Source organism: Maricaulis sp., assembly GCF_039978735.1.
Classification (GTDB): Bacteria; Pseudomonadota; Alphaproteobacteria; order Caulobacterales; family Maricaulaceae; genus Maricaulis.
Window position 1 is genome coordinate 54,105 of sequence record NZ_JBDWAS010000007.1, and the last position, 54,755, is coordinate 108,859.

A 54,755-nucleotide genomic window follows, 5' to 3' on the forward strand; every position below is an offset into this window, starting at 1 on the left:
CCGTCCGACCCGGACGAGGGCGGTTTCCTGCGCTCGATCTCGCCCTATCACAATGTCGATGCGAACGGCGATTACCCGGAAATCTACCTCTACACCTCCACCAAGGATGATCGTGTGCACCCGGGCCATGCCCGCAAGTTCGCGCACCTGCTGGAGGAGCTGGGCCATGACTATCTCTACTACGAGAACACGGCCGGCGGTCACTCGGCCGCGGCCAATCTGGAAGAGACGGCCCGCCGCGACGCGCTGCTCTACACCTTCCTGATGCAGAAGCTGATGGATGATGTGGACCCGCTTGACGCACAGGACGAGGCTCCGGCGGAGGAGTAGTCCCTGCCGGCCTGACGGCCACAGAAAAGCCCCCGGAGCCAGGCTCCGGGGGCTTTTTGCTGCTTGCTGATCTGTCCGATCAGTCAAAGGCGGCGTCGACCGGCCAGTCCTCGTCGGCGGAGCGCCAGAGGATGGAGGCGATCTTCCATTCGCCCTCGATCTTGAACAGGGTGATGAAGTTCACGCCTGTCACGAAGACCTCGCCGGTCACGCCGCTCACGCCCTCATAGGCCGAGCGCACATAGGCCAGCTCGCCATAGATCGTGGTTTCGGTGCGCGTGGGGCGCTCGGTGAAACCATTCTCCACCAGCCAGGGACCGGAGCGTTCGATATAGTCGTCCAGCGTGATGACGCGGCCTCGGCCCTGCCCGCCCTCGCCCGGCGAGACCGCGCCCATGGCGGCGCCCGGCAGGTAGAGCTCGCGCATGGCATCGAAGTCGCGGGCCTCTCCGACAGGACCGGAAATCACGTCATACACCGCCTGAACGGTGGCCTCGACGTCGGCCCGGTCGTCGGCCTGGGCTGGCGCGATGACAATGGCGGCAGTGCTGGCGGCCAGGGCCGCACGGATCAGATGTTGCATGGAACCTCCCCGGATTGACGGGGCAGAGTTTCACCGCTCCTGCCGCAAGAGCAAGTTACTCATCGGACAGGCGGGTGCAGGTGAAGCCCCGGCGCTCCGTCTCGGCGGTGGCCATATCCGTGTCCGCATCGATGACGCGGCGGTAGAGAATGAGGCCACGAGGGGTGGGGGCCACAATCGTGCGAGCGCCAGCCGGCGCATCCCGCTCAAGGGCGTCGCCGGTCAGCACGATGCTGACGGGCGAGGCCTCGCCATCGCGGTCGCTGAAGACGGCGAAATTATTGGTCCGGGCATCGTAGAAGCTTACGGAGGTATAATTGCCGTCGGCGGGCCAAGGCGCCTCGATAATGACAGGCCGGTCCGACACGTCATAGACGCACACAGAATAGAGAATATCCGGACTGGCGCGCACAATGGTCTGGTTGTCTTCGCGCAGGCGCGGCGCATGACGGACATCGCCCGCTTCGCGGCCCAGCGCACCGATCCGGTCCATCGCCTTGCCCATGATCACGCCGGGAATGGCGTTCAGCGCCAGCCAGAAACCGGCAATCGCGGCGATGACAAAGAGGCCGAGGGGAAAAAGCCAGCGCATCAGCTTGCCTCCCCGCAGTCCAGACGCTCGATCTCCGGCAGGTCCAGCGTTTCAGGGGCTTCGAGAACGACCGGGTCGGGATGATAGAGGCGCAGCGTGATCGAAAAGGCGCCGGACTGGCGCGTCGACAGCCAGGGCGTGCCGTCAGTGCGCCGGGGGCCGGCGATGAAGGTCCAGTCCGCATCGCCCAGATCGGTCCGGGTCAGGGCGTGGGCCTCGTCGCCATTGACCGGCAGGAAGTTGTCCTCGCCGTACAGGGTGAAACTCCACCAGCGTGTCGGCAGGGCGCCGCCGCTCACGCGGTACTCGCAGGTCTCGCGCAGGGTCCGGCCGTCACTGTCTTCGAATGCCATGAAGTAGACCGCCTCGGACCGGTTGAGGGCGAGCAGGCCACGGCGCGCGACGATGGCGCGCGTCACCGGTCCGGCATCGCTGGCACCGATCAGCGGATTGGTTGCCCAGGGGCCGACGCGCGTTCCCCCGATCTCGAGCGGACCGAAGACCAGAAACACCGCAAGCGCGGCGCCGGCGGCAAGGCCTGCAAGGACAGGAATGAGCGAACGCCAGATCATGGGCTCACTCTAGGGCGGCATACCGGGCTTTGGAAGCGGTTCGCGTCAGGCGGCCTTGTCGGCTTGGGTGGCGAGTTGCTGCAACAGGCCGTGGATCGCCTTCAGCTTGGGGCGGCCGTCTTCGGTCTGGGCTTCGCTCAGCCCGGCGGCCGACTTGATCTGGCGCAGCGCGCGGGCCTGCGCATCGGTGGAGCACCGGCCAAGCGGCAGGGCGCCGCCGGTTGCCAGGCGCAGCAGGGCCGATGCCTTGTCGAGGGCCGGACGATCACCGGCTTCGACCATGTTCAGGATCTTGCTCTGGTCGATGATCTTGACGCCGAGTTCGTCGAACTTCGCCGACAATTCCTGCTTGGCGTCCTTGGGGTAGGTTCCCTTGAGCACCTTTTTCTGGTGCGCGGCCAGGCGCGCCAGCCGTTCCAGCGGCTGAGCGCCGCCGCGGATATAATAGCCGTCCGCCTCGGACGATCCGATGGTTGCGCGGACATAGCCGGCCAGCTTGCTCTTGTTGGCCTCGCCGACGAGGTTTTCCTCGAGCATGAGCAGGCGGCTGACCTCTTCGTCGATATCGGCCGAGTGCTTGAGCAGTTCGTCGATCACCTCCGGCTGCAGGAGGCGGGCCGAGCGAGCCGCGAACGTTTTGATCAGGCCGTCGGCCGGCAGCAGCGAGTCCGAGGAAATCACCAGGCGGCTCGCCAGATCGCGCGCCAGGCGGACCTCTTCGCGCACGCTCGTCGGGCGCAGGCGGGCCGGGCGTTCCAGCTCCTTGAGCAGGCATTGCGCGATCACCGCGCGGCAACTGTCGAACTCGCGTGAATGGGTCCATTTCGCCAGACGGCGGGCACAGTTCGGCGCCATGCGCAGCGCATCCGCCTTGCCGTCACCGTCGAACAGGCAGGTCAGCCGCTCGATGGTCTCGCCGAGATCCTTGCACTTGCCCAGCAGGGCTTCACGCCCGGCATCGAAGCTGATGACTTCCGAGACATAGCTGTCCACTTCGCCCAGGGCGAAGGCGCGCGCGTCCTCGGCATCGGGCAGGGTGTCGGCCATGTCGAGCAGGGCTTCCAGCTTGTCGCCATACTTGCGCTCGTGGCGCAGACGGTCGGCCATCGCGGCCCGCAGCGTGTAGGCGCGCTTGTCGCCGGCAAAAATACCGTTCGCGATATCGGCGAATTTCGCCTTCTTGGGGTATTCCGGCAGCTTGGCGTCGCGGGCATCCTTGTAGATGCGGCCCAGCGCCTTCTGCACCAGCTCGTTGAGCTGTTTGACCAGGGTCTGGACATTGGCGTCCTGATCGCGTGCGCTGGCGACGGCCACTTTCTGCACCGCATGCTGCAGCTCGGTGCCCGAGGCTTCCAGGCTTTCCACGAGATCGGCGCGGTGCAGCAGCTCCATGGGCAGGGCCTGCATGCGTTCCAGCCAGCCGGTCAGCACCCGCTTGATGGTGTGCCGGGCGTGCGGCTTGGACAGGTCGTCCGGCGTCAGGCACGGCAATTGTGCTTCATTGGTCTTTTCTTCGACAGCGCCATAGGTCTCCGCCCCGGCCTCGAAAACCGTCACCGAGCGGAATTTGCGGGCGTCGTGGCAGAAGGTTTCCTTGCTGACCCGTGCCGAGCCATCCTTGTTCTTGGCCAGCAGCGTATGGGCGAGCTTGAGGGCGGCGTCGCGGCTGTCATGAGCCTCGGCCAGGGCCCAGCCTGCCTTCCGGTTCTTCTTGAAAAAAACCTCGTAGTGGATATCGCCCGGCATGTACCCAGCCCCTTTGAACGGCGGAATACTGTCGCAAGAGACTTAAAACCCGGTGAACCATGGGGATAATCGGCGCTCGATGCTTGGCGCGATGTGCAGTGCGTGTCTATTGTCGCCACAAATTCAGGTTTCCATGACGGCCTGGACATAACCGAGCCCGGAGACAGCATGGCTACGATTGCACTGGTCGACGACGACGAAAACATCATCACGTCGGTTTCCATCTTCCTCGAAGGCGAGGGCTATCACGTGCGCACGTACAATGATGGTGCGTCGGCGCTGACAGCCCTGGCGGAAGATCCGCCGGATCTGGGCATTTTCGATATCAAGATGCCGCGCATGGACGGTCTGGAACTTCTGCGCCGCCTGCGCCAGTCCTCGAACATTCCCGTCATCTTCCTGACCTCCAAGGATGACGAGTTCGACGAGGCCCTGGGGCTCAATCTCGGCGCCGACGACTATATCACCAAACCCTTCTCCCAGCGTCTTCTGGGCGAGCGGGTGAAGGCGGTGCTGCGCCGTGCCCGCGGACAGGATGCGCCGGTCGGCAGCGGTCCGCTGGAGCCGGGCGACAGCAAGCCGCTGGAACGCGGCAGCCTGGTGCTCGACCCCAATCGCCACGCCTGTTCCTGGGGCGGCGAGCCGGTGCGTTTGACGGTCACCGAATTCCTGATCCTGCAGGCCCTGGCGACGCGCCCGGGCTATGTGAAGAGCCGCGACAATCTGATGGATGCGGCCTATGACGATCAGGTCTATGTCGATGACCGGACGATCGACAGCCACATCAAGCGCATCCGCAAGAAGTTCCGCGAAGTCGACAAGTCCTTCGACGCCATCGAGACCCTCTACGGGGTGGGTTACCGCTATAAGGAAGACTGACACGGCATCCTGGCGAAGCGGGTTGCGCCGGGCCGGCACGGTCCTGCGCAATCTGACGCCGCGGCCCAGCTCGCGGCTGGCCCAGCTGATCCTTGTTGCCAATTTCGTGGCGCTGGGGGTGCTGGTCGCCGGCATGCTGGCGCTGACCGAGACCCGCCGCGGCCTGGTCAATGCCAAGCTGGATTCGCTGCGGGCCCAGGGTGAGCTGATCGCCAATGTCCTCGCCGAGGGTGCGTCCGACGGGGCGCCCGCGCCCGTGCTGCGCAATGACGATGCGCGGGCCATCCTGCGCCAGCTCTACGTGCCCGAAGAATCGCGCGTGCTCGTCTTCGACAAGGGCGGGCAGATCGTTGCCGACAGCCATTTGCTGGCCGATGTGTTCGAGGAAACGGTGCTGCCGCCGCCGGGCCAGCCGCGCCCGGATCTGGCGAATACGGCCCGCAGCCTGCCCAGCCGCATTCTCGATACGGTGTCCAACCTGCTTCGCTCGCCCGAGGAGCGCGCAGCGCTCGATCGGGATCTGGGCGACGAGGTGCTGCAGGTGATCAATGGCGAGATCGTCGCCGGCGTGCGGCGCGAAGCCGATGGCCGCCGTGTCGTCTCGGTGTCCATCCCGATCCAGCCTGTTCGTGCGGTTGTGGGCGTTGTCACCATCGAGAGCTATGATCTGGACCGTCTGATCGAGGCGGAACGGCGCGCGCTCCTGCCCTTCATACTGATCGCCGCCCTGGTGACGACCATGTCGTCGCTCGCGCTGACGGTCTTCATCGCCCGGCCCGTGCGGCGCCTGGCCCGCGCCGCGCGCGAGGCCCGGCGGGCCGGCGGCCGCCGCGTGAAAATGCCTGACCTGCGCTCGCGCAATGACGAGATCGGCGAGCTTGGCGTTGCGCTCTCCGAGATGACCGAGGCGCTCTATGACCGGCTCGACGCGATCGAGAGTTTCGCCGCCGATGTGTCGCATGAGTTGAAGAACCCGCTGACCTCGATCCGCTCGGCTGCGGAAGTCCTGCCCAATGCGCGCGATGCGGAACGCCGCGACAAGCTGCTGGCTGTCATCCTCGCCGATGTCCGGCGGCTGGACCGGCTGATCTCCGATATTTCGCGGGCCTCGCGCGTCGATGCGGAACTGGCGCGCGAGGATGTCGGCCGGTTCGATCTGGCCGGCCTGCTGTCCGAGCTGGCTGACACCTATAACGCGATGGATGGCCGGCGGGCCGAGATCGCGGTCGAGCGCAAGGTGCGCAACGGGATGGTGCTGGGCCGTGACGGACCGCTGGGCCAGGTTTTCCGCAATCTGCTCGACAATGCGATGACCTTCAGTCCCGAAGGCGGCAAGGTGTGGGTGCGGTTGGTGCGGGGGCATCGCAATGGCCGGCCCAGCCTTCTTGTGCAGGTCGATGATGAGGGGCCGGGCATTCCCGAGGCCAATCTGGAGACCGTCTTCCAGCGCTTCTATACCGAGCGCCCGCGTGGTGCGGCTTTCGGCACGCACTCCGGCCTGGGTCTGGCGATCGCGCGCCAGATTGTCGAGGCGCATGGCGGCCGGATCACGGCCTCGAACCGCAAGGCCGAGGGGGGCGGGGTCGCCGGTGCACGCTTCACTGTGGAGCTTCCCGCAGCCACGGCTGACTGACAAATTGATCCGACCGTTGCAAAAAGACGCTTTCCCGCCGTTCAAAGGCACGGTTAGATATCCGTCATGATCGGAGTCGTCGTAGTCTCTCACGGCCGTCTGGCTGATGAATTCGTGGCCGCCACAGAGCACGTGGTGGGCCCCATGGATGCGCTTCTGGCTGTCTGCATCGGACCGGATGACGACATGGAAAAGCGCCGTGCCGACATTCGTGAGGCGATTGCCGACGCGGATCGCGGCGAAGGCGTGCTTGTACTGACCGACATGTTCGGCGGTACGCCATCCAATCTCGCCATCTCGCTGCTGGATCCGGGCAAGGTCGAGGTCATTGCCGGGGTCAATCTGCCGATGCTGATCAAGCTCGCCGAGGCCCGCTCCCGCGCCGATCTGGACAGTCTGGCCCGCATGGGCGAGGACGCCGGCAAGCGCTATATCGCGATTGCCTCGAATGTGCTGGAAGGGGCCGGCAAGTGACCCAGATTGCCCGGCGGGCCGTGATCCGCAATGCCCGCGGCCTGCATGCGCGGGCGGCTGCCAAATTTGTCGAGTTGGCGCAGGGCTTCGACGCCGAGATTCATGTCTCGCGCGATGGCGAGCGGGTGAATGCTGACTCCATCATGGAATTGCTGATGCTGGCGGCGGGCAAGGGTTCCGAGATCGGTATCGAGACGTCCGGTCCCGATGCGGAGAGGGCGGCCGATTCCCTGACCGAGCTGGTCGAGGCCGGTTTCCACGAGGAAGACTGATCCCGCCTCAGCCAGGCTATGCGCATGAAAAAGGCCCGCACGATGTGCGGGCCTTTTCGTGTCTCGTCAGGTCACCGTCAGGACGTGGTCGTGTCCGCGTCGCTGCGCTCGACATCCAGGTCCGGAGTGCCGGGGGCCGTGTCGCCCGCCTGGCGGGCCGGCAGCATCGGGTCATTCCCGTCATCGGCGAACAGCGGATCGTCGACCGGCGACGTCGCGGCCGGTGTTGCACTGCCTGCCGCTTCGACGGCTGCAGCCACGCGCGACTCGACTTCATCGAGCGCCGGTGAGGTCGACGGGGTTGCGGGCGGGGCCACGGGTTCTGCGGGAGCAGCCCCGGTTGCTTCGGCCGTCACTGCAGATTCGGCTGCGGTTTCGGCCTGAACAGCCGGCTGGTCCGAAGCCGGCATGGGCGGCGGTGACGCGAGCGGCATGGTTCGCTCGTCTTCGACCGATGCGGTGTCTTCCGCCTCACCGGTATCCGTGGCCGGTGCGTCATCGTCCGAGCCCTGCTCGGCCGCGCTCAGCGCGGCAGCGGCCGCAACAGCATCAAGGCTGGGAAGATCGTCATCCTCTTCCGGGGCTGCCTCGGCTTCGGCCGGGGCATTGGTTTCCGGCTCAACTGCGTCAGAGGGCTGTTCGGCGGGCTCGGCAGCGCCAGCCTGCAGTTCGGTCTCTTCGGCTTCGGGCGTAGCGCCGCTGGTGGCAGCGTCATCGTCAGATGCGACAGACGGCTCCGCCTCCGCCTCGACAGGCGGCTCGGCGTCCTCTTCGGCAGGCGGTTCGACTGCAGACGTTTCGACCGCAGCGATCTCGGCCGGCAGCGCGGCTTCGACCGGGGCCGCGGTCGTGTCGCCGCTTTCCGGCTCGGTCGCGGCCGTCACGGGCGCATCGTCCGCTTCGTCCGGAACGGGCGCAGTCCCGGCGTCCGGCTCTACGTCATTGCCGGCGTTTTCTGACGAATCATCGGCTTCCGCATCGGCCGCGGCCTCACTGCCGGCCTCTTCATCGGCATGCACGGCTTCGGCTTCGCCGGCAGCGTCGGGGCGGGCGCTCGTCTCGGCGGTCGGGCTGGGATCGCCGTCAGCTGCGGCGGGCGGCAGCTCTAATTCAGGGCCGGCCTCCGCTTCGCCATTCGCGGCATCATCGGCGGGCTCAGCGGCCTCTGCATCATCCGCGACCGTTTCCGTATCATCCTCCGGTTCGGCCTCGGTATCGGCGAGTGCCGTGGCCGCAACCGCAGCCGTGGCAGCTGCAGCGGCGGCACCGCCGGCATCGTTGCCGCGCACGCTTTCCTGCGGCGGATTGCGCAGGACATGTCCGGCCAGGCGTTCGACGCGCGCATTGAAACGCCCGGCATCGCGGACCCGGTTGAAGAAGCCGGCTGCAAGGAAGAGAAGGACAGCGCCGCCGATCAGGGCGAGCGTCGCCCCGACACCGCCGAAGATGACACCCGCCATGACGGCGAATGCGGCAAAGGCGGGCACGTAGAGCAGGCGCCAGGACCGCGCGAGATAGGCGATGAGGGCGAGTGCACCACCGCCCAGTGCGATACCCCATTCGGTGAGCTGGTCCATCGGCACGAAGCCGAGGCTTGCGATCGCGTCTAGCAGGCCGGCGGGCAATGCGGCTTCCAGACGCCAGCCGGCCAGGCCGGGCGCGAAGGCCAGTACTTCGTCCATGATGCTGAAGGCGGGAATGCCGGCCATCATGCCGCCATTCATTTCCGTCAGGAAAGCGTGCAGCAGCGGCCAGACGGCAGCGAGCGCCGTCAGCGCGAGCAGCAGGACCGAGAGCCACCAGTTGAAGCCGCGCGTCACGCCGGAGCGGGCCAGCAGCGTCGTCGCGTCGGGTGTCGTGCGAACCCAGGTCTCGCGGGTGTGGTTGATCAGGGCGGCCGGGCGGGAACGGCGGTTCGGGCCGGCCTGCACGCGCAGGATGGTGGCACTGTCACCCGGCGTCAGGGCGTTCGACGCCTCGGCCAGCCGGACATCGTGATCCATGCCGTCATCGTCGCGCAATTGTCCGGACGCGCCGTCCGCCTGTCTGATTTCTCCGGAAATCGTGAAGAAGTCGATCCGGCGGGCGCCATAGGCCTGCCCGGCATGCGCGGTCGGTAACAAAGACATGGTTCAACGCACCTCTGACATCAGGTCATACACCGAGTACGCGTGCCGGAATGGATCAAATCGGCGCGTCCCTCACCCAATTGAAGGCGAACCCTACAAGTTTGGGGCCGGAAATTGAACGCCTTAATCCTCTCTTAACAAAATGTTCGTCTTGCCGGGGCCGTGAGGAACCGGCTTGAGTGACCCGGATAAAGCGATAGCTTGCCGGTCATGCGCGCAATCATGATCCCTCTCCTGCTTGTTCTTTCGTCCTGTTCGGCCGTGCCGCAGGCGATCCCGCTGCCCGGAACGGGCGCGACGCGAGGCCCCTTCATCCCGCGCGACGAATTCCCGGTTCCGCCCAATGTCGAGCGCCTGATCGGTCCGGAAGATTGTCGCGGCTCCACGCTCGCAGCCGCCTCGGCCGACATCCCCGATTATCCGGTGCGAGCCTGGTCGCTGGGGCGGCAGGGCTGGGTCGTGGTGCGGTTCGATGTCGAGGCCAATGGCGATGTCGACAATGTCCGTATCGCGCGGGCCGTACCTGACGGCCCGTTCAACCGGGAAAGCCGGCAGACGGTCAGGGCCTGGCAATTCCGGCCGCTCGACAATGGCGTGGACCGGCTGGACAATTGCGTGGTCATGTTCGAATTCCGCGCCGGTGAAGTCGCGCTGCGCTAGACGCGTGCCGTAGCGGCTGTAGCGTTAATTATTTTTGCGGCCTCAGGCATCGCCCCGGACTCGCGCGCCCGGTATCATGCTGATTCGCGCGGACCCGACACGGGTGGGCAAAGGGCCGCGCCCAGGACAGCTCGATGACGGGACAGACATTTCAGATCGTGACGCTTATTGTCACCGTCGGCGCGATGGCTTTCGCCGTCGCCGTCGGGCTGTGGGCCTACCGTCTCACGGCCGGCGCCCGCACCGCCCAGCTGGTCTGGCGCCGCAAGCTGGCCGAGCTGGAAGACCGCCTTGCCCGCGCCGACAGCGTGTTCGGCGCCCATCCGGGCCTGGTCCTCGTCTGGGACGACGCCACATTCGACGAAAGCGATACGGGCTGGGGCCAGCCGCGCATCTTCGGCTCCTCCGTTGCCCTCGCTTCCTTGCTGCGCTTTGCTGAAGCGACCGATGGCCCCGATCCCGCCGGCATCCTGATGGAAGGCCTGGCGGATTATGAGGCGCGCTCGGCGGGCGGTGACGAAACCACGCTGCGCCGGCGCTTCAACGAGCTTGCGCAGAAGGGCCAGCCCTTCTCGCTGACCATCCTGGGGCCGTCCGGCCGCTTCCTGGAGGCTGATGGCCGCGCTGCCGGAACCCAGCTGGTCGTCTGGCTGTCCGACGCGACGATCCGGGGGCTGGAGGAATCCAATGCCCGCGGCCGCATGGAAGAGGCGCGTCGGCTGGTCTCGAAGGATCCGATGGCCTTCCTGGACATGCTGGGCCGCGCCCCGGTTCCGGCCTGGCGGATGAATGTGTCCGGCCGCCTGGAATGGGTGAACCAGGCCTATGTCGCCGCCGTCGAGGGCAAGGATATCGATGCGGTGCTGCAAAAGCAGACAGCGCTGGATGCGGGTATGTCCGATCAGGCTGTGCAGGCTGCCGAGCAGGGCGAACCCGTGTCGGAAACCCGCACGGTTGTCGTTGAAGGGCGCCGCCGCTCGATGCAGTTTCTCGTCTTCCCGGTGTCTGGCGGCGCAGCCGGCTTCGCGATCGACTCGACCGAAGCCGAGGAAGCCAAGTCCGATCTGGCGCGTTTCCGCCGGGCCCATGACGAAACCCTGAACCACATGGCCGAGGCCGTGGTGGTGTTCGACCGCTCCAAGCGCCTCAACTTCTACAACACGGCCTTTTCGCGCCTGTTCAAGCTGGACGATGCCTGGCTGAACGAGCGCCCGGGTCATGGCCAATTCCTCGACCGGATGCGCGAAAAGCGCCTGCTGCCCGAACAGGCGGACTATTCCGGCTGGAAGACCGACGAGCTGGCCCGCTACGACCTGCCGCCCACCGACGAGACGCCGGACGAGCTGTGGCCTTTGCCCGATGGCCGCACCCTGCGTGTCGCCCGCCAGCGCCACCCGCTGGGCGGTCTGATGCTGATCTTCGAGGACAAGACCGACGAACTCGCCCTGCGCGCCCGCTACAACACGCTGATCAACGTCCAGCGCGCCACGCTGGACAAGCTGCATGAAGCGGTCGCCGTGTTCGGTGCGAATGGCCGCCTGCAGCTGCACAACAATGCCTTCGAGGATATCTGGGGGTTTGAAGCCGAGGAGCTGGACGGCCAGCCGGAGTTCGATCAGGTCGCCGAGACCTGCGCAGCCCTGTTCGCCGACGACCGGGTGTGGAACGACATCAAGGCGCGCGTCACCGATCCCAGCCCGCAGGCTCGCAAGCAGGTGACCGGCGAGATGCGCCGGTCCGACGATCGCGTGCTGACCTATCTCACCCGTCCTCTGCCCGATGGCGCGACGCTGATCTGCTGGGATGACGTCACCGACAGCCGCCGCATCGAGGAAGCCCTGCGCGAGCGTGCCGAGGCACTGGAAACTTCCGAGCGCATCAAGACCGAATTCGTCGAGCATGTGAGCTACCAGCTGCGCACGCCGCTCACGACCATCAACGGCTATGCCGACATGCTCGCCCAGGGGTTCGCCGGTGCGCTGAGCGATCGTCAGAAGGAGCCGATGGCGGCGATCCAGACGGCCGCCGAGCATCTGGCCAAGCTGGTCGACGATATTCTCGATGTCGCAGCGATCGATGCCGGTCAGCTCGAGCTGGATCTGGGTGATGTCGACGTGGCCGACGTGGCGCGCGAGGCCGCCGAGCTCATCCAGGCGCGCGCCGACCACCACTCGATCAAGCTGGGTATCGATGTCGAGGGCGCGTCCGGTCTGATCCGCGCCGACCGGAACCGTATCAAGCAGGTCGCGATGAACCTCTTGTCCAACGCGATCCGGCACGTCCAGACCGGTGGCGAAGTGACCATCGGTGCGCGCCGCTCGGAAGATCAGCTGACGCTCTGGGTAGCCGATGACGGTGAAGGCATCGCGCCGGAAAAGCAGGCGACCGTGTTCGAGCGCTTCTCGCGCGGCGAGCGCGGCGGGGCGGGTCTTGGCCTGTCGCTGGTGAAGGAAATCGCCCAACTGCACGGCGGCTGGGTGGAGCTTCAGTCCGAGCCCGGCAAGGGCACCAAAGTGTCCTGCCACTTCCCGTCCGAGCCGCATGGCAATGCCGTACCGCCGGAACTCGACCTGGCCCGCCGTCCGGCGTCGGGCCGCGTGTGAGGCGGGGGCGATGTGGCCATTCCGGCGCACGCCCCGCCTGATCGAGCTGGACGATATCCCTGAATGCGATTTCGGTGCGCCCTATCCGATGCTGGCGGCGCTCGAGGGTGGGGTGAGTCTCGTCTACCTGATGCCGGACACGGATCCGGACTGGGACGGGGAAGAGGCCCGTCTCATCGGTTTCGACACGGCCGATCTGCCGGTTGCCGCCATTCGCTTCGTCCGCCCGCACACCCACAAGGCCGGGCCGCCGGATGAGGAAACGCTTGCAGGACACCCGCTGGCGTCCCGGGGGCTTTACCCCTGCGGAGCGTTTGAAGTGCGCCGGTCGGACTGGATCGATGCGCTTCGACAGGCGGACAGCATTCGTCCGTCGCATAGTGACGAGCGCTTCCGCAAGCTGCGGCACTTCATCTTCACCTTCCGCGAATCCACGGTAGAGGTTGCGGCCGACGGATACGAGGTCGCGCTTCTGGGACCGCTGTCGATCCGCGAGGCGCTGCAACTGGAAGCAGGACGTCTGGCGCGTTAGCCCTGGTGCTCCGGCATCCGGACGATCAGGCCGTCCAGCGCGTCGCTCACCGTGATCTGGCATGACAGGCGCGAGGTCTCCTGGACGTCTTCGGCGAAGTCCAGCATCGACTCTTCCATCGGTTCACGCGAGCCGGTCTTGTCGGCCCAGGCCGGGTCGACATAGACGTGGCATGTCGCGCAGGCGCAGGCACCGCCGCAATCGGCGTCGATACCGGGGACAAGGTTGCGCACTGCGCCTTCCATGACCGACAGGCCGTTGGGGACGTCGATCTGATGCTCGGTACCGTTGTGCTCGATATAGGTGATCTTCGGCATGCGTAACTCCGTGAACCGCCATGGACATGAACAGCGTTCACAGCAGAGTCAAGATACAGCCTCACCGCTTGCCGCTGCGCGCGGGCTTCGCTAATCGCATGGCATGGGGTCTTCACACACGCATCACCTCGATGGACTGGAAGCCACACGCCGCCTCGGCGCCCGCCTGGCAGCGGCACTTGCGCCTGGCGATGTCGTGCTTCTGACCGGCGATCTGGGGGCGGGCAAGACCACACTTGCTCGCGCCGTGATCGCGCAATTGTGTGGCATCGAGGATGCGCCCAGTCCAACCTACACGCTTGTCCAGGTCTATGACACGGATACGGGCGAGGAGGTCTGGCACGCCGATCTCTACCGCATTGAGGATCCGTCCGAGCTCGACGAGCTGGGACTGGACGACGCGTTCGACACGGCGATCTGTCTCGTGGAATGGCCGGACCGCCTGGGCGACAGGCTGCCGCCGGACCGGCTGGAAATCCTGTTGAGCGGTGAAAACACCGACTTGGAGTCAGGCCGCAAAGCCCGGATAACGGGATATGGCCGGTGGGAGGAAAGAATTGACGACATCTGATCGCGATCGCGCCCTCGACGCGTTTCTCGACCGTGCCGGCTGGGCCGCGGCCGAGCGCCATCCCCTGGCCGGAGATGCCTCGACGCGCCGCTATGTCCGCCTGGTAGATGGCGCACAGACAGCCATGCTGATGGATGCGCCGTCCGGTGCCGAGGCGCCGGCCTGCCCGCCCGATGCCAGCCCCGAAGAACGCAAGGCGCTGGGCTATAATGCCGAGGCGCGTCTGGCCGGGCCGAATCTGACGGCTTTTGCCGGCCTGTCGGATGCGCTGTGCGAGCGCGGCTTTTCTGCGCCATCCGTCCTGGCGAGCGATCTGGAGCACGGTTTCCTGCTGCTGGAAGATCTGGGTGACGCACTGTTTGCACGGCTGCTGCCGGACCAGATGCATGAGGGCTCGCTCTATGCCGCCGCCGTCGACACGCTGGCGGCGATCTACCGGTCCAGCTTTCCCGATGCCGTCGAGGCTGGCGGTCAGAGCTGGCCGCTGCAGGCCTATGATGCGACGGCGTTGATGGCCGAGGCCGATCTCTTCGTCGAGTGGTTCCTGGGCCGGCATGCGGGCGTGACCCTGTCCGAGGCGGCGCTGGACGAATGGCGCGCGATCTGGACCCGCGCTTTCGGGCGTCTGGAAAACTGCCCGCCCGGCCTCGTGCTGCGCGATTATCACGCAGAAAACCTGATCTATCTGCCCGAGCGCAAGGGCGAGGCCTCGGTCGGCCTGCTTGACTTCCAGGACGCGCTGATCGGCCATCCGGCCTATGATCTGGTCTCGCTGCTGGAAGACGCCCGCCGCAATGTCGACCGCAAGCTCGCCGTGCCGCTGAAAGCCCGCTTTGTCGAGCGCGCAGGTCTGCGCGATGCGGCCGGATTCGACGCGGCCTATGCCGTCCTCGGGGCCCAGCGCAATGCCAAGATACTCGGCATTTTCGTGCGGCTCGCCGTGCGCGACGGCAAGGCGCGCTATCTCGACATGCTGCCGCGTGTCGCCCGCCACTTCGCCGGCGATATCCAGCACCCTGCGCTGATGGAGCTGAATCTGTGGATCAAGGCGCATGCCGGCGCCGTGCTGCTGGAAGCGCACAAATGACCCGGATCACCCGCGGCATGGCCCTGGCCGCCGGGCTGGGCAAGCGGATGCGGCCGATCACGAATGACCGGCCCAAGGCGCTGGTCGAGGTCGGCGGCAAGGCGCTGGTGGACTGGGCGCTGGACCGGTTCGCCACGGCGGGTGTCGAGGCGTGCGTTGTCAATATCCACCACTTCCCGCAGCTGATGCGCGCCCATCTCGAACGCCGCACCGGCGCGCCCGCCATCACGGTCTCGGACGAAACCGGCGAGGTTCTGGAGACCGGCGGCGGTGTGGTGAAGGCCCTGCCTGCCTTGGGCGATGAACCCTTCTTCGTCTCCAATATCGATGCGGTCTGGGTTGATGAAGGCGCGCGCGAACTCGACCGCATGCAGGCGGCCTGGGACCCGGAGCGGATGGATGTGCTCCTCCTGCTCGCGTCGATGGAGCGCACGCTCGGCTTTGACGGTGCAGGCGATGTCTTCCTCGAAGCGGACGGGCAGGTGCGCTTCCGGGGCGCGGCGGCATCTGCGCCCTACGCCTTTGCCGGGGTGCATATCGTCCATCCGCGCATTCTTGCCGGCCGCAAGGCCGAGCGCTTCTCCATGATGGACATCTGGAAGGCACTTGAACCGGACGGGCGCGTCCACGGCATCGCCATGGAGAGTTTCTGGATGCATGTCGGCGATCCGGGCGCCCTGCAAGAGGCCGGGGCGCGGCTGAAAGGGTGAGCGCGCGGATCTTCGATACGCCGGCCCCGCGCCTCTTCACCCTGCCGCCGCAGGACGATTTCCTTCGCACCGTTGCCCGCACCCTGCGCGCCGAGTTCGATGCGGCGGGCAATCCGGATGCCCTCACCCGCATCCTGATCCTCACGCCGACACGCCGGGCAGCCAAGGCGCTGGGCGACATCTTCGCCGAGGAAGCCGGTACCGGTGTCGCGCTCCTGCCGCTGATCCGGCCGATCGGCGATGTCGATGTCGACGATCCGCCCTTCGAGCCCGGCGAGCTGGCGGGTATCGCGCCGCCGCCCGTCTCGCCCGCCCGCCGCCGGTTCGAACTGGCGCGGCTGATCCTCGCCAAGGAAGCGGCCTTGGGCCGGCCGATCGGCATCGGCGGCGCGCTGGCGCTGGCCGAACCGCTGGCGGCGTTGATGGATGATTTGGCGACCGAGGAAGTCGACGATCTCTCCGCCATCGACGAGGCCATGCGCGATCATCTGCCGGCTGACCGGCGCGAGGCGGTCGAGTTCATCGATATCGTCCAGCGTGTCTGGCCGGCGCGCCTGGCCGAACTGGGCCTCACCGATGCCGCGGCGCGTCGCTCACTCGTCCTGCGCAAGCTGATCGAGCGCTGGCAGACCAGTCCGCCCGATCATCCCGTTCTCGCCATCGGTTCGACCGGATCGATCCCGGCAGCCCGTGACCTGATGCAGGTAATCGCCGGCCTGCCGCAGGGTGCGGTCGTGCTGCCCGGTTTCGACTGGGATGCCGACGATAAAGCGTGGGCTGCTGTCGATGACGTGCATCCGCAATGGGCGATGAAGGAATTCGTGGCCCGGTGCGGGGTGGCGCGGTCCGATGTCCGCGCCTGGCCGGGCGCCGCCGAGGCGCGTCCCGCCGAGATGCGCCGCCGCCTGATTGCCGAGGCTTTGCGGCCGGCCGGGACGACGGATGAATGGATGTCGCGGATCGAGCATCTGCGCGGCCGTTTCGGCGACGACTTTTTCGAACGCGCATTGTCGGGCCTTGCACTGATCGAGGCACCGGATCCGATCAGCGAGGCGCGGGCCTGCGCGCTGATGCTGCGCGAGACGCTGGAGACGCCCGACCGCACGGCCATCCTGGTCACACCCGACCGTGCGCTGGCGCGGCGGGTCTCGGCCGAGATGACCCGGTTCGGCGTCAAGCTGGACGATTCCGGCGGCGCTTCGCTGGCCGAGACACCGGCCGGGGCCTTCCTGACCCGCCTGCTCGACGTGGCCGAAGACCCCGGCAGCGTTGTCGCCCTGTCGGCGCTGTGGAGTTCCCCCCTGTTCAGCGCCGGTCATCCGCGCGGAACGGTCCACACCGTCCTGGCCAAGTTCGAGGCCGAGGCGCTGCGCGGCGCGCGGCCCGGACATGATTTTGCCGCCGTGCGCCAGCGGCTGGATGGCAAATATGTCGAGCTGTTCGAAGACGACAAGGCGCTGGTCCGGACACTGCTCGATGGTCTGGAACAAGCCTTCGCGCCGCTGATCGATGGTGAGACGCGCAGCGCGGCGGCCTGGGCGGAAGCGCATGCCCGTGCGGCTGAAGCCCTGTCGGCGACACCGCAGGGCGAAGGGGCGCTGTGGGGCGGGGAAGGCGGTGAGGCGGCAGCCGGACTGGTCCGTTCGCTGCTGGAAGAGAGTGACAGCCTGCCGGAAATGTCGCTGGCTGACTATGCCGCCGCCGTGCGCGAACTGATCGGCGCGCGGCGTGTGCCGCCCAGGCTGGGCGTGCATCCGCGCCTGCAGGTTCTCGGTCCGCTGGAAGCGCGCCTGATTTCGGCCGACCGGGTGATCCTCGCCGGGCTCAATGAAGGCGTCTGGCCGGCGGGGCTGGGCGCGGACCCCTGGCTCTCGCGCGGCATGCGGATCGCGGCGGAGCTTGGTGCACCGGAGCGGCGCTATGGTCTGGCAGCACACGACTTCGCCCAGCTCGCGGCCGCACCCGACGTGATCCTGACCCGGGCCGGCAAGGCCGATGGTGCGCCGACCGTCGCCTCGCGCTGGGTCTGGCGTCTGAAGACACTCGCCAGCGGCGCGCTGGGCGAAGCCGGGGCTGAAGCCGCGCTGGCGCCGAAGACCGACTATCTCGCGCTCGCGCGCGTGCTCGACGAAACGGGCATTGCGCCAGTACCGGCGCCCAGGCCTGCCCCGTCTCCACCCGTTGCCGAACGGCCGCGCAAGCTGTCGATCACGGAAATCCGCACCTGGGTGCGCGATCCCTATTCTATCTTCGCGCGCCATGTTCTCGGCCTGCGCCGGCTCGATCCGGCCGACATGCCGCCGGGCGCGCGTGAGCGTGGTACGGCCCTGCACGCCGCGCTGCAGGATGTGGTGCCGCATTGGAGCAAGGCAGTGCCCGCCGATGCCGAGGACCAGCTTGTCGCGGCCGCGCAGCCCTACCTGCTTGAATGGGGATTCCAGCCGGGCGAGATGGCGGTGGAACTGGCCCGCTTCCGCCGGGCTGCGGCCTGGCTGGTCGCCTGGGAAAGGCGCCGTCGCGATCTCGGCATCACGGTCGACCAGGTGGAGATCCGGGGCGAGCGGAGGCTGGACGGGCCGGCCGGCGATTTCGTGCTCTACGGACGGGCTGACCGGTTCGACCGTCATCCCGATGGCCGGATCGATGTGATCGACTACAAGACCGGCTCCAGCGCCTCGCCCAAGGAAGTCGCAGCAGGGTTCGATCCGCAATTGCCGCTGACCGCCGCGATTGCGGCAGTGGAAAACGGCTTTCCCGACCTGGCTGCCGCACCGGTGGCGGGGCTCTACTATCTGGCCCTGCCCGGTAATGCGAAGGGCGGCGAGGAGCGGCGTGTGGACAGTGGCCGCAACCAGCCGGACGCCATGGAGATGGCGGAGAAGGCGCTGGAGGACCTCACCGGCTGGATCGCCCGTTTCGATGACGAAACGATGCCGTACGAAAGCCAGACGCGCGCCAAGTATACCAATGATTACGGCGATTTCGACCATCTCGCCCGCCGTGGGGAATGGGCGAGTGCGCCGGACGGGTCGGAGGGCGATACATGAACGCGCCCGGTTTCGACGACACGATCCGCGCTGCCGCCTCCGACGCCCAGAAGCGGGCCGCCCATCACGGCGTCAGCGTCTTCGTGGAGGCCAATGCCGGTTCGGGCAAGACCCGCGTCCTGGTCGACCGCGTGGTGAACATCCTGCTCCAGGGCGTCGCGCCGGAGGAAATCCTCTGCGTCACCTACACCAAGGCCGCCGCCGCCGAGATGAAGGATCGTCTCTTCACCCGTCTGGGGCGCTGGTCGGTCGCGGGGGCGGAGGAGCTCGAGCGCGACCTGAAGGAACAGCTGGGTCATGAAGATCTGCCGGTCGGGCAGATCGAGGATGCGCGCCGCCTGTTTGCCCGTGCCCTGGAAACGCCCGGCGGCCTGAAGATCCAGACCATCCACGCCTTCTGCGAAAACCTGCTGCGGCGCTTCCCGCTGGAAGCCGGTGCTCCGCCCGGCTTCGACACGCTCGACGAGGCCGAGGCGGCCCGCCGGATCGACGCGGCGCGCCAGCGTGTGCTGTGTGCCCTGCCGCCGGAAACGGTGGATCTGGTCCTGCGCACCGGCGGGCCGGACGCGTTTGCCTCCATCATGGGCTGGGCCCGCGGCCGCCGGCATGATTTCCGCGATGCGCTCGACCGGGCCGGCGGTCCGGACGGGCTGGTCGACAGACTCTATGCCACGCTCGGCCTGCAAGCCGGTGCAACGGCGGATGCGCTGAAGGCCCAAGCCTGGGCGCAGGCACCGCACGATCATCTGGAAGAAACGGTCATTGTCCAGCGCAATCATGGCAGCAAGACCGATGCCGGGCGCGCCGACCTGATTGAACAAGCCCTGAAGTCCGCCCGCGCCGAAGACGCGTTCGATCTCTATGTCCAGGTTTTCTTCACCGACAAGGGGCGCGGCACAGCGGCCAAATCGCTGATCACGGCAGGCTGCGACAAGGTTGCGCCGAGTGTGAAGCCGATGCTGGAGCGCGAGTGTGCCCGGCTGGAAAAGATCCGCGACCAGGTCCGTGCGGCCGCTGTGGCGGAAGCCAGCGCGGCGGCGATCCATATCGCGGCGCGTTTTGTCGAGGCCTATGAGGACGAGCTGCAACGCCGCCGGGCGCTTGATTTCGACGACCTTGTCCGGCTGGCCGGAGACCTCCTGCGGCCGGAAAACGCGTTTTCCGGCTGGGTCGGTTACAAGCTCGACGGCACGCTGGCGCATGCACTGATCGACGAGGCCCAGGACACTGCGCCGCGGCAGTGGGACATGATCCGCGGTCTGACGGCGGAATTCTTCGCCGGTGCAGGTGCGCGCGAAAGCGGGCGGACGCTCTTCATCGTCGGCGATGAGAAACAGTCGATCTATTCCTTCCAGGGTGCCGAACCGGCCCGCTTCATGGAAGAAGGCGACCGCCTGGCCGCGGCCGCCAGCGCCGCCGAGCTGGGTTTCGAACGCCCCGGCCTGGATGTGTCCTTCCGTTCGGCGCCGGAGATCCTCGCCGCTGTGGATCAGGCCTTCGCGCCGGAAGCGGCTGCCTTCATGGCGCCGGAGACGAAATTCCAGGCGTCCGACCGCCCCTTCGCCCGCTATCAGAGCCACCGCGCTGCGCGCATGAACACGCCCGGCTGTGTCGAGTTCTGGCCCGCCGTGCCCAAGCCGGAAAGCGTCGAGGAAGCCTCGATCTTCGATCCGGTCGATGCGAGCGCGCGCGGCTCGGCGCGGGATATCCTGGCCGAGACGGTCGCCGAGGAGATCCGCGCCATGCTGGCGCGCGGTGACGGGGTCTGGGAAGAGACGCGCGGCGCGTTCAGCCAGCGCCCCGTCCGGCCCGGCGATATCGCCATCCTCGTCTGGCGCCGCACGGGCGGCTTCTTCGAGGAAGTGATCCGCCAGCTCAAGCTGAAGGGCGTGCCCGTGGCGGGTGCCGACCGCATGGTGCTCAAGGAGCAGACGGCGGTGAAGGACATGCTGGCGCTGGCGCGCTTCGCGATCACGCCGGGGGACGATCTGGCGCTGGCCGAACTGCTCAAATCACCCTTCTTCGATCCCGCAGACGGCGGTCTGCCGGCGATCGATGATGATGTGCTGCTCGATCTGGCCCGCCGCCGCACCTCAACGCGTCGCGGCACGCTGTGGAGCGCGCTCTTCACCAGCGACGATCCGCGCCTGTTCGAGGCGCGCGACGCCCTCAAGGCCGTGCGCGACGCAGCCGACAGCGACCGGCTCTACGATCTCTTCGCCAGCTTTCTCAATGCGCGCACGCCGACCGGCGAGACACGCTGGGCGCGGGTCTATGCACGCCTGGGCGAGGAGGCACGCGATCCGCTGGAGGAGTTCCTGGCGCGGGCGCTGGATCATGAGCGCGAGGGCGGCGGGGCGCTGTCCTCCTTCCTTGCGGCGATCGGGACCGAAGATACCCAGCTCAAGCGCGAGATGAGCCATGACCGGGACGAGGTCCAGGTGATGACGGTGCACGCCTCCAAGGGGCTGGAGCGGCCGGTCATCATCCTGCCGGACACGACGCGCTCACCGCTCACCGGCAAGGGCGATGCGATCCTTTCCCATCCGGAAGCCGGTCTCATCTGGTCGCAGCGCAAGGCGGAGGACCCGCCGGTCGTGGCCGAACTGCGTGAAGCCGCCGCCAACCGGCTGAAGGCCGAGCATGGCCGCCTGCTCTATGTCGCCCTTACCCGCGCGCGCGACCGGCTGATCGTGTGCGGCTGGCGTCAGGGCGCCGGCGCGCTGGGCCAGATCTCTGATGACAGCTGGTATGCGCGCCTGGCCGAACATTGGGGCGGCGAGGGCTGGGACGAGATCGAGACGCCGCTGTCTGCCCGTATCGAGGATATCGGCAGCGGTCTGCGTTTCGGGCCTGCGCCGGTGGCGCTGGGTGCGGCCGAACGGACCCGCCGTGCGGTCATCGACATCCCGGACTGGGCGCGCATTCCGGCCCGCAGCGAACAGTCCGGTGTGCGTGGCGTGGCGCCGTCGAGCTTCCTCGGTGGCGAGGAGGCGGATTTCGAACCGCCGGTTCTCTCGCCGCTTGCGGATCCGGGCGCGCACCGCTTCCGTCGCGGCGATGTGATCCACAAACTCCTGCAGACCCTGCCAGACCTCGCCCGTGAGCGCCGGCGCGAGGCGGCGGAGCGCTTCGTAGCGGCCCAGCCCGATTTCTCCGACGCCGACCGGCAGGTGATGATCGAAGAGACGCTGGGTATTCTCGACCATCCGGACTTTGCCCCCCTGTTCGGTCCAGGCAGCCGGGCCGAGGTGTCGCTCGTCGGCCGGGCGCCGGATCTTCCCGGAAATGTGATCGTGCGCGGTCAGGTCGACCGGCTGGTGGTGACGGACAGCGAAGTGCTGATCGTCGACTACAAGACCAATCGCCCGCCGCCGGAAGACGTTGCTGCAGTGGCGAAAGTGTATATCGGCCAGCTGGCGACCTACCGCGCCCTGCTCCGCGCGGTTCATCCCGGAAAAACGGTACGTTGCGCCCTGCTCTGGACGGATGCAGCACGGCTCATGGAAGTGGCAGACGAGGTGATGGACGCCGTGCTGGACGGGGCGACGGCTTGACGGCGGCGGCGGGTCTCCTTACCTCACGCGCCATCCATCGTGTCCGGATCTTCGGGCACATGTTCGTTAAAGGCCCGAAAAAAGGAGTTTCCCATGGCGACCAAGGCGGTCAGCGATGAATCCTTCGAAAGCGACGTTCTCAATGCACTCGGTCCGGTCCTCGTGGACTTCTGGGCCGAATGGTGCGGGCCCTGCAAGCAGATCGCCCCGGCGCTCGAGGAAATTTCCGACGAGATGGCCGGCGAGCTGACCATCGCCAAGGTGAATATCGACGACCACCCGATGACGCCCGGCAAGTATGGCGTGCGCGGCATCCCGACCATGATGATCTTCAAGGACGGCCAGGTCGTCTCCACCAAGATCGGTGCCATGGCCAAGGGCAAGATCTCTGAGTGGGTGAAGGAAAGCCTCTAGGCTTCCCGACGCTTTTCGAATGCTGAAACGGGCGCTCCGATGGGGCGCCCGTTTTCGTTCTGGCTGGCCGGGACGCCGGTCATTCCCGCGCAAGCGCAGCCAGGGCGGTGTCCAGGGCCGCGTCTGCGGGTACGGCGATATGGGGAGACACACCGGCACCTTCGATCCGGCCATTGGCAAAAGAGTAATAGTCGGCGATCGGCAGGGCGAGGTGCAGATCGCCCGGCAGCTCGTACATCGTTTGTGACAGCATCTGTCCGGCGGTGGTTTCGCCGACAAGCTGCGCGCGGCCTGAGGCCTTGAACGCATCGGCGGCCATTTCGGCAGCGCTGGCGGTGCGTGCGCTGGTCAGGACATAGACCGGGCCGTCGAACTGTGCCTCGTCCGGCACAAAGCGGATACGGGTAATCTCCGCGATCTGGACATGCTCCCAAAAGGAACGCACCGACCAGCCCTCCCAGGGGGAGACGCCGTCGACATCGTCCAGCCTGGGCGCCCGTTCCATCCGGGCATTCCACGGCTGAGACACGAACGCTCCGGCGTCCAGCGGCTCGGTCAGGACATGTTCGACCAGCGGCTTCACCGCAAAGGCTCCGCCGCCGTTCTCGCGCAGGTCGATGATCAGGCCGCGCGCGCTGTGCGCGGCAATTGTGTCATAGGCCGCATCGATCTCCTCGATCGTGTCCTGGCCCATCATCGTGTTGACCGTCAGCACCGCGATGTCGTCCCGCCAGCTGAGGACTGCACCCCCGCCGCCCACGCGCATCGTATCAATATAGGTAATCATCTGCTCCAGCGGCATGGAGGCTTCGCTGAGCTGGACATGGGAGAACGGGCCATCGTGCCAGATATCGTGGAAACCGGAGACGAACGCTTCCCGGCTTTCCGCGGTTTGCGCCAGATGCTCAACCTGTTCCGACACGCGGGCATAGGCCGGCGACGACAAGGCCTCCGGGTCATAGACATGATCGCGCAAGAGCCGGTCGATATCGTCGGCCAGCGCCGGCAGGTCGAGCGGCGCATCGGTTTCCTGTGCGAGGACAGGCAGAGAGAGAAGAAGGCTTGCGGCGAGGCCGCTGATCAAAGGTCGCATGGAAACTCCGGGCAGTGTGGATCTGTCCGGTAGATGCTGCGACCGGGCGCGCCGGATGCAGGTCTCACAGCTTCGTGATCTCAGCCCGGCGTCCTGTGCGGTGGCGCGTCGCCGAGGGCGAGGGCTTCGCCGGCGAGGTAGAGCGATCCGCCGATCAGGATGCGCGGCGCAGGATGTTCCTTGGCGGCATTCTTCATGGCCGGGATCAGGCCGCTGGCGATCTCCGCCTTTACACCGCCGGCCTGGCAGGCGGCGACGACCTCGTGTGCGGATTGCGAGCCGCCGCGGCCGGACTTGAACTCCACCGCGATGAGGCGGCGCGCCAGGCCGGAAAACTGGCTGCACCAGGCGGTGACGTCCTTGTTGGGCGAGAAACCGGCAATGATGACCAGCGGGCGCTCGTCGCGCTCGTCCATGTCGGCGAGGGCGTGGGAGAGGGCCTTGGCGGCGGCTTCGTTGTGGCCGCCATCGAGCCAGAGCTCGGCGCCGGCCTTGCGCGCGATCTCGCCGAGCGGACCGCGGGTGATGCTCTGCAGGCGGGCCGGCCAGGTCGCATTGGCAATACCGGCGGCCGCGGCGCTCTCGGGCCATTGCAGCACGGCGGCTGCGGCCGCGGCGGCCCCGGCATTGAGGATCTGGTGCGGGCCCAGCAGGCCGGGAGCAGGCAGGTCCCAGACGCGGCTTTCATCTTCGTAGATCAGCCGCCCGTGCTGGATATAGGCATTATAGTCGCGGCCCCAGACAAAGGCCGGAGCGCCCACCTTGGCGGCCTCGTCCAGAATGGCGGCTTCGGCATCGTCGACCTGGTTGCCGACCACGACCGGAACGCCGAACTTGCAGATGCCGGCCTTCTCCCGCGCGATCTGGCGCAGATCGGATCCCAGGAATTCCTGGTGGTCGAGACTGACCGGCGTGATCACGCTCAGCGCGGGCCGGGCGATGACATTGGTGGCGTCGAAACGGCCGCCCAGGCCGACTTCCAGGATCAGCCGGTCGGCCGGATGTTCGGAAAAGAGCAGCAGGGCCGCCGCCGTGGTGATTTCGAAAAAGGTGATCGGCTCGCCGAAATTCGCCGCCTCGCAGCGGGCAAAGGCCTCGATCAGCGTCTTGTCGTCGACCGGGGTCGAGTCGAGCAGGATGCGTTCGTTGAAATTCACCAGGTGCGGCGAGGTGTAGATATGCACCCGCTCGCCCTTGGTGCGAGCCATCTCGGCCAGATAGGCACAGGTCGAGCCCTTGCCATTGGTTCCGGCGACATGGACGGTCGGCGGCAGATGGTCCTGGGGATTGCCCAGCGCCGTCAGAAGGCGCTGCAGGCGTCCAAGGGAAAGATCGATTTTCTGCGGGTGCAGGCTCGCAAGGCGCACCAGCGCGTCATCAAGGTCCTGACGGCGCGTGCTAATGGCTGCCCCCGTCGCTGGCCACATGGTCGGCCGGCGGCGGTGTCAGGGAAGCCGGCGTGGAGGTTCCGGGGCGTTTCATCATGACCCTCAGCATGCGCGCCAGTGTACCCGGAATGTCGCGGCGATGCACGACTTTGTCGACCATGCCCTTTTCCAGCAGGTATTCGGCGCGCTGGAAGCCTTCGGGCAGTTTTTCACGGATCGTCTGCTCGATAACACGCGGGCCGGCAAAGCCGATCAGGGCGCCCGGCTCGGCAATATGGACATCGCCCAGCATGGCGTAGGAGGCGGTGACGCCGCCCGTGGTCGGATCGGTCAGCACCACGATATAGGGCAGGCCGGCATCCTTGAGCATTTCCACGGCAATCGTCGTGCGCGGCATCTGCATCAGGGAGAGCGTGCCCTCCTGCATGCGCGCACCGCCGGCGGCCGTGTAGACGATCAGCGGCGCCTTGCGGGCAATGGCTTCTTCGGCTGCCTTGATGAAGCTCTCGCCGGCCGCCATGCCGAGCGAACCGCCCATGAAGGCAAAATTCTGTACCAGAACGACGCTTTCCAGACCGCCGATACGGCCGACCGCAATCGCCATCGCGTCGTCGCGCCCGGTCTTCTTGCGGGCAGCGGTCAGGCGCGACGTGTAGGGCTTGTCGTCCTTGAACTTCAGCGGGTCGCGGGGAACTTCCGGCGTGTCCAGCTCGGTGTACTCGCCGTCGAAGGTGAACTGGAAGCGCCAGGCCGGGCCGATGCGCATGTGATGCCCGGCGGGCGTCACGAACAGGCCGGCTTCCAGATCCTTGTGGAACACCATCTCGCCAGACTTGGGACATTTGATCCACAGATTGTCCGGCGTGTCCCGCTTGGAAAAGATTTTCGACATGCCCGGCGGGGTAATCTTGGACAGCCAGTTCATTCCCGTATCCCGATCGTTCATCGGCTTGTCTTCCTCAGCGGCGTGCAGCGTGCACAGCGGACGACAGGCGCTTTACCAACTCTTGCGCTCCGGCAACACCGCCTGAATGCATTGCATCGACGATGGCCGAACCCACCACAACCGCATCGGCCGTGCGGGCTATGGCGGCAGCCTGGTCCGGTTCCTTCACACCGAAGCCGACTGCCACGGGCAGGCCGCTGGCGCGCTGGACGCGGGCAACAGCCTCGCCGACTTCGGTCACCGCGCCGGAACCGGCGCCGGTCACCCCTGTCGTGGAAACGTAATAAACGAAGCCCGACGTGTTGGCGACAACGGTCGCCAGACGCTTGTCGTCGGTGGTCGGGGTCGCCAGGCGGATCAGGGCGATGGAGTATTTGCCCAGCGCCGCGCGCAGCTCGTCGTCTTCCTCCGGCGGCACGTCGACGCAGATCAGCCCGTCCACGCCGGCCTTTGCCGCGGCCTTGGCAAACGCCTCCCAGCCCATGTGATGGATCGGGTTGGCATAGCCCATCAGGACGATCGGCGTGTCCTTGTCGGTCTTCCGGAATTCCGCCGCCTGGGCGAGCGTGCCCTTCAGCGTCATGCCGGCTTCCAGGGCCCGCAATGCGGAGGCCTGGATTGCCGGGCCGTCGGCCATCGGATCGGTAAAGGGCATGCCCAGCTCGATCACATCGGCGCCGGCTGCAGGCAAAGCGTTCAGGAGCGCCTGGCTGTCGCCATCGCCGGCCATCATGTAGGCGACGAAGCCGGCCCGGTTATAGGCAGACAGTTCGGCGAAGCGGGTGTTGAGGCGGTTGGTCATCTAGAGCTCCACCCCCAGCATGCGGGCGACCTGGGGCACGTCCTTGTCGCCGCGGCCACACATATTCATCAGGATGACGCCATCCTTGCCCAGCTCCTTGGCGAGATCGCGCACGCGGGCCAGCGCGTGGGCGGGCTCCAGGGCCGGGATGATGCCTTCCAGCTTGGTGCACAGCTGGAACATTTCCATGGCCTCGGCATCCGTGGCCGAGACGTATTCGGCGCGCTTCATGTCGTGCAGGAAGGCGTGTTCCGGACCGATGCCGGGATAGTCGAGCCCGGCCGAGATCGAGTGGGCGTCGATGATCTGGCCGTCATCATCCTGCAGGAGATAGGTCTTGTTGCCGTGCAGGATGCCCGGCTTGCCGCCCTTCAGCGAGGCGGCATGCTTGCCGGTCTCAACGCCTTCACCGGCCGCTTCGACGCCGATCAGGCGGACTTCCTCGTCCTCGATGAAGGGATGGAAGAGGCCCATCGCATTCGATCCGCCGCCGATGCAGGCAACGCAGGCGTCCGGCAGACGGCCCAGGCGTTCCTTCATCTGGGCGCGCGCCTCGCGGCCGATGATCGACTGGAAATCGCGCACCATGGCCGGATAGGGGTGCGGGCCGGCGACCGTGCCGATGACGTAGAATGTATCCTTCACATTCGTCACCCAGTCGCGCAGCGCCTCGTTCATGGCGTCTTTCAGCGTGCCCGTGCCCGAGGTGACCGGCACGACTTGTGCGCCCAGCAGCTTCATGCGGAAGACGTTCGGCGCTTGGCGCTCCACATCCGTGGCGCCCATGAAGACGGTACAGGGAATGCCGAAGCGCGCAGCCACCGTGGCGGTCGCCACGCCGTGCTGGCCGGCGCCGGTCTCGGCGATGATGCGCGTCTTGCCCATGCGGCGGGCCAGCAGGACCTGGCCGAGGCAGTTGTTGATCTTGTGGCTGCCCGTATGGTTCAGCTCGTCGCGCTTGAACCAGACCTGGGCGCCGCCGAATTCCTCCGTCAGACGTTCGGCGAAATAGATCGGGCTGGGCTTGCCGACATAATCCTTCAGGAAAACGTCCATCTCGGCGCGGAAGTCCGGATCCGCCTTGGCGGTCTCATAGGCCTTTTCAAGCTCCAGGATCAGCGGCATCAATGTCTCGGCGACGAAACGACCGCCATAATCGCCAAACCGGCCCCGCGCATCCGGCCAGGCCGAGAGCGCATTGGGACGTGTATCGGCGGACACGGGTTCGCTCATGGCTCGGCTCCTTGGTTGGTGCGCACGGGCGCGGTCAGACCGCCAGGGCGGCGGCAAAGGCTTGCATCTTCGCGGCGTCCTTGACGCCCGGTGCGCTCTCTATGCCGGAAGACACATCGACCGCGCCGGCCCCTGCAGCCGCGACAGCGGCGCAGACATTGGTTGCATCCAGCCCGCCGGACAAGAGCCAGGGCACGGAAATCTGCAGCGATTTCAGCAGAGCATAATCATAGCCCGTGCCGTGGCCGCCCGGACGGTCGGCGCCCTTCGGCGGTTTGGCGTCGAACAGGATCATGTCGGCGATGCGGTCAAAGGCCTTCACCGCCTCCAGATCGGCGGCCTCGGCGACGGGCAAGGCCTTGATAACGCCGCGCTTTGCATAGGCGCGGGCCTGCACGACGCGCTGCGGCGTCTCGGCGCCGTGCAGCTGGATCCAGTCCGGATGCATGGCGTCGCGGATGCGGGCGAGGAGATCGTCGTCCGGATTGACGGTCACGGCGACCGTCTCGCTGGTCCTTGCCAGATGCGCCAGTTCACCGGCCAGCGACGGGCTGACATGGCGCGGGCTCTTCTCGAAAAAGACATAGCCGGTCCAGCGCGCGCCGGCCTGCTCGGCCGCCGCCACATCCCGCCCCGTCTTCAATCCGCAGAACTTGATATCCGTCATGCCAGACCGGTTAGCGCGTCAAAGGGCCGTTGGGAAGCGCGACACAGCGTTGCGCTACACGGTCTCTCCCGCGTCGGGGAAAGCCGGCGCGGGCTGGTTGAGGCAGAAGGCCATCGGCTGGAAGAGCATCCATTCGACAAAGGACCGGATTTTCGGTTCCCGCGCACGGCTGCGATCATAGACGAGGTAGTGGGCCACCTTGTGGTCCAGCTCGGACTCGAAGGGTCGCACCAGTATCCCGGCGGCGATCTGTTCGGCAAAATAGAGCGGCGATACGGCCACAGCGGCATCCCCGGCTGCAATGGCCGCGGCGATCTCCATCGACTGTGTCTCCAGTTCCAGTGCGGCGCGCTCGGGCAGGCCGGACGGGTCGGCACCGGCATTGTCGAACCAGTCGCGCCACCAGGACATCGGTCCGAACAGGCGCAGTTTCAGGAGGTCTGCGGGTGTGTCGATCGGTCCGAACCGTTCGACGGCGCGCGCCGAAACCAGCGGGGTGATCGTGTCGGCGAACAGGAAGCGCGCCTCCAGCCCGTCCCAGCGTCCATGGCCCAGCCGGATGCCGATATCGGCGTCGCCGCCGGTGATGTCGACCGCTTCGGAACGGCTGTCGATCCGGACGGCGAATTCGGGGTGGGCAATCTGGAAATTGCCGATCCGGGGGACGAGCCAGTTCGAGCAGAAGGTCGGCAGGGCGGTGATGGTCAGCACGCTGTCACGATCCTCCCGCACCTCGCGGAAAGTGCGCTCGAGCATGCGGAAGGCTTCCGAGGTCCCCTGAGCGAGCTGGCGGCCGCGTGCCGTCAGCTCGACATGCCGGGCCTTGCGCTCGAACAGGGCGAAGCCGAGCCGGTCTTCCAGCAGCTTGATCTGGTAGCTGACCGCAGCCTGGGTCATGCCGAGAGCTTCGCCGGTCCGGGTGAAGTTTCCCAGCCGGGCGGCAGCCTCGAACACGCGGATGGCGTGAATGGGCGGGAGAGGGCGAACATCAGTCATAAGTTTTCCTTATCAAAGACCATCGAGATCGCGTTGGTCAAGGCGGTTTGGGGCGCCTAAATCATGGTCATGCTTATGACGGAGATGGTCATGACCCTCGCTGAACTGATGATTGAACACACCCCGCCCCGGATCGTTGGCAGCACGCACGAACGCCGCAGCATGAGCTGGAGCGGCTGGCTGGTGCCCCGCTTTGAATGGCTGTCCGGCCATGCGGACTGGAACCGAAAGATCTGACGGTTTGCCGGTGGCCCGATGCCGATGGGCTGCCGGCCGGGCGGCGGGTTCCGGACTTTCGTGGTGCCGATGACGAAGGGCCGGTGTTCTGCCCGGATGCCGGAGACCGGACCCGCCGCCAAATCCTCCCGACCTGAAAAGCTTCGTTCCCTCCGAAGAGTTTCCCTCCCCCGAAGAGTTCCCTCCAACGACAAAGGGCCCGGCATTGCCGGGCCCTTTGTTAATTCAATCGGATTGTCGTTTATTCCGCGAGTTCCGGATGGGTGTCCCGGGACGCATCCACCCGCTCGCGCAGCTCCTTGCCGGTCTTGAAGAAGGGTACGTGCTTCTCCTTCACGGCAACGCTTTCACCGGTCCGCGGATTGCGGCCGACGCGGGCCGGCCTGCGGCGAACCGAAAACGCACCGAAACCACGCAGCTCGACGCGGTCGCCTTCGGCGAGCGCGTCCGTGATCCCGTCAAGGATCGTGTTGACCACGCGCTCGACATCGCGGTGGTAAAGATGGGGGTTGGCTTCGGCTAGTTTGTCGATCAATTCCGATTTGATCATTGAGCACCTCCGCACCAGAAAATCCGATCCTTGCGCCTGCGGACCCGGCCGTCAATGCGCAGGCATAAAAAAACGGCCGGAGCGTGAGGCTCCGGCCGTTTTCTGTCCGGGTCAGGACGACTAGTTGTCGCCCTTCTCGCCCTCTTTCTCGCGCAGCGCGGCGCCGAGAATGTCGCCGAGCGAAGCGCCGGCGTCGGAGGAACCGTACTGTTCGACGGCTTCACGCTCTTCGGAGATCTCCAGTGCCTTGATGGACAGGGAGATGCGGCGCGAGGCCTTGTCGATGTTGGTGATGCGGGCATCGACCTTGTCACCGACCGCGAAGCGTTCCGGACGCTGTTCCGCACGATCGCGGGACAGGTCGGACTTGCGGATGAAGGACTTCATCGAGGCGTCGTCGCCGAAGGAGACTTCGATACCACCGGAGGTGATCTCGGTGACCGTGCAGGTCACGGTGTCGCCGCGGGACACGCCGGACGAATCCATCGGATCGCCGCCGAGCTGCTTGATGCCCAGGGAGACGCGCTCCTTTTCGACGTCGACGTCGAGCACCTTGGCTTCGACGACATCACCCTTCTTGAAGCTCTCGATGGCTTGCTCGCCGGACTGCTCCCAGGAGATGTCCGACAGGTGCACCATGCCGTCGATGTCGCCTTCGAGACCCACGAACAGACCGAATTCGGTGATGTTCTTGATCTCGCCCTTGATGGCCGTGCCGGACGGGTGCGTTTCCGCGAAGACTTCCCACGGATTGCGCTGCGTCTGCTTCACGCCCAGGGAGATGCGGCGCTTCTCGGCGTCCACGTCGAGCACCATGACCTGGACCTCTTGCGAGGTGGACAGGATCTTGCCCGGATGGACGTTCTTCTTGGTCCAGGACATCTCGGAGACGTGGACGAGGCCTTCGACGCCCTCTTCCAGTTCCACGAAGGCACCGTATTCGGCGATGTTCGTGACGCGGCCCTCGAAGACAGCACCGACCGGGTATTTGGCGGCAACGCCTTCCCACGGGTCGGACATCAGCTGCTTCATGCCGAGCGAGATGCGCTGGGTTTCCTTGTTGATCTTGATGATCTGGACTTTGACGGTCTGACCGACTTCCACCACTTCGGACGGATGGCCGACGCGGCTCCAGGACATGTCGGTGACGTGCAGCAGGCCGTCGATACCGCCCAGGTCAACGAACGCACCGTAATCGGTGATGTTCTTGACCACGCCGTCGCGGGCTTCGCCCTCGGCCAGCTGACCGACCAGTTCGGCGCGCTGTTCGGCACGGCTTTCTTCCAGCACGGCGCGGCGCGAGACCACGATATTGCCGCGCGGACGGTCCATCTTCAGGATCGCGAACGGCTGTTCCTGGTTCATCAGCGGGCCGACATCGCGCACGGGGCGGATATCCACCTGCGAGCCCGGCAGGAAGGCCGAAGCGCCGCCCAGGTCGACGGTGAAGCCGCCCTTGACGCGGCCGACAATGGCGCCGTTGACCGGTTCCTTCTTGTCGAAGGACTTTTCGAGACGATCCCAGCTTTCTTCGCGGCGGGCCTTGTCGCGCGACAGAATGGCATCGCCGAGCGCGTTTTCGATGCGCTCGAGGTAAACTTCGACTTCGTCACCCGCCTTGGGGGCTTCCGAGCCCGGGCCCGTGAATTCGCGCAGCGGGATACGGCCTTCGGTCTTCAGGCCGACATCGACCACCACGAAATCGTTTTCAATCGCGGTCACGGTACCTTTGACGACCTGGCCTTCCGCGAGATCGCGGCCGGCGAGGCTCGCCTCAAGCATTGCGGCGAAATCGTCGGTCGTCGGGGTGAGAGATTCTGTAGACATGTTAAAGGGTTGCTCCGATGCAGCGACAGTATTGCGTCTGTCTGTCCTGTCGCCGCTTGCCGTTTCCGGCCGGTTGGACGTTGTACAAAAGGGCGCCAGATCGGACCGCCACAACGATCGTCGTCACGGAAATCGTGTCTGGAACACCCGGCTATTTTGTTGCGCTAGCGGTGGAAGCGTCACGCCTTTTGGCGCTTTTCCACAATACGGATCGCTGTTGCAACGGCCGCGTCTATACTCAAGGAAGACGTATCAAGCAAGGTCGCGTCGTCGGCGGGCTTCATCGGTGCGTCGGTGCGCTCGGCATCGCGGGCATCCCGCTCGCGGGTCTGTTCGAGCATCGTCTCGAAGCTCAGCGTCTCGCCCTTGGCCCGCAATTCTTCCCAGCGCCGGCGCGCGCGGGTCTCGGCATCGGCCGTCACGAACAGTTTCACCTCGGCATCCGGACAGATCACCGTGCCGATATCGCGCCCGTCCAGGATCGCCCCGCCGGGCTGTGTGGCAAAGGCGCGCTGCAGGTCGAACAGCGCTTCGCGCACCTGCGGGATCGCGGCGACCCGTGAGGCCATGGCGCCGGCCTCGGCCGTGCGGATCCGGTCCTCGTCGATTGCGGCCAGGTCGAGCTGTGCCGCCAGCCGGGCGCAGGCCTCGGCGTCGGCCGGATCGATCCCGGCCTCGATGACAGCCAGACCCGTCGCCCGGTAGAGCGAGCCCGTATCCAGATGCGGCAGGCCGAAATGATCGGCCAGCGCCCTGGCGATCGTGCCCTTGCCCGAGGCGAGCGGTCCGTCGACGGCGATGATCATGTCACGCCGGCTCCAGCTGCACGCCCAGCCCGGCCATGTGCGCGAAGAAATCGGGATAGCTCGTGGCGATCATGGCGACATCGTCCACCGACGCGCCCTCGCGCGAGGCCAGGCCGAGCACCAGACCGCTCATCGCCAGGCGGTGGTCGTGATGCGTGACCGTGCGTCCGCCGCCCTTCACACCGCCCAGACCGGCGCCATGGACAGTCAGGCTGTCCTCACCCGTCTCGACGTGGACACCGCTGGCCCGCAGCAATTCTGCCGTTCCCTCGAGCCGGTCGCTTTCCTTGGCGCGCAGCTCGGCCAGGCCCGGCATGAAGGTCGTGCCCTCGGCAAAGGCGGCAGCGACAGCGAGGATGGGGTATTCGTCGATCATCGCCGGCGCGCGTTCGGCCGGCACCTCGATGCCGCGCAGTGCACTCGCACGGGCCGTGACTGTCATGGTCCGCTCGCCGGCCATGTCGGGACCCGGCTCGACCGTCAGTTCGGCCCCCATCTCGCGCAGCGTCTCGATCAGGCCGGTGCGGGCCGGATTGTCCATGACACCGGTCAGCGTCACCTCCGAGCCGGGCGTGACGAGGGCCGCCACGATCGCAAAGGCCGAGGAAGACGGGTCGCCGGGGACATCGACATTGCACGCGGTCAGCGCCTGCGGGCCGGCAAGGCGGATGGTCGAGGCCGGTCCGTCGCGCTGTACGTCGATCGAGGCGCCGAAAGCGGCGAGCATGGTTTCGGTATGGTCCCGGGTGATCTGCGGCTCGTACACGCAGGTCTCACCGTCGGCGCTCAGTCCGGCCAGAAGAATGGCCGACTTTACCTGGGCCGAGGCGACCGGCGGTGTGTAGTCGATACCGTGCAGCTTGCTGGGGGCGAGCCGGGCCGGCAGGCGGCCATCGCTGGTTTCGAACAGGGCGCCCATGGTTTCCAGCGGATCTGTCACCCGGCGCATGGGGCGCGAGGACAGGCTTTCATCGCCGACAAACTCCGCCGCCACGCCACTGCCTGCGACAGCGCCCATCACGAGGCGCACACCGGTCCCGGAATTGCCGAAATCGAGCGGTGCGCCGGGCGTCGCAAGGCGCCCGCTGGTGCCCAGAACGGTCCAGGCACCCGGGCCCGTCCGCTCGACACCGGCGCCGAGTGCCGCCATGGCCTTGGCCGTGTTCAGCACGTCTTCGCTTTCAAGCAGGCCGGTGATCCGGGTTTCGCCGCGGGCGAGTGCGCCGAGGATCAGGGCGCGGTGCGACACGGATTTGTCGCCGGGAGCCTTCAGACGGCCGGACAGCGCTTTGGCCGGCAAGGCCCTGAAAGGCCCGCTTCGGCGGGACGGAATTTCGCTCATGAAAGGAAAAACTGGGTTTGAGGTGACAAGACGGCGATCAGGTTTTGACAGAGCGCGATGATCGTGGCAACGGGTCCGGCCGAAATTCGAATCTGGTTGTGAAGGGAAGTCATGGCCAAGCCAGAACTGGGAAGTAAGCGCGCCTGCCCTAGCTGCGGCGCCAAATTCTACGATCTGGGCCGTCGTCCGGCTCGTTGTCCGAAGTGCGAGACCGAGTTCGATCCCGAGCTCGAGGATCCGCGCCTGAAGGCAGCACCGGCCCCGGGGCCGGAGGAAGAGGACGAGACGCCGGTCAAAAAGGCGCCGGCCGATGATGACGGCTATGGCGACGAGGACGACGACACGCCGGAAGTCGACGCCGAAGCCGATCGCATCCCCGATGACGACGATGATGATGACGACGAGAACGGTTCGGGGCTGAGCGATGATCTGCCGGACGATTTCGACGATGACGATGTCAGTGATGACGATGATGACGACGACTCGACCAAGGTCCTGATCGACGAGGAAGACGACGAGGATTTCGCCGGCTTCTCGATCGAGGATGAAGAGGACATCTAGGTCGTTCCGGTCATCTGCATTTGACGCGCAAAAGAGGCTTGATCCCGGGGAAAACCGGGACTAGTTTCCGCGCTCCTCGCCGGGACCCAATCCGGCGGACAGGATAAGGGGCCATAGCTCAGTTGGGAGAGCGCTTGAATGGCATTCAAGAGGTCGGCGGTTCGATTCCGCCTGGCTCCACCACCCTTCGCCCTGCGGGCTTCGGGTGGTAAACCACCCGCAGCGCGCACTTGGGGCGAAGCGGTGTCCCCCGAAGCCTTGGCGAAGGGGGACTGTCGAGGACAAACTCCCACCCATCCCCGCCACCGCCCTGCGGGCTTCGGGTGGTAAACCACCCGCAGCGCGCACTTGGGGCGAAGGGGGACTGTCGAGGACAGGCTCTGCGGCCGCACCATCAAACCCCGCCCTCCGGCGGGGTTTTTGCTTTTCCGGCCTCGAGCTCCTGTTTGAGCTGCTGCCGCTGATCCTGCAGCCCGTCGGGATAGTCGGCGACATCGCCGTATTCGAGAAAACCGTCATAGCGCCTGTGGGTTCCGGCCACCCGCGCGGCATGCTTGATGGGGCACCAGTACTGTTCGGTCCGTGACGCGATTTCCGCCACATAGGCCAGTACGCCGTTGGCGTAGGCACAGTAGAGGCAGTTCAGCTTCTGGATCACATTGAGGTAGGGCAGCTTGTGCCGGTCGAAGACGACATAGTCGCGCCGGCGGACACGGGCGAGGCCGTAAACCCTGAAGCAGATGGACTGGTACAGGCTGGCAAAGGCGTCGAGCGCCGCAATCGGCAGGACGACGATGTAGATGAAGGGCGCCGTGAGCACGGCCATGACGCCCGAGGCGAAGAGATAGCGGTGCAGTCCGATCTTCAGCGCCTGCTGCCGTTTGCGGACGCGGCGTGAAATCACCACCCGCCCCCGGCGCATGCGATAGCCAAAGGCGCGGCGCCGTTCGGCGAGCCGGTCTTCCAGCTCCGCTTCAAGCGTGCGAATTCTGGCAATCAGGTCGTCGATCTCGGCTCTCATGGCGATCTCCGCGGCAGGGCGGCTCGCATGATAGCGCGATCGGGAAGGCTTGTCTGACGGCCCGTCCGGGCTGTGACAAAACGCCTGACGGCCCGGACGGAGCGAACCCCGTCCAGGCCGGTTATCAGGCCGCGTCGGTCGCCGGCTCGCCGGCGAGGACGGCATGGACAGCTTCGTTGTCCGGAGCCGCGCGAAGCCGCTGACGCACATCCTCGCGGCGCAGGAGCCGGGAGACCCGGGCCAGCGCCTTGAGGTGTTCCGCACCGGCATCCTCCGGTGCGATCAGCATGAAGATGAGATCGGCAGGGCGGCCGTCGATCGACTCGAAATCCACCGGCGTGCGCAGGCGCGCGAAAATGCCGACCACGGTGTCGATACCGGCCAGACGGGCGTGCGGAATCGCAACACCCTGGCCGACACCGGTGGAGCCGAGCCGTTCGCGCTGGAGGACCGCGTCGAAAATTGCGCGCGCCGGCTGACCGGTGAGGTCGGCCGCCAGGTCGGACATGGCCTGCAGGGCCTGTTTCCGGCTGGACGCACCCAGATCGACATGCACCCCCCCGCTGGGGATCAAATCAGCTAACGCCATGCTTCGCTTCTCGTTGCTGGGCCGGTTGCTACTCGGCCGGCTCCGGTCGGTCAACTCGGGAGGGGTCGACCCAGCCAATATGCCCGTCAGGGCGGCGATACACGATGTTCAGACCGCCATTGGCCGCGTTGCGGAACATCAGGAAGGGCGAATCCGCCGCATCCAGTTCCAGCGAGGCCATGCCGACCGTCAGCGTACGCACCTCGCCCGGCCGCTCGGCAATCACGATGGGCTCCGGTGCACCGGTTGCGGGTGCGCCGTGATCCTCGTCATCGTCGAAATCGTCTTCGTTCCAGGTATCGGGACTGCCCTTGAGCACGACAATCTGAAGCGACTCGGCCGGAAGTTCGGCCTTGTTCGCATTGTGGTGGTTCTTCAGTTTCCGCTTGTAGCGGCGGAGGCGCTTCTCCAGGCGCTCCATCGTGTTTTCCGCTGCCTTGTAGGCATCGTCGGCTTCGCCGTGTGCCTGCAGCATGGCGCCCGAGGGCAGATGTACCGAACAGTCGACGCGAAAGCCGATGCCCTCGCGCGAGATCGATACATAGGCTTCGCCCGGACGATTGAAGTATTTGGATACGCCGTCTTCAACCCGCGACAGGATCTGTTCCCGCAGCGCGTCGCTGACGTCGATACCCTTGCTGACCACCTGTATTTGCATGCGCTCCTTCCCGCTGGCCATACACCAGCACGTGAGGCGTTGACATCACGGTGCCGCCCCTCCCCGGAAAGCGGGCGGAACCTAGTCGCGGGGTGGGCCGGGAGTCAATGCGTGTGTACTCCGGTCAGCCGACGAACCGCGACTGCGGCGGATGGGGGTCCGCCGGGGCGCTTGTTCAGGCCTTCCCTAGCCAGCACGTTTCAAAATTCGACGACGCTGGACCGAGGAGGGGATGTTGAGCGCCTCCCGGTATTTGGCCACAGTCCGGCGTGCGATTTCAATCCCTTCGTCACGCAAATGTTCGACGAGCTTATCATCAGATAATACGTCTTCGGCGGTTTCCTGGTTGATCATGGTCTTGATCCGGAAACGGACGGCCTCGGCAGAGTGGGCGTCCCCGCCGCCGGCAGACGGGATGGCGGAGGTGAAGAAATACTTCATCTCGAACATGCCGCGCGGCGTGGCGACATACTTGTTCGAGGTGACGCGGCTGACGGTCGACTCGTGCATGCCGATCGCTTCGGCCACGGTCTTCAGGTTCAGCGGACGCAGATAGGCGACGCCGTGGGCCAGGAACATGTCCTGCTGGCGCACGATCTCGCTGGCGACCTTGAGGATGGTGCGGGCGCGCTGGTCGAGGCTCTTCACCAGCCAGCTGGCATTTTGCGAGCACTCGGTGATGAAGGTCTTGTCGGCGTCGGATCGGGCAACCGCCGTGATCTCATTGAAATAACGGTTGTTCACCAGGACGCGCGGCAGCGTGTCGGAGTTCAGCTCGACCTGCCAGCTGCCGTCCGGCGACTGGCGGATGAACACGTCCGGTTCGACGGCGCGGGTGGTGTCCGATGAGAAGGCCAGGCCCGGCTTTGGGGTGAGATCGCGGATCTCCGCGATCATCTCGTCCAGGTCCTCATTGTCGACGCCGCACAGGGATTTCAGGGCGGCATAATCGTGCTTGGCCAGGCGCTCGAGATTGTCCAGCAGCGTCGCCATGGCCGGATCGAGCCGGTTCTTGTCCTTCAGCTGCAGGGCCAGGCATTCGGTCAGGTCGCGCGCCATCACACCCACCGGGTCGAAGCCCTGGGTCAGTTCGAGGACCGATTCGATGCGGGCGCGCTCGACGCCGAGCTGTTCGGCGATCTCGTCGAGATCGGCGCGCATATAGCCGTCATCATCGGCCAGATCGATCAGATGGGCGCCGATCAGCTTTTCAACCGGATCCGCCGTTGCGGTCGCCAGCTGGGCGTGCAGGTGTTCGGACAGGGACAGTTCGCGCGAGGAATTGGCGATCGCGTCATAGTCTTCGCCGGAGGCTCCGCCGCCGCTGCCCGTGGGCGACCAGTTCCCGGCACCCAGCGCATCGCCGGTGCTGGAAGTACTGTCGACACCGGACAGGTCGGATTTCGAATCGTCGCCATGGATGACGTCCGAATCGGCATCGATGGAATCATTGGCATCGGCAGACGGGGCGGACAGTTCCAGCTCGCGCGGCTCGCCTTCGCCTTCCTGGCGCAGCGATTCGGTCGAGCTTTCGCTTTCGTCGCGTTCGAGCAGCGGATTGCGTTCCAGTTCGCCTTCGACGAACTCGGCCAGCTCGATATTGGAGAGCTGCAACAGCTTGATGGCTTGTTGGAGCTGGGGCGTCATCACCAGGGACTGGCCCTGGCGCATGTCCAGCTTCTGCATCAATCCAGCCATGTGAACCTCTGTTTGGTACGTTTCCTGCAGAGGTTAATCAGGCAAAACTTTCTCCGAGATAAACGCGGCGCACGTCCGGGTCGGCCCGGATCTCCGCCGGCGAACCCTCGAACAGCACCTCACCCTCGTGGATGATCGTTGCTCTGTCAGTGATTTCAAGGGTTTCACGGACGTTGTGGTCGGTAATGAGAATGCCGATTCCGCGCTCGCGCAGAAAGCGGATCAGGTCGCGGATATCGGTGATTGCAAGCGGATCGATGCCCGCGAAGGGCTCGTCGAGCAGCATGAAGGAGGGGCGAGTCGCCAGGGCGCGGGCGATTTCCACCCGCCGTCTCTCCCCGCCCGACAGCGAGGGCGCCGGGGCGTCGCGCAGGTGGGCGATGCGCAGCTCTTCCAGCAACTGGTTCACCAGTTCGTGGCGTGCATCCCGATCTTTTTCAACGACTTCCGCGACAGCCAGCACGTTCTGCTCGACTGTCATGCCGTGAAAGATCGATTTTTCCTGGGGCAGGTATCCGATGCCCAGACGGGCCCGCTGATACATGGGCAGGCGGGTGATGTCCTCACCGTCCAGGAGGATTCGGCCGTAATCCGCCTCCACCAGCCCGGTAATCATATAAAAGCACGTGGTCTTGCCGGCGCCGTTCGGGCCGAGCAGTCCGGCGACCTCGCCGCGCTCGAGCGAAACCGACACGCCTTTCACGACCGGGCGCTTGCCATAGGCCTTGCCGATCTTCTCGACAACGAGTCCGTCGCCGGTCGCGGTTTCGGGCGCAGGGGCCGGATGGAATTCGCTGAAGGCCATGCCGGTTCTATCCATCCGTCTCTTCGGTGCCGCCGCCATTGCCTTCGCCCTCATCCGGGTCGGCAGCCTCTTCATTGCCACGCGGATGGATGACCATGCGCACGCGGGCGCCATCGCCGGCTTCGCCGAAGGAGGAGTTTCCGGTCACCAGATCGGTCACGAACCGCGTCGCGGTGAACACGTCCTCGCCCTGGGTGATGACGACATCGCCGGTCAGGGTGATGGTTTCCTCGGCCAGAAGATAGACGCCGCGATCGCCGCGCGCGCGCTGTTCCGGCGTGGTGTAGAAGACATTCCCGGTCGCCACGATGCGCTCGATATTGCCCAGGTTTCCGGTCGGGCCCGAGCCGGTGCTCTGGCCGTCGAAGAAGACCTCGATCCGGTCGGCGCGCAGGCTGCTGGTCCCCTGCACGACATTGACATTGCCGGTCCACACGGCCCGGTTTTCCGGGTTGAACAGCTCGGAATGGTCCGCCTCGATGTCCAGCGGCAGACGGGAATCGCCGATCTGGGCCAGGCTGGCCGATGTCAGGGCTGTCGGGGCCAGGACGAGAGCGACCAGTACGGCGGCGCAGGCCCGGAGTGCTGTCAGTCGCATCATTCGCTTCCTTCTTCTTGCGCGGCGCGCGACAGATCGGTGCGCTCCTGAACGAGAGTCATGCGGACGTTTCCGTCAAAAATCAAAAGATCCCCGCCTTCGCGGATTTCATAGCTGTCGGCCCGGATCGTGCCCATAGGCCCCGAACCTTCGACCGGCCGCTCGCCGACGACCCGCGCCTCGCGCAGGAAAATCCGCGCATGCTCAGAGGCGAAGCTGTAGCCGTCATCGGTGTCCAGATTGACGTCGGAATAGAGGTCCAGCACCCGGTTATTGGCATCATAGCGGCCGGTCTGCGCCAGCACGCTGGAGGCATCGGTCTCCAGGAAATCATAGTCCAGGCGCGGACGTTCCAGATCGGTGATGTCCGGCGCCCCGCCCCGCTGGCGGATCGCGGCGTCGGCGGTCAGGACATAGGGGATGAGCGCGTCGTCACGCCCCACAAAGCGCGGATTGACCATGCGGCTGTCCGAGCTGACCATCTCGGTCTTGCCGGCGACGCTGCCCTGGCTGCCCATGATCAGCTGCACGACCAGCAGGACTGCGATCGCTGCGGCAGCAATCATGAAGCCCAGGCGCAGCCGCCGCACGAATGCCGTACGCCGCCGGGCGACGCCGAGCGCCAGCGCACGGCGCGGTTCCCAGCTGCCGTGATGGGGGGGCTGAAAGGCCTCGAGGCCGGGGTTGGCAGTCACGCTCATGAGCCGTCAATGGTTGGCGGCGTCCGGCGCAGTGCCGGGCGCGGCAGTAGAAAGACCAGTCTTCGCAGGCCTTTTCAAGGCAATCCGGTTCAGGTGTGCGCGAAAATGTCGGTTTCCGGCCAGCCGGCCAGATCGAGCTTTGCGCGCGTCGGCAGGAAGTCGAAACAGGCCTTGGCGAGCGCCATGCGGTCCTCGCGCTCCAGCATCAGGGTCAGCCGGTCGCGCAGGGCATGCAGATGCAGTACGTCGGAGGCGGCATATTCCAGCTGCGCCGGGCTCAGCTCGTCCGCGCCCCAGTCCGAGCTCTGCTGCTGCTTGTTCATGTCGACGCCGACAAGCTCGCGCGTCACGTCCTTCAAACCGTGCCGGTCGGTATAGGTACGGCACAGTTTTGAGGCAATTTTGGTGCAGAAAACGGGCGCCAATGTCACACCAAGGTAGCGTTCGACCATCGCCACATCGAAACGGGCGAAGTGCAGGATCTTCTCGGTGCCCGGATCCGACAGCAGCGCCTTCAGGTTCGGACAGTCATAGGTCTTGCGGTCCATCTGCACGACATGCGCGTCGCCATCGCCGGCCGACAATTGCACCACGCACAGCATGTCCCGCGTCAGCGACAGACCCATCGTTTCGGTGTCGACGGCAACGGCCGGGCCGAGGTCGAGGCCGGCGGGCAGGTCGCCCTTGTGGTAGTGCACGGTCATGATCGGATTTCCTTGCTCGTGAAGACCGGTCCTAGCGCCGCGACGCCGCCGGCGCAATGCGCTCGAGCTTGTCGTCCAGGCTGCGCCGGTCGTCGCGGTTGAGGAATTGCGGAGGCGACACCTCGGGCTCCGGCCGGGTCCGTTCCAGATCGTCGAACATGGCCGTCGCCGCCTGTCCGTCCGGACGCTCCAGCCAGGCCTGCCGCCGTTCACGCAGCGCATCGGCGGTCGAGGCGGCGGTCTGCGGCGTCAGCCTTACGCCGAAGGGAACGGTACCCGAGGGCGCTTCGATCCGTTCCAGCCGCATGCGCTCCAGCATCGCCTGACCGACATGCGGCAGATAGTGCGAGGGCTCGTAGAAGGCGGGGTGTGCGCCGGTCTGTTCCGGTCCCGGCGCTGGCTGCCGGGCGAAGGGCTGGAAGCCCGAAAAGTCCCACAGCACGGCGCCGCCACCGGGCACGCAGGCCTCGACCGGCTCGCGGTCGGCATAGGCTTCGAAGGTCTCTGCCAGCAATTGCCGGAAGGCGAGATATTCGTCCAGCTCGCCTGCGCGGACCATCGCTTCCTCGCGCCAGGCATGCAGGGGGTGAATGAAGCCCGTCACCTGGATGCCGGAGGCGGTCAATGCATCGAGCACGTCCTGGAACATCATCAGGCGTTCCGGATCGAAGGTGTAGCCCTGATACCAGGAATAGATGCCGCGCGAGCCGCTCTCATAGCGCTCGCGCTGGGCGCCGGCCGGATAGGTGTCGGCCCAGGGCATGCGAGGTTCGCCGCCGGTCAGATTGTCGGCGATCAGCTGCAGCGAGGCGCCGAACGTGTTGGGCGACAGCGAGACGCGGGCGAGCGACAGCCAGCGGCGACCGTCGGTCAGCGCCGACAGCCAGTAGGTCGCCTTGGCCTTGGAGTGGACGCCGAACTCGTCGAGATCGAGCCCGATGACCACGCAGCGCAGCTCCTCATTCCGCGCCGCCAGGGCCGCGGCCTGGGACAGTTCGAAGATGTTCGTGCCGCGCATTCCGGCGTTGTAGATGCCGCCGGGCCAGTGTTCCGGCTGGTGCGGGAAACCATCCACCGTGCGCGACGAACCCAGCAGGATGGCCCGGTCGCCGCCCCGTGCCAGCCGGTCGGCGACATGCACCCGTCCACCGTCTTCCAGCAGGCGCGTATCGCGCGCCGTCAGGCCGGGAATGTCCGGTGCGCCGGTGATGCCGAACGGATCGACAAGCGCGTTGAACCCGCCGAACAGGGCCAGGCCGGCGAAAAGGGCGATCAGCAATGTCGAGGCGTAGCGCGTCATCCCTGTCCCCTCAGAATGTGTAATAGATGAATTCGGACGTCTTCCAGGCGTTCAGTACCGACAGGAAGAGCAAGGCCGCTGCGGCGATCGCGGTGCCACGCGAGAATTTCCAGCGCGGACCGGGCTTGGGACGGATTTCCGCATCCTTCATCGTCTGCTCGTCGATCACGTCGGAGAAGACTTCCGGCGTATCCGGCAGCGACCAGACAATGCCCAGGCCCAGCACGATCCAGGCGATCGCCTCGACGGTGACGCCTTCCAGTCCCAGACCGGAGAAGCCGAACATGCCGGCCAGGATGCGGCCTGCGCCGGACCAGCTTTCGGCCCGGAAGAAGACCCAGGCGATCGTCGTGAAGGCGAAGGTGAGACCGATCGCGATCACCTTGCGCCGGCCCGCAAACCAGTTCTTCGGGCCCCATTTGGCCCAGAAATGGTTCACCGTCAGGCCCAGCCCGTGCAGTCCGCCCCATATGACAAATGTCCAGGCGGCGCCGTGCCAGAGCCCGCCCAGCAGCATGGTGGCGAACAGGTTCACATAGCGGCGCACCTCGCCCTTCCGGTTGCCGCCGAGCGGGATGTAGAGATGGTCGCGCAGGAAATGGCTGAGCGTGATGTGCCAGCGCCGCCAGAACTCCACCACCGAGGCTGACTTGTAGGGCCCGTTGAAATTCACAGGCAGGCGGTAGCCCAGGCAGCGGGCGAGGCCCAGCGCCATGTCGGAATAGCCCGAAAAGTCGAAGAAGATCTGCAGCGCATAGGCCACCGCACCGATCCAGGCGGCAATCAGGCCCGGCTCGCCGCCGCGTTCAGCCATGGCGAACAGCGACGAGGCGAAGGGTTCGATATTCTCCGCGATCAGCACTTTCTTCGCCAGGCCGATCGAGAAGATGGTCAGGCCGATGCCCAGATTGGCGGACAGGTCGTCCTTGCGCTTGTCGTCGGCAAACTGCGCCGCGATCTGGTGGTGCTGCACCAGCGGGCCGGCGACGATGTGCGGGAAGAAGCTGACAAAGAGCGTGTGCGAGAAGATGTGGCCGGGAGCCGTCTTCTTGCGGGCGATGTCGACCAGGAAGGAGATCTGCTGGAAGGAGAAGAAGGAGATCGCCAGCGGCAGGCCGACATTGAGCAGGGGCAGTTCCAGCGGGGTCAGCGCGTTGACATTGCCGATCAGGAAGTCGGCGTATTTGAAGAAGCCCAGCAGGGCCAGATTGAAGATGATGCCGATGGCGAGGAAGGGCTGGTTGCCCCATCGGGCCATGGCCCGGGCCACGATGTGGTTCATCGCCACCGAGAACAGCAGCAGCGGCAGGTTCCGCACATCCCACCAGGCATAGAAGACCAGCGAGGCGAGGTTCAGGATGAACAGCGCCGCCAGATGGCTCAGATAGCGCCGCGCCAGATAGTAGGCCGCCAGCACGCCGGGCAGGAAAAGAAACAGGAATTCGAACGAATTGAAGAGCATGTCGCGGCCCGGCCCCCGAGGTCCGGGGACGCTAACGGCCCGGGCCCTGTGCGGCAAGACAGGCCTGCACGGAAGGTGGGGAGCAGGGAGAGCGCCCGCCGGCCTCGGTTTTGTGACACTTACGTGTCAGACGGGCGAGAACCCAAAGCTTAATTCATCGTAAAATCACGAAATGAATGTCATATTACCTTTAAAAATCAGCGCATGCAGGGGTTTGCGTGAAATCACGTATGATCCGTGTACGGACTTTACAGGCAGTGTGAGTTCTGTAACATAAGCGTCATACAAACGCTGTTTCAGATTCTCACAGGAGGAGAAGTCATGAAAAAGACAAGCATGATGATCGCTGCTTCCCTCGCTGGCGCCCTCGCCCTGGCCGGACAGGTCACGGCTCAACGCGCCCCGGTCCAGGGTGAAGCCTTTGTTCTTGAAATGCTCGGTCAGCGCAGTTGGGAAGTATCCTGCCGTCTGACCCAGGGTGATGGCGATGCCATCGAAACCCGTGAGGCCGGCCGGGGCCTGCATGACAATGGCCGCTTCGCCATCGGCGATGTGACCGGCGGTCTGTGCTCCTACTCCGTGCCCGAGCGCGGCGAGCTGCGCCTGACCATGGATGTCGAGCACACGGCTTTCAACTGCCCGTTCACGGTGACCGAGGCCGGCTTCTGCCGCGCCTATCTCCAGCCGGGCGATAGCGGCAGCTTCCAGATCACCCGCCGTTCGGCCGGTGCGAGCGCTGTCACCGGTTCGTAAGCGACCGGCGCAAGACCCCCAACCTGTACGAAGCACTTACAGGTCAATGAAACGCCCGGCCGGGACATCGGCCGGGCGTTTTGCTGGGGCCGTGGGTTTCGCTGCGATAAGGAATAGCGGGGGCGAAACGGCGCTTGCCGATCGCAGCGCAACGCCGCAAAAAATTCTGTTCCTGAAGGGTATCGATCCGGCTGGAAACGGGCTCACCGCCCGCCATCGCGCCTGAACTGAAGATCCGGAGAGGATGGTGCCCAGGAGAAGACTCGAACTTCCACTCCCTAACGGGAACTGGCACCTGAAGCCAGCGCGTCTACCAATTCCGCCACCTGGGCAGGTGTCGAGGCGCGGTACCTAAAGCTGCCATGCCGCCAAGTCAACGGGTCATGCGCAATTTGGCGGCGCTTTTTGCAGCCTGTGCCGATGCTCGCGAAATCGTGTTGTGAGTGCGGCCGCCGTGCGGGCTAGGAGAGGCAGAACAGCGCCTTCGCGCGCGCACCGGCAACCGGGGGAGAATGCCTGTGACGTACGTCCAATCCAGCCTGCGAAGCCGGGGCCTCGCGCTTCTGGTTCTGTTCTTTGGTTTTGTGCCGGCCGGATTGGCCCAGGACGGGGCTGCCGAAGATCCCGACCAGCCCGCCATCCTTGCCATGCTGGAGCGCGGGCCTGTGGGTCTGGCCACGGATTTCGAAGCCTGGGCCGGCAATTTCCATCCTGAATGGAGTGTCTGGTTTGCCGGGCGTGACGCGGCGGTGGAGCGGGACGTGCACATGCAGCGTGTGCGCGACTATGTGGCCACGGGTATCGATGTCGAGGCGTTCGACTTCGATCTGGTGCGCTACCAGCGCCATGGCGCGACAGCGATCGTCGACTTCAATGCGACGGAGTATATCCGGCAGGCTGACGGAACGCTGCGCACCGTCCGGTTCTCGGAGACCGCGGTCCTGGTGCGCGAGGACGGGCGCTGGCTGATCCGGTCCTCCTCCCTGAGCTTCCCCCAGCGCGAAGAGGCTGCACAAAGCGATGGCGACTAGGGCCGGGTGACGTTCAAGCGCAATGCCGCATGGACAGGCGGGCGGTTTTTTGGTCTATCCGCACCAAACCCATTTTTGCGGGGGACAGCCATGCTGCGAGACGAAATCATCACCGTGTTCGGCGGATCCGGCTTTGTCGGACGCCATGTGGTCCGGGCGCTGGCCCGTGAAGGTTATCGGGTCCGCGTCGCATCGCGGCGGCCGCATATCGCCCAGGACCTGCGCGTGATGGGTGTTGTGGGACAGGTGCAGCTGGTCCAGGCCAATCTGCGCGTTCCCGCTTCGGTCGAGCGCGCGCTGGAAGGCGCGAGCGGTGTGGTGAACCTCGTGGGCGTGCTGAACGAGAATGGCCGCCAGACCTTCACCCGCCTTCATGCCCAGGGCGCCAAGACGGTTGCCGAAGCCGCGGCTGCGGCGGGGATCGAGCGCATGGTGCATATCTCCGCCATCGGCGCCGATGCCGAAAGCGCGTCGCGCTATGCCCGCACCAAGGCCGAAGGCGAAGCCGCCGTGCGCAAGGCGCTGCCGGGCGCGACCGTGCTGCGGCCGTCCATCGTGTTCGGAACGGATGACGGCTTCTTCAACCGCTTCGGTGCCATGGCGCGCTTTGTGCCGGCCCTGCCGCTGTTCGGCGGCGGCAAGACCCGTTTCCAGCCGGTCTTTGCCGGCGATGTCGCAGCCGCGGTGGTGAAGTCGCTGCAGAGCGACACGGCCCGTGGCGAAACCTTCGAGCTTGGCGGGCCGGGCGTTTACACGTTCGAACAGCTGATGCGCTTCATCCTCGACGAGATCGACCGGCCGCGCCTGTTGCTGCCGCTGCCCTGGGCGGCCGGCCAGGTGATCGCCATGCTGTCCGAGATGGCGGCGATCCTGCCCTTCGTGCAGCCGGTCATCACCCGCGACCAGCTCACCCAGCTCAAGCGCGACAATGTCGTCGCCGACGGTGCGAAATCGCTGGCGGATCTGGGTATCGAGCCGGAAACCGTGGACGCCATCGTGCCGTCCTACCTGGTGCGCTATCGCCGCTACGGCCAGTTCCACGAGCGCCAGACGAGCTAGCCGGCCCCGCTAGAGTATCTTGTCGAGCAGGTCGAGCGCCTTGTCGAGCCAGTCCAGGCGCTCGGTGTATTGCGCCTGGGCCTTGCCGGCCTTTTCGACAGCCTCCTTGAAGGCCGTCCGGTCAGGAAGGTCCAGCGTCAGGAAATCGTCGGCCAGCTGCGCATAGCCGATCAGGTCGATCTTCTGCTGCAGGTCCGTCATGCGAGTGCGGACGCCGGCCTGGACCAGCGGCGGCAAGCTTGCCAGGCTGTCTTCGAGCGCCGTGATCTGGGCGCGCATTTCCTCTTCAGTCATCCGGGTTCACCTCGCGGGCGGGGTTGGGTGCGACCATGCTGTCGAGCAGGGCGTGAATGTCGTCTGCCGTACTGCCGGCTTCTGCGCGGATGCTGGCGAGGCGCTCAGTGAGCGCGGCGATCGTGTCGGCATCGACAATCCGGCCGGTGATCCGCTCGAGCGCCGTGGGTGTCTGGATGTGGGTGTTGAGCAGCGCCTGTGCCGCCACGACCTCATCCATCAGGGCGTCCAGTTCGGCAGATTTGGCCACGATGCGGGCGTGAAGCGTATCCAGCGCGGCGATATTGGCGAGGATGCCGGTGCGTCCGAGATTGTGCTGTTCAATGGCATAGCGGGCGGTCTCGTCGTCGAGCGCGACGCCGCCGGGCCCGTCCGATGGATTGTCGCAGTGATCGTCGCTGGCTGGCGACAGCACGCCCGCGGCGACATAGAACCGAGCATCGGCGCAGGCGAGTTCCGCTTCGAAGCGGGCCTTGCGCTGCTGTCTGAGCTGGTCGGCGTGCCGGACCAGCGCCTGCCCTTGTACGCCCACGGCCGTTTCCATCGCCGTCAGGGTAGCAAGCTGGGTTGTCGACAAGTCCCGCACCTGGCGCGGGGTTCCGCAGGCGGCAAGGGCCAGAACGGTCAGTAGCGCCAGGGCCATCCGTGCCCCGGCAGCCCGTGAAAAAACACGGTCGCGCATCGGTTGTCTCCTTCAGGAGGAGTGTAACCTTAAACTGCGACAAGTGCAATTACACGCTTATTCGACCGGGGCGGGTCTGATGCGGGCCCGCCGGTAGAGCGCGATCAGCACAAGACCGGCCGCGAGCACCGCAAAGCCGCCCAGGCCCAGAAGTCCGTTCCAGGGCCAGTTCTGGTCGGGCAGGAAAATGATCCCGACGCCGGCGACTGCATTGACGGAGCCGTGAAAGGCGCCGGCGGCATAAACACCGCCGCCCCGCTCGCGGGCCAATGCGAGATAGGGCGTCAGCAGGACGGTGAAGAGCGTCATCACGGCGACGCCCGTCCAGCCCAGGCCCGGATAATTGTATCCCATCAGGATAAGCGGCGCGTGCCAGACACCCCAGATCACGCCGATCACCAGCGACTGCACCCAGAAGCCCAGAGCGGACAGACGCGGTTGCAGCCAGCCGCGCCAGCCCAGCTCCTCGCTGATGGTCAGCAGCACGGTATTGATCAGGATACCGACAGGCACACCGATGGCCAGCTGCAGGGTGAGCAGCATTTCGGGAGACATCGGCACGTCCTGGCCAGAGGCTTCGACCATGGCGGCCAGGGCCGCTGCGGCATCGGCCGGTTCGGACCGGGTCAGAACCAGGGTCACGATCGAGGCCAGTGCTGCCAGCACAACGGGAACGAGCCAGCCCCAGATCGTCCAGACGATCACCGGGCCGGCGCGGCCGGGCTTGAAGCCCAGCGCGGTCAGAGCGCGCTTGCGATCGAACAGGATGGTGGCCACGATCGCACCGATGGCCGGCCCGAACATGAAGCCCGTCATGTAGAGCGTGGCAAAGGCGCCGGCGCCCGCAAGGCCGCCTTCACTGTACAACCAGGCCCCGATCGCCCAGCTGACACCGAAACTTACGACCAGAAAAACCCCGATGGCCCGCATGCCGTCCCCCCGCTGAAGCGTGTCAGTGGCACAGTGCCCGGGAAGCTAGAGGATAATCAAGCCGATCAGAAAAAGGCCGAGGGCCAGCCGGTAGAGCACGAAGGGCAGGAAACCGATCCGGTCGACCAGTTTCATCATCACGGCAATCGAGGCCCAGGCCGCGAAGAAGGACAGCACGGCCACGATCAGGCCCGCTTCCAGCGAGGCGCCGGCATCGTCCGCCCCCGCAAGGTCGATCACGGATACCAGGGCGAAGGCGGCGATCACCGGGATGGCCATCAGCATGGAAAACCGCGCGCTCTCGGAACGTTTCAGGCCGAGCGCCCGGCCGGCGGTCATGGTGACGCCGGAGCGGGAGGCGCCGGGAATCAGGGCAAACAGCTGGGCGACACCGATCAGCGCGGCATCCTTGAAGCCGAGCGTTTCCAGCGTGCCGGTCTGCTTGCCATAGCGGTCGGCAAGCCAGAGCGGCAGGGCGAAGACCAGGGTGGCGCCGGCGATCACGGCCGGCGAGCGCAGCGCATCCACCAGGTCGAAGGCATAAAGCGCGCCGGCAAAGATGAAGACCGGTGGCATGGAGGCGGCAACCAGAAGGGCAATCCGCCCGCCCGGCGTGATCCGCCCGGTCAGCAGGGCCAGCTTGCCGCGTGCCACGTCGAATATGTCGCGCCAGAAATAGACCAGAACCGCAATCAGCGATCCCGCATGCGCCATCACATCGATCAGCGGGCCCTGATCCTCCACGCCCAGCGCATCAGGCGCCAGGATGAGATGGGCCGAGGACGAGATCGGCAGGAATTCGGTGAGGCCCTGGACGAGCGCGAGAACAATCAGCTGAATGAGTGGCATACGGGTCTTCCCCTGGACGGGCCGGCAGCATATTCCGCCAGTTCACAGTGCTTGGCCAGTGGGTGACTGCGCCGGCAACGGGAGACGGGATGCGGATCTGGATCGATACCGATGGCGGCGTGGACGATGCGCTGGCCCTGGTCTGCGCCCTCGCGGTCTCCGAAGGCCGGCTGGCCGGCGTATCGACCGTGTTCGGCAATGTCTCGCCGCGCCGTGCCGCGCGCAATGCCGCGCTGGTCCAGGCCTTCTATCCCGGCAAGTCCGCTGCGGTCCATGTCGGCGCCGACCGCCCGCTGACGGGGCATCCCTGGCAGGATGCGCATGCAATCCATGGTGAGGACGGTCTGGGCGGTGTCACGGCAGATCATGCGCTGGCCTTCGAAACCGGGGTCGTTCGCGAGGCCCATCCCGACGAGACAGCCGATGCGCTGGCCGCCTTCGCGCGCGAGGCCGGTGCAGCCGGGCGCCTGGTGTGTACCGGTCCGATGACCAATCTGGCGCGCGCGCTCCTGCGCGACGCCGAAGCCTTTGCCGGGATCGGCCGCATCGTGTGCATGGGAACAAGCCTGAGCGTTCCCGACGTGCGGCGGGACCGGGCGGAATTCAATGCCAGTTCCGACCTCGAGGCCGCCCGCATCGTGCTCGAACAGGCGCCGAACCTTCTAATAATGCCGCTCGATACCTGCCGCCGCGTGGTGATGGAACGGGCCTGGCTGGCCCGGCTGGCAGACCGGCATGACCGACCGGTACTGACTTTCCTGCGCCGCGCGCATGCCCATTACATGGATGCCTACCAGGCCATGGAAGGGATTGATGGCTGCTATCCGCACGACGCCCTGGCGGTGGCTGCAGCGCTGGCGCCCGAGGCCGGCCTGTTCGCCGTCGAACCGGGCCGCTACGCTTTGGGCGAAGACGGGGCGTTCACCGGGCTGTTGCGACCGGATCCGGCAGCGCGTCGCATTGAGGTGGCGCGCGATGTCGATGCGGCCCGGGCGCTGGACTGGATCGAAACCTGCCTGACGGTCTCGGCGGAATTGACGCCGCTTGGCGGCCGGCCCTACACCGGCAGCGGGAAGGACAATAGCAATGCCCCATGATCACATTGGTTCGCCGGGCGGGCCCGGGCGTCTGGAGCCCCGGGAAGCGCTGAGCCATACCGGCCGGGCAACGGCGGCATCCGTGGCCGTGGCGCTGGTCCTGACGATCACCAAGGGCATCGTCTGGTACCTGTCCGGTTCGGTCGCGCTGCTGGCCTCTGCCGCCGACAGCCTGCTCGACCTGACCGCCTCCCTGACCGTCTACTTCTCCGTGCGCTATGCGGCTGAACCGGCGGATGCGGAACACCGCTTCGGTCATGGCAAGGCGGAAGCCTTTGCCGGCATCTTGCAGGCAATCCTGGTGGCGGTCTCCGCCGCGCTGCTGGTGCGCGAGGGCGTCGGCCACCTCGTCAATCCCCAGCCGATCGAGGCGAGCGGCTGGGCGCTGGGCGTGATGGGGCTGTCGATCGCGCTGACCCTGGTCCTGCTTGCCGTCCAGACCCGGGCCCTGGAAAAGACCGGCTCCATCGCGGTGGAAGGCGACCGGGCGCACTATTTCTCCGACCTCGGTTCGAATCTCGCCGTGATCGCCGGCATTGCCGGTGCGGTGCTTCTGGACTGGCTCTGGCTCGATGCGGTGGCGGCGCTCGGCGTGGCCGCCTGGCTGGGATGGACAGCGTGGAATGTCGCGCGCGGGGCGGGCAATCAGCTGATGGACCGTGAGCTGCCCGAGGACGAACGCGACCGCATCATGCACATCGCGGCCGAAGATCCGCGCATCATCAATATCCATCAATTGCGCACGCGGGCGGCCGGGCCCCTTCTGCACATCCAGTTCCACATGGCGCTGAAGCCGGACATGAGCCTGCGGGACGCCCATTCCATCCTGGTGGACTGCGAGCGACGCATCCTGGCCGCCTATCCGGCTGCCGATATCATCATCCATGCCGACCCTCACGGCGCGGCCGAGCCGCATGGTGCGGAATTCTTCAAGGGCGACGATCCGGTCGAAGCATATGATCCTTAGACCGCGACCCGAAACAGGCTAGCCTTGCACCATGCGCATTCTGCACTTCTGGCCCCTCGATCCTTTTTCCCGCCAGGTCCGGCTGGCGCTCGAGGAGAAATCCCTGCGGCACGACCTGCAGCTGGAGGTTCCCTGGGAGCGTCCGGACGATCTCGTTTCGCTCAATCCGGCGGGCACCACACCGGTGCTGATCGACGAGTCCGGCGGCGGGCGGCGGGTGATTGTGGAGAGCCGCGCCATCCTGGAATACCTGGAAGAAACCACCCCGGCGCCCTGTCTTCTGCCCGGCGGTCCGGCCGAGCGCGCCGAGGCGCGGCGGCTCGTCGACTGGTTCGACCGCAAGTATGACGGCGAGGTCAACGCCTACCTGCTGCACGAAAAGCTGGAAAAGCGGGCCCAGGGCCTGGGCTCTCCGGACCCGGCCGCACTGCGGGCCGGCCGTGATCATCTGCGCTGGCATCTCGACTACATGGCCTGGCTTCTGGAAAGCCGCGACGGTCTGGCCGGCCCGCGCTATACGCTGGCCGATATCGCCGCTGCGGCCCACCTGTCCTGCGCCGACTATCTCGGCGATGTCCCGTGGGACGCGTTCGAGCCGGTGAAACACTGGTATCAGCGCGTCAAATGCCGCCCGGCCTTCCGCGGTCTCCTGACCGACAAACTCCCGGGCACGCCGCCTTCGGCGCACTATGCGGATCTGGATTTCTAGGGCAGGCAAGCATGCAAGCCTCTATCGTCAAGTCCCTCGCCACCGAACGCGGCTTCACCGAGGTCCGCGTCTGCCGGGCCGATGAGGCCTGGGAGGCGGGGGAGCGGCTGGCGCAGTTTGTCGGCGAAGGGCTGCACGGCTCGATGGTGTGGATGGAAGACACGCTGGAGCGGCGCAAGCATCCCACCGCCATGTGGGATGCGGCGAGATCGGCGGTCGTAGTGGCGATGAATTACGGGCCTGATGTCGATCCGCTGGGGCTGCTGGAGCGCCGGTCGGAGGGCGTGATCTCGGTCTATGCCCGCAATGCCGACTATCACGATGTGATGAAAAAGCGCCTGAAGCATCTGGCGCGGGCCTTTGCGCAGGACACCGGCGAGGATGTGAAAGTCTTCGTCGATACCGCTCCGCTGATGGAAAAGCCGCTGGCCGGCAAGGCGGGCATGGGCTGGCAGGGCAAGCACACCAATCTGGTCAGCCGCGAGCACGGTTCCTGGCTGTTTCTGGGCGTCATGCTGACCACGGCCGAGCTGGAGCCCGATACCGCCGAGACGGATCATTGCGGCTCGTGCCGGGCGTGTCTCGATATCTGCCCGACCAACGCCTTTCCGGCGCCCTACCGGCTCGATGCGCGGCGCTGCATTTCCTATCTGACGATCGAGCACAAGGGGCCGATCCCGGAGGAATTCCGGGAGCCGATGGGCAATCGCATCTATGGTTGCGACGACTGTCTGGCGGTCTGCCCGTGGAACAAGTTCGCGGCCGTCGCCGAGGAGACCGCCTTCCATCCGCGGCCCGAGCTGAAAGGGCCGCTGCTGGCCGAGCTGGCGGCGCTGGATGATGCGGAATTCCGGCAGGTCTTCACCGCCTCGCCGGTGAAACGGATCGGACGCAACCGGTTTTTGCGTAACGTGCTTATAGCGATTGGCAATTCCGGTGACGCTGCGCTTGTGCCTGTGGTGCTGAAGCGCCTTGGGGACGCGGCCCCCGAGGTGCGGGGCATGGCTGTCTGGGCGCTGGCCCGGCTCGATCCGGAAGGGGCTCTGCGGGAGGCTGTGCGTCATGCGGAAAGCGAGACCGATCCGCATGTCCGCGAAGAATGGGCGCGCGTGAATAAGAAACTTACCTCGGGTTGAGGGCTTGTTAGTTTTTGGGGTCTAAGGCTCCGCCCCTTGGAGGGGCTGACGCACGGGGAGCGTCTGACACAATGCAGGTCGACAGGCCGAGTGGGGACTCGCATCTGGCAGGACAGGTTTTCTCGGACCGGACATCCGTCCTGGTGTGCGAGAACAGCCAGGTGCAATTGCGCATACTGAGCGAAGCCGTGCGCGATGCCGGCTATGAAGTGCACACGGCGAGCAATGCCGAGGATGCGCTGACGCTGCTGAATCTGATGCCGATCGATATCTTCCTGACGGGGATCGAGGTCGGCACGACCAGCGGGCTGGAAGCGTGCTGGCTGCTCAAGTCCAATCCGGAAACCGAGACGGTCTATACCATCGTCGTGACGGCATCCGGCCAGGAAAAACGCCTTGAGGAGTCGCTGGATGCCGGGGCGGACGATTTCATCCGCAAACCCGTCAACATGACCGAGCTGCGGGCCCGCCTGCGGGCGGCGACGCGCCTGGTGCGGATGCAGAAACAATTCCGCCACATGGCCGAGACCGATGCGCTGACCGGCGCCGCCAATCG

The 54,755-nt window shown here is 66.0% G+C and carries 55 protein-coding genes and 2 tRNA genes (2 of these 57 cut by a window edge); 25 read left to right on the forward strand and 32 right to left on the reverse strand.

The annotated features are described in order from the left end of the window. A protein-coding gene (locus ABJO18_RS02120; RefSeq protein ID WP_348508855.1) for a prolyl oligopeptidase family serine peptidase crosses the window boundary here: on the forward strand, nucleotides 1-330 show its end. The gene continues 1,896 nt to the left of window position 1, outside the view; only the last 330 of its 2,226 coding nucleotides appear in the window; the start codon falls outside the window, past its left edge; the stop codon is at nucleotides 328-330. 79 nt (nucleotides 331-409) lie between these two features. Here ABJO18_RS02120 and ABJO18_RS02125 read toward each other — a convergent pair whose 3' ends face one another. The 4 genes from ABJO18_RS02125 to ABJO18_RS02140 are packed head-to-tail and all read right to left on the reverse strand — an operon-like array spanning nucleotide 410 to nucleotide 3,823. Continuing rightward, the gene (locus ABJO18_RS02125; protein ID WP_348508856.1) at nucleotides 410-913 is read right to left on the reverse strand and encodes a hypothetical protein; all 504 of its coding nucleotides are present in this window, start codon (nucleotides 911-913) and stop codon (nucleotides 410-412) included. Nucleotides 914-968: 55 nt separating this feature from the next. Beyond that, the gene (locus ABJO18_RS02130; RefSeq protein ID WP_348508857.1) at nucleotides 969-1,505 is read right to left on the reverse strand and encodes a DUF1254 domain-containing protein; all 537 of its coding nucleotides are present in this window, start codon (nucleotides 1,503-1,505) and stop codon (nucleotides 969-971) included. After that, nucleotides 1,505-2,077, reverse strand: coding sequence for a DUF1214 domain-containing protein (locus ABJO18_RS02135; RefSeq protein ID WP_348508858.1), 573 nt, complete (start codon nucleotides 2,075-2,077; stop codon nucleotides 1,505-1,507). Before ABJO18_RS02135 ends, ABJO18_RS02130 begins: the two co-directional genes overlap by 1 nt. Before the next feature lie 45 nt (nucleotides 2,078-2,122). Beyond that, entirely contained in the window at nucleotides 2,123-3,823 is a 1,701-nt protein-coding gene (locus ABJO18_RS02140; protein ID WP_348508859.1) for a hypothetical protein, read from the reverse strand. Nucleotides 3,824-3,991: 168 nt separating this feature from the next. On the opposite strand from ABJO18_RS02140, the gene ABJO18_RS02145 reads away from it, so the two are divergent. The 4 genes from ABJO18_RS02145 (at nucleotide 3,992) to ABJO18_RS02160 (ending at nucleotide 7,081) form a co-directional block, all read left to right on the forward strand. Beyond that, nucleotides 3,992-4,702 carry a response regulator transcription factor gene (locus ABJO18_RS02145; RefSeq protein WP_271187482.1) on the forward strand — a complete coding sequence of 237 codons (711 nt, stop codon included), beginning with the start codon at nucleotides 3,992-3,994 and terminating at the stop codon, nucleotides 4,700-4,702. A 22-nt stretch (nucleotides 4,703-4,724) separates the two neighbouring features. Then, entirely contained in the window at nucleotides 4,725-6,335 is a 1,611-nt protein-coding gene (locus ABJO18_RS02150) for a stimulus-sensing domain-containing protein (RefSeq protein ID WP_348508860.1), read from the forward strand. 66 nt (nucleotides 6,336-6,401) lie between these two features. Beyond that, complete coding sequence (locus tag ABJO18_RS02155) at nucleotides 6,402-6,809, forward strand: PTS sugar transporter subunit IIA (RefSeq protein ID WP_271187484.1); 408 nt, start codon at nucleotides 6,402-6,404, stop codon at nucleotides 6,807-6,809. After that, nucleotides 6,806-7,081, forward strand: coding sequence for an HPr family phosphocarrier protein (locus ABJO18_RS02160; RefSeq protein ID WP_348508861.1), 276 nt, complete (start codon nucleotides 6,806-6,808; stop codon nucleotides 7,079-7,081). Before ABJO18_RS02155 ends, ABJO18_RS02160 begins: the two co-directional genes overlap by 4 nt. Before the next feature lie 77 nt (nucleotides 7,082-7,158). On the opposite strand, the gene ABJO18_RS02165 is transcribed toward ABJO18_RS02160, so the two are convergent. Further along, entirely contained in the window at nucleotides 7,159-9,210 is a 2,052-nt protein-coding gene (locus ABJO18_RS02165; protein ID WP_348508862.1) for a hypothetical protein, read from the reverse strand. Between the two features lie 222 nt (nucleotides 9,211-9,432). On the opposite strand from ABJO18_RS02165, the gene ABJO18_RS02170 reads away from it, so the two are divergent. The 3 genes from ABJO18_RS02170 to ABJO18_RS02180 all read left to right on the forward strand — a co-directional run bounded on the left by ABJO18_RS02170 (nucleotide 9,433) and on the right by ABJO18_RS02180 (nucleotide 13,005). Beyond that, nucleotides 9,433-9,870 (forward strand): energy transducer TonB, encoded by a 438-nt coding sequence (locus ABJO18_RS02170; RefSeq protein ID WP_348508863.1) that lies wholly within the window; start codon nucleotides 9,433-9,435, stop codon nucleotides 9,868-9,870. A 134-nt stretch (nucleotides 9,871-10,004) separates the two neighbouring features. Further along, a complete protein-coding gene (locus ABJO18_RS02175; RefSeq protein ID WP_348508864.1) occupies nucleotides 10,005-12,473 on the forward strand; it encodes an ATP-binding protein in 2,469 nt (822 codons plus the stop codon). Nucleotides 12,474-12,483: 10 nt separating this feature from the next. Further along, the gene (locus ABJO18_RS02180; protein WP_348508865.1) at nucleotides 12,484-13,005 is read left to right on the forward strand and encodes a hypothetical protein; all 522 of its coding nucleotides are present in this window, start codon (nucleotides 12,484-12,486) and stop codon (nucleotides 13,003-13,005) included. Here the strand turns inward: ABJO18_RS02180 and ABJO18_RS02185 are convergent. Continuing rightward, nucleotides 13,002-13,322, reverse strand: coding sequence for a 2Fe-2S iron-sulfur cluster-binding protein (locus ABJO18_RS02185; protein ID WP_348508866.1), 321 nt, complete (start codon nucleotides 13,320-13,322; stop codon nucleotides 13,002-13,004). The two genes, ABJO18_RS02180 and ABJO18_RS02185, sit on opposite strands and share 4 nt — an antisense overlap. Nucleotides 13,323-13,425: 103 nt before the next feature. On the opposite strand from ABJO18_RS02185, the gene tsaE reads away from it, so the two are divergent. The 6 genes from tsaE to trxA all read left to right on the forward strand — a co-directional run bounded on the left by tsaE (nucleotide 13,426) and on the right by trxA (nucleotide 22,708). Beyond that, on the forward strand, nucleotides 13,426-13,893 hold the full coding sequence (gene tsaE / locus ABJO18_RS02190; protein ID WP_348508867.1) for a tRNA (adenosine(37)-N6)-threonylcarbamoyltransferase complex ATPase subunit type 1 TsaE: 468 nt from the start codon (nucleotides 13,426-13,428) through the stop codon (nucleotides 13,891-13,893). Further along, a complete protein-coding gene (locus ABJO18_RS02195) occupies nucleotides 13,880-14,980 on the forward strand; it encodes a phosphotransferase (protein WP_348515710.1) in 1,101 nt (366 codons plus the stop codon). The genes tsaE and ABJO18_RS02195 overlap by 14 nt, the downstream gene beginning before the upstream one ends. Continuing rightward, on the forward strand, nucleotides 14,977-15,690 hold the full coding sequence (locus ABJO18_RS02200) for a nucleotidyltransferase family protein (RefSeq protein ID WP_348508730.1): 714 nt from the start codon (nucleotides 14,977-14,979) through the stop codon (nucleotides 15,688-15,690). The genes ABJO18_RS02195 and ABJO18_RS02200 overlap by 4 nt, the downstream gene beginning before the upstream one ends. Continuing rightward, nucleotides 15,687-18,737, forward strand: a complete 3,051-nt coding sequence (addB, locus tag ABJO18_RS02205) for a double-strand break repair protein AddB (RefSeq protein ID WP_348508731.1) — start codon at nucleotides 15,687-15,689, stop codon at nucleotides 18,735-18,737. The genes ABJO18_RS02200 and addB overlap by 4 nt, the downstream gene beginning before the upstream one ends. Next, nucleotides 18,734-22,294: a double-strand break repair helicase AddA gene (gene addA / locus ABJO18_RS02210; RefSeq protein WP_348515711.1), complete on the forward strand. Its 3,561-nt coding sequence runs from the start codon at nucleotides 18,734-18,736 to the stop codon at nucleotides 22,292-22,294. The genes addB and addA overlap by 4 nt, the downstream gene beginning before the upstream one ends. Before the next feature lie 93 nt (nucleotides 22,295-22,387). Then, nucleotides 22,388-22,708: a thioredoxin TrxA gene (trxA, locus tag ABJO18_RS02215; RefSeq protein ID WP_348506995.1), complete on the forward strand. Its 321-nt coding sequence runs from the start codon at nucleotides 22,388-22,390 to the stop codon at nucleotides 22,706-22,708. Nucleotides 22,709-22,787: 79 nt separating this feature from the next. On the opposite strand, the gene ABJO18_RS02220 is transcribed toward trxA, so the two are convergent. The 7 genes from ABJO18_RS02220 to ABJO18_RS02250 form a co-directional block, all read right to left on the reverse strand. Continuing rightward, nucleotides 22,788-23,801, reverse strand: coding sequence for a S41 family peptidase (locus ABJO18_RS02220; protein ID WP_348506994.1), 1,014 nt, complete (start codon nucleotides 23,799-23,801; stop codon nucleotides 22,788-22,790). A gap of 80 nt (nucleotides 23,802-23,881) precedes the next feature. Beyond that, nucleotides 23,882-25,168, reverse strand: coding sequence for a folylpolyglutamate synthase/dihydrofolate synthase family protein (locus ABJO18_RS02225; protein ID WP_348506993.1), 1,287 nt, complete (start codon nucleotides 25,166-25,168; stop codon nucleotides 23,882-23,884). A 31-nt stretch (nucleotides 25,169-25,199) separates the two neighbouring features. Further along, nucleotides 25,200-26,114 (reverse strand): acetyl-CoA carboxylase, carboxyltransferase subunit beta, encoded by a 915-nt coding sequence (gene accD, locus ABJO18_RS02230; RefSeq protein ID WP_348506992.1) that lies wholly within the window; start codon nucleotides 26,112-26,114, stop codon nucleotides 25,200-25,202. 34 nt (nucleotides 26,115-26,148) lie between these two features. Then, on the reverse strand, nucleotides 26,149-26,937 hold the full coding sequence (gene trpA / locus ABJO18_RS02235; RefSeq protein WP_291887109.1) for a tryptophan synthase subunit alpha: 789 nt from the start codon (nucleotides 26,935-26,937) through the stop codon (nucleotides 26,149-26,151). Beyond that, on the reverse strand, nucleotides 26,938-28,170 hold the full coding sequence (gene trpB, locus ABJO18_RS02240; protein WP_348506991.1) for a tryptophan synthase subunit beta: 1,233 nt from the start codon (nucleotides 28,168-28,170) through the stop codon (nucleotides 26,938-26,940). Between the two features lie 34 nt (nucleotides 28,171-28,204). Next, nucleotides 28,205-28,837, reverse strand: coding sequence for a phosphoribosylanthranilate isomerase (locus ABJO18_RS02245; protein WP_348506990.1), 633 nt, complete (start codon nucleotides 28,835-28,837; stop codon nucleotides 28,205-28,207). Between the two features lie 54 nt (nucleotides 28,838-28,891). Beyond that, entirely contained in the window at nucleotides 28,892-29,833 is a 942-nt protein-coding gene (locus ABJO18_RS02250; RefSeq protein ID WP_348506989.1) for a LysR substrate-binding domain-containing protein, read from the reverse strand. Nucleotides 29,834-29,923: 90 nt separating this feature from the next. Between ABJO18_RS02250 and ABJO18_RS02255 the strand changes: the two genes are divergently transcribed. Beyond that, on the forward strand, nucleotides 29,924-30,070 hold the full coding sequence (locus ABJO18_RS02255; protein WP_348506988.1) for a hypothetical protein: 147 nt from the start codon (nucleotides 29,924-29,926) through the stop codon (nucleotides 30,068-30,070). A 241-nt stretch (nucleotides 30,071-30,311) separates the two neighbouring features. Here ABJO18_RS02255 and ABJO18_RS02260 read toward each other — a convergent pair whose 3' ends face one another. The 4 genes from ABJO18_RS02260 to aroA all read right to left on the reverse strand — a co-directional run bounded on the left by ABJO18_RS02260 (nucleotide 30,312) and on the right by aroA (nucleotide 34,595). Next, nucleotides 30,312-30,620 (reverse strand): integration host factor subunit beta, encoded by a 309-nt coding sequence (locus tag ABJO18_RS02260; RefSeq protein ID WP_348506987.1) that lies wholly within the window; start codon nucleotides 30,618-30,620, stop codon nucleotides 30,312-30,314. A 120-nt stretch (nucleotides 30,621-30,740) separates the two neighbouring features. Continuing rightward, nucleotides 30,741-32,561: a 30S ribosomal protein S1 gene (gene rpsA / locus ABJO18_RS02265; protein ID WP_348506986.1), complete on the reverse strand. Its 1,821-nt coding sequence runs from the start codon at nucleotides 32,559-32,561 to the stop codon at nucleotides 30,741-30,743. A 65-nt stretch (nucleotides 32,562-32,626) separates the two neighbouring features. Next, nucleotides 32,627-33,253 carry a (d)CMP kinase gene (cmk, locus tag ABJO18_RS02270; RefSeq protein ID WP_348515712.1) on the reverse strand — a complete coding sequence of 209 codons (627 nt, stop codon included), beginning with the start codon at nucleotides 33,251-33,253 and terminating at the stop codon, nucleotides 32,627-32,629. Nucleotide 33,254: 1 nt separating this feature from the next. Then, complete coding sequence (gene aroA / locus ABJO18_RS02275; RefSeq protein WP_348508604.1) at nucleotides 33,255-34,595, reverse strand: 3-phosphoshikimate 1-carboxyvinyltransferase; 1,341 nt, start codon at nucleotides 34,593-34,595, stop codon at nucleotides 33,255-33,257. A gap of 111 nt (nucleotides 34,596-34,706) precedes the next feature. On the opposite strand from aroA, the gene ABJO18_RS02280 reads away from it, so the two are divergent. Together ABJO18_RS02280 and ABJO18_RS02285 are read left to right on the forward strand one after the other, a co-directional pair. Continuing rightward, entirely contained in the window at nucleotides 34,707-35,156 is a 450-nt protein-coding gene (locus tag ABJO18_RS02280; RefSeq protein WP_348508603.1) for a TIGR02300 family protein, read from the forward strand. Between the two features lie 107 nt (nucleotides 35,157-35,263). Beyond that, a tRNA-Ala gene (locus ABJO18_RS02285) sits at nucleotides 35,264-35,339 on the forward strand. Between the two features lie 211 nt (nucleotides 35,340-35,550). Here ABJO18_RS02285 and ABJO18_RS02290 read toward each other — a convergent pair. From ABJO18_RS02290 to ABJO18_RS02335, 10 genes are all read right to left on the reverse strand, one after another. Continuing rightward, on the reverse strand, nucleotides 35,551-36,177 hold the full coding sequence (locus ABJO18_RS02290; RefSeq protein WP_348508980.1) for a hypothetical protein: 627 nt from the start codon (nucleotides 36,175-36,177) through the stop codon (nucleotides 35,551-35,553). 124 nt (nucleotides 36,178-36,301) lie between these two features. After that, nucleotides 36,302-36,766 (reverse strand): PTS IIA-like nitrogen regulatory protein PtsN, encoded by a 465-nt coding sequence (gene ptsN / locus ABJO18_RS02295; RefSeq protein WP_348515713.1) that lies wholly within the window; start codon nucleotides 36,764-36,766, stop codon nucleotides 36,302-36,304. A gap of 28 nt (nucleotides 36,767-36,794) precedes the next feature. Further along, entirely contained in the window at nucleotides 36,795-37,424 is a 630-nt protein-coding gene (raiA, locus tag ABJO18_RS02300; RefSeq protein WP_348515714.1) for a ribosome-associated translation inhibitor RaiA, read from the reverse strand. Between the two features lie 186 nt (nucleotides 37,425-37,610). Beyond that, nucleotides 37,611-39,122 (reverse strand): RNA polymerase factor sigma-54, encoded by a 1,512-nt coding sequence (rpoN, locus tag ABJO18_RS02305; RefSeq protein WP_348508977.1) that lies wholly within the window; start codon nucleotides 39,120-39,122, stop codon nucleotides 37,611-37,613. 37 nt (nucleotides 39,123-39,159) lie between these two features. Next, entirely contained in the window at nucleotides 39,160-39,927 is a 768-nt protein-coding gene (gene lptB / locus ABJO18_RS02310; RefSeq protein WP_348508976.1) for an LPS export ABC transporter ATP-binding protein, read from the reverse strand. 7 nt (nucleotides 39,928-39,934) lie between these two features. Beyond that, nucleotides 39,935-40,528, reverse strand: a complete 594-nt coding sequence (locus tag ABJO18_RS02315; protein ID WP_348508975.1) for an LptA/OstA family protein — start codon at nucleotides 40,526-40,528, stop codon at nucleotides 39,935-39,937. Then, on the reverse strand, nucleotides 40,525-41,226 hold the full coding sequence (lptC, locus tag ABJO18_RS02320) for an LPS export ABC transporter periplasmic protein LptC (protein ID WP_348515715.1): 702 nt from the start codon (nucleotides 41,224-41,226) through the stop codon (nucleotides 40,525-40,527). Before lptC ends, ABJO18_RS02315 begins: the two co-directional genes overlap by 4 nt. A gap of 89 nt (nucleotides 41,227-41,315) precedes the next feature. Then, nucleotides 41,316-41,930 (reverse strand): ribonuclease D, encoded by a 615-nt coding sequence (locus ABJO18_RS02325; protein ID WP_348508973.1) that lies wholly within the window; start codon nucleotides 41,928-41,930, stop codon nucleotides 41,316-41,318. Between the two features lie 31 nt (nucleotides 41,931-41,961). Beyond that, nucleotides 41,962-43,230: a hypothetical protein gene (locus ABJO18_RS02330; protein WP_348508972.1), complete on the reverse strand. Its 1,269-nt coding sequence runs from the start codon at nucleotides 43,228-43,230 to the stop codon at nucleotides 41,962-41,964. Nucleotides 43,231-43,240: 10 nt separating this feature from the next. Continuing rightward, complete coding sequence (locus ABJO18_RS02335) at nucleotides 43,241-44,692, reverse strand: MBOAT family O-acyltransferase (protein ID WP_348508971.1); 1,452 nt, start codon at nucleotides 44,690-44,692, stop codon at nucleotides 43,241-43,243. Between the two features lie 321 nt (nucleotides 44,693-45,013). Here ABJO18_RS02335 and ABJO18_RS02340 point away from each other — a divergent pair, with 321 nt between their 5' ends. Next, complete coding sequence (locus tag ABJO18_RS02340) at nucleotides 45,014-45,445, forward strand: hypothetical protein (RefSeq protein ID WP_348508970.1); 432 nt, start codon at nucleotides 45,014-45,016, stop codon at nucleotides 45,443-45,445. A gap of 245 nt (nucleotides 45,446-45,690) precedes the next feature. Here ABJO18_RS02340 and ABJO18_RS02345 read toward each other — a convergent pair. Next, nucleotides 45,691-45,777: transfer RNA gene (locus ABJO18_RS02345), tRNA-Leu, on the reverse strand. A 186-nt stretch (nucleotides 45,778-45,963) separates the two neighbouring features. Between ABJO18_RS02345 and ABJO18_RS02350 the strand changes: the two genes are divergently transcribed. Both ABJO18_RS02350 and ABJO18_RS02355 read left to right on the forward strand, forming a co-directional pair. Continuing rightward, nucleotides 45,964-46,476 carry a DUF4440 domain-containing protein gene (locus tag ABJO18_RS02350; protein ID WP_348508969.1) on the forward strand — a complete coding sequence of 171 codons (513 nt, stop codon included), beginning with the start codon at nucleotides 45,964-45,966 and terminating at the stop codon, nucleotides 46,474-46,476. A 90-nt stretch (nucleotides 46,477-46,566) separates the two neighbouring features. Beyond that, the gene (locus ABJO18_RS02355) at nucleotides 46,567-47,535 is read left to right on the forward strand and encodes a complex I NDUFA9 subunit family protein (RefSeq protein ID WP_348508968.1); all 969 of its coding nucleotides are present in this window, start codon (nucleotides 46,567-46,569) and stop codon (nucleotides 47,533-47,535) included. Nucleotides 47,536-47,544: 9 nt separating this feature from the next. On the opposite strand, the gene ABJO18_RS02360 is transcribed toward ABJO18_RS02355, so the two are convergent. Genes ABJO18_RS02360 through ABJO18_RS02375 form a run of 4 tightly spaced genes read right to left on the reverse strand, consistent with a single transcriptional unit; the run spans nucleotide 47,545 to nucleotide 50,290 of the window. Then, nucleotides 47,545-47,829, reverse strand: a complete 285-nt coding sequence (locus ABJO18_RS02360; RefSeq protein WP_348508967.1) for a hypothetical protein — start codon at nucleotides 47,827-47,829, stop codon at nucleotides 47,545-47,547. Next, a complete protein-coding gene (locus ABJO18_RS02365; RefSeq protein WP_348508966.1) occupies nucleotides 47,822-48,511 on the reverse strand; it encodes a hypothetical protein in 690 nt (229 codons plus the stop codon). Before ABJO18_RS02365 ends, ABJO18_RS02360 begins: the two co-directional genes overlap by 8 nt. Nucleotides 48,512-48,568: 57 nt before the next feature. Beyond that, nucleotides 48,569-49,441 (reverse strand): CPBP family intramembrane glutamic endopeptidase, encoded by an 873-nt coding sequence (locus ABJO18_RS02370; protein ID WP_348508965.1) that lies wholly within the window; start codon nucleotides 49,439-49,441, stop codon nucleotides 48,569-48,571. A 45-nt stretch (nucleotides 49,442-49,486) separates the two neighbouring features. Beyond that, nucleotides 49,487-50,290, reverse strand: a complete 804-nt coding sequence (locus ABJO18_RS02375) for an undecaprenyl-diphosphate phosphatase (protein WP_348508964.1) — start codon at nucleotides 50,288-50,290, stop codon at nucleotides 49,487-49,489. Between the two features lie 89 nt (nucleotides 50,291-50,379). On the opposite strand from ABJO18_RS02375, the gene ABJO18_RS02380 reads away from it, so the two are divergent. From ABJO18_RS02380 to ABJO18_RS02400, 5 genes are all read left to right on the forward strand, one after another. Beyond that, nucleotides 50,380-51,387, forward strand: coding sequence for a nucleoside hydrolase (locus tag ABJO18_RS02380; protein WP_348508963.1), 1,008 nt, complete (start codon nucleotides 50,380-50,382; stop codon nucleotides 51,385-51,387). After that, complete coding sequence (locus ABJO18_RS02385) at nucleotides 51,377-52,354, forward strand: cation diffusion facilitator family transporter (RefSeq protein ID WP_348508962.1); 978 nt, start codon at nucleotides 51,377-51,379, stop codon at nucleotides 52,352-52,354. Before ABJO18_RS02380 ends, ABJO18_RS02385 begins: the two co-directional genes overlap by 11 nt. Before the next feature lie 31 nt (nucleotides 52,355-52,385). Further along, nucleotides 52,386-53,063 carry a glutathione S-transferase family protein gene (locus ABJO18_RS02390; protein WP_348508961.1) on the forward strand — a complete coding sequence of 226 codons (678 nt, stop codon included), beginning with the start codon at nucleotides 52,386-52,388 and terminating at the stop codon, nucleotides 53,061-53,063. Nucleotides 53,064-53,074: 11 nt separating this feature from the next. Then, complete coding sequence (queG, locus tag ABJO18_RS02395; RefSeq protein ID WP_348508960.1) at nucleotides 53,075-54,199, forward strand: tRNA epoxyqueuosine(34) reductase QueG; 1,125 nt, start codon at nucleotides 53,075-53,077, stop codon at nucleotides 54,197-54,199. 71 nt (nucleotides 54,200-54,270) lie between these two features. After that, nucleotides 54,271-54,755 carry the 5' end (the start) of a diguanylate cyclase gene (locus ABJO18_RS02400; protein WP_348508959.1) on the forward strand. It continues 502 nt past the right edge of the window, so only the first 485 of its 987 coding nucleotides appear in the window; the start codon lies at nucleotides 54,271-54,273; the stop codon falls past the right edge of the window.

What these genes read in the sequence shown, in the direction of transcription:
- ABJO18_RS02125 (WP_348508856.1), bottom strand. Translation starts at nt 913, where the DNA reads ATGCAACATCTGATCCGTGCGGCCCTGGCCGCCAGCACTGCCGCCATT.
- ABJO18_RS02130 (WP_348508857.1), bottom strand. Translation starts at nt 1,505, where the DNA reads ATGCGCTGGCTTTTTCCCCTCGGCCTCTTTGTCATCGCCGCGATTGCC.
- ABJO18_RS02135 (WP_348508858.1), bottom strand. Translation starts at nt 2,077, where the DNA reads ATGATCTGGCGTTCGCTCATTCCTGTCCTTGCAGGCCTTGCCGCCGGC.
- ABJO18_RS02140 (WP_348508859.1), bottom strand. Translation starts at nt 3,823, where the DNA reads ATGCCGGGCGATATCCACTACGAGGTTTTTTTCAAGAAGAACCGGAAG.
- ABJO18_RS02145 (WP_271187482.1), top strand. Translation starts at nt 3,992, where the DNA reads ATGGCTACGATTGCACTGGTCGACGACGACGAAAACATCATCACGTCG.
- ABJO18_RS02155 (WP_271187484.1), top strand. Translation starts at nt 6,402, where the DNA reads ATGATCGGAGTCGTCGTAGTCTCTCACGGCCGTCTGGCTGATGAATTC.
- ABJO18_RS02165 (WP_348508862.1), bottom strand. Translation starts at nt 9,210, where the DNA reads ATGTCTTTGTTACCGACCGCGCATGCCGGGCAGGCCTATGGCGCCCGC.
- ABJO18_RS02170 (WP_348508863.1), top strand. Translation starts at nt 9,433, where the DNA reads ATGATCCCTCTCCTGCTTGTTCTTTCGTCCTGTTCGGCCGTGCCGCAG.
- ABJO18_RS02175 (WP_348508864.1), top strand. Translation starts at nt 10,005, where the DNA reads ATGACGGGACAGACATTTCAGATCGTGACGCTTATTGTCACCGTCGGC.
- ABJO18_RS02180 (WP_348508865.1), top strand. Translation starts at nt 12,484, where the DNA reads ATGTGGCCATTCCGGCGCACGCCCCGCCTGATCGAGCTGGACGATATC.
- ABJO18_RS02185 (WP_348508866.1), bottom strand. Translation starts at nt 13,322, where the DNA reads ATGCCGAAGATCACCTATATCGAGCACAACGGTACCGAGCATCAGATC.
- tsaE (WP_348508867.1), top strand. Translation starts at nt 13,426, where the DNA reads ATGGGGTCTTCACACACGCATCACCTCGATGGACTGGAAGCCACACGC.
- ABJO18_RS02200 (WP_348508730.1), top strand. Translation starts at nt 14,977, where the DNA reads ATGACCCGGATCACCCGCGGCATGGCCCTGGCCGCCGGGCTGGGCAAG.
- addA (WP_348515711.1), top strand. Translation starts at nt 18,734, where the DNA reads ATGAACGCGCCCGGTTTCGACGACACGATCCGCGCTGCCGCCTCCGAC.
- trxA (WP_348506995.1), top strand. Translation starts at nt 22,388, where the DNA reads ATGGCGACCAAGGCGGTCAGCGATGAATCCTTCGAAAGCGACGTTCTC.
- ABJO18_RS02220 (WP_348506994.1), bottom strand. Translation starts at nt 23,801, where the DNA reads ATGCGACCTTTGATCAGCGGCCTCGCCGCAAGCCTTCTTCTCTCTCTG.
- accD (WP_348506992.1), bottom strand. Translation starts at nt 26,114, where the DNA reads ATGAACTGGCTGTCCAAGATTACCCCGCCGGGCATGTCGAAAATCTTT.
- trpA (WP_291887109.1), bottom strand. Translation starts at nt 26,937, where the DNA reads ATGACCAACCGCCTCAACACCCGCTTCGCCGAACTGTCTGCCTATAAC.
- trpB (WP_348506991.1), bottom strand. Translation starts at nt 28,170, where the DNA reads ATGAGCGAACCCGTGTCCGCCGATACACGTCCCAATGCGCTCTCGGCC.
- ABJO18_RS02245 (WP_348506990.1), bottom strand. Translation starts at nt 28,837, where the DNA reads ATGACGGATATCAAGTTCTGCGGATTGAAGACGGGGCGGGATGTGGCG.
- ABJO18_RS02250 (WP_348506989.1), bottom strand. Translation starts at nt 29,833, where the DNA reads ATGACTGATGTTCGCCCTCTCCCGCCCATTCACGCCATCCGCGTGTTC.
- ABJO18_RS02255 (WP_348506988.1), top strand. Translation starts at nt 29,924, where the DNA reads ATGACCCTCGCTGAACTGATGATTGAACACACCCCGCCCCGGATCGTT.
- ABJO18_RS02260 (WP_348506987.1), bottom strand. Translation starts at nt 30,620, where the DNA reads ATGATCAAATCGGAATTGATCGACAAACTAGCCGAAGCCAACCCCCAT.
- cmk (WP_348515712.1), bottom strand. Translation starts at nt 33,253, where the DNA reads ATGATCATCGCCGTCGACGGACCGCTCGCCTCGGGCAAGGGCACGATC.
- aroA (WP_348508604.1), bottom strand. Translation starts at nt 34,595, where the DNA reads ATGAGCGAAATTCCGTCCCGCCGAAGCGGGCCTTTCAGGGCCTTGCCG.
- ABJO18_RS02280 (WP_348508603.1), top strand. Translation starts at nt 34,707, where the DNA reads ATGGCCAAGCCAGAACTGGGAAGTAAGCGCGCCTGCCCTAGCTGCGGC.
- ABJO18_RS02290 (WP_348508980.1), bottom strand. Translation starts at nt 36,177, where the DNA reads ATGAGAGCCGAGATCGACGACCTGATTGCCAGAATTCGCACGCTTGAA.
- ptsN (WP_348515713.1), bottom strand. Translation starts at nt 36,766, where the DNA reads ATGGCGTTAGCTGATTTGATCCCCAGCGGGGGGGTGCATGTCGATCTG.
- raiA (WP_348515714.1), bottom strand. Translation starts at nt 37,424, where the DNA reads ATGCAAATACAGGTGGTCAGCAAGGGTATCGACGTCAGCGACGCGCTG.
- rpoN (WP_348508977.1), bottom strand. Translation starts at nt 39,122, where the DNA reads ATGGCTGGATTGATGCAGAAGCTGGACATGCGCCAGGGCCAGTCCCTG.
- lptB (WP_348508976.1), bottom strand. Translation starts at nt 39,927, where the DNA reads ATGGCCTTCAGCGAATTCCATCCGGCCCCTGCGCCCGAAACCGCGACC.
- ABJO18_RS02315 (WP_348508975.1), bottom strand. Translation starts at nt 40,528, where the DNA reads ATGATGCGACTGACAGCACTCCGGGCCTGCGCCGCCGTACTGGTCGCT.
- lptC (WP_348515715.1), bottom strand. Translation starts at nt 41,226, where the DNA reads ATGAGCGTGACTGCCAACCCCGGCCTCGAGGCCTTTCAGCCCCCCCAT.
- ABJO18_RS02325 (WP_348508973.1), bottom strand. Translation starts at nt 41,930, where the DNA reads ATGACCGTGCACTACCACAAGGGCGACCTGCCCGCCGGCCTCGACCTC.
- ABJO18_RS02330 (WP_348508972.1), bottom strand. Translation starts at nt 43,230, where the DNA reads ATGACGCGCTACGCCTCGACATTGCTGATCGCCCTTTTCGCCGGCCTG.
- ABJO18_RS02335 (WP_348508971.1), bottom strand. Translation starts at nt 44,692, where the DNA reads ATGCTCTTCAATTCGTTCGAATTCCTGTTTCTTTTCCTGCCCGGCGTG.
- ABJO18_RS02340 (WP_348508970.1), top strand. Translation starts at nt 45,014, where the DNA reads ATGAAAAAGACAAGCATGATGATCGCTGCTTCCCTCGCTGGCGCCCTC.
- ABJO18_RS02355 (WP_348508968.1), top strand. Translation starts at nt 46,567, where the DNA reads ATGCTGCGAGACGAAATCATCACCGTGTTCGGCGGATCCGGCTTTGTC.
- ABJO18_RS02360 (WP_348508967.1), bottom strand. Translation starts at nt 47,829, where the DNA reads ATGACTGAAGAGGAAATGCGCGCCCAGATCACGGCGCTCGAAGACAGC.
- ABJO18_RS02365 (WP_348508966.1), bottom strand. Translation starts at nt 48,511, where the DNA reads ATGCGCGACCGTGTTTTTTCACGGGCTGCCGGGGCACGGATGGCCCTG.
- ABJO18_RS02370 (WP_348508965.1), bottom strand. Translation starts at nt 49,441, where the DNA reads ATGCGGGCCATCGGGGTTTTTCTGGTCGTAAGTTTCGGTGTCAGCTGG.
- ABJO18_RS02375 (WP_348508964.1), bottom strand. Translation starts at nt 50,290, where the DNA reads ATGCCACTCATTCAGCTGATTGTTCTCGCGCTCGTCCAGGGCCTCACC.
- ABJO18_RS02380 (WP_348508963.1), top strand. Translation starts at nt 50,380, where the DNA reads ATGCGGATCTGGATCGATACCGATGGCGGCGTGGACGATGCGCTGGCC.
- ABJO18_RS02385 (WP_348508962.1), top strand. Translation starts at nt 51,377, where the DNA reads ATGCCCCATGATCACATTGGTTCGCCGGGCGGGCCCGGGCGTCTGGAG.
- ABJO18_RS02390 (WP_348508961.1), top strand. Translation starts at nt 52,386, where the DNA reads ATGCGCATTCTGCACTTCTGGCCCCTCGATCCTTTTTCCCGCCAGGTC.
- queG (WP_348508960.1), top strand. Translation starts at nt 53,075, where the DNA reads ATGCAAGCCTCTATCGTCAAGTCCCTCGCCACCGAACGCGGCTTCACC.